This is a genomic window from Novosphingobium mangrovisedimenti (assembly GCF_025153475.1).
GTDB classification, from domain to species: Bacteria; Pseudomonadota; Alphaproteobacteria; order Sphingomonadales; family Sphingomonadaceae; genus Novosphingobium; species Novosphingobium mangrovi_A.
On the sequence record NZ_JANZXA010000013.1, the window covers coordinates 107,523 to 148,817 of the forward strand.

Sequence of the window (41,295 nt, forward strand, 5' to 3'; positions counted from 1 at the left end):
GCAAGGCATGGAAAGTGCGCGAAGTGGCGCGAATCGCTTCGAGCCTGCCGGTCGACAACTTCGAGGGCCTCGCCGTCGTGCCGGCCGGCGAGAACCGCCTGACCGTCTGGATCATCTCCGACGACAATTTCGCGCGGCTGCAGCGCACGATTCTCTGGAAGCTTTCGGTCGATCCGCGCCAGCTTCCCTGAAGCGGCGCGGAAATCACCCGGACACGCGAAAAGGCGCGCGAGTCTTTTCCCGCACGCCTTATCCGGGCTGGCCTGTCAGGCTCTCCCTGCGGAGAGCCGGAAAATCAGGCGGCCTGCTTCTTGAGCTCGCGCTTCACCTTGAGGGCGCGCGGCGAAAGCTTCGTGTCCGAGGTCTTGAGCAGCCAGTTGTCGAGGCCGCCGTTGTGCTCGACCGAGCGCAGGCCCTGGGTCGAGACGCGGAACTTGAAGCTGCGGTCCAGCTTCTCCGACATCAGCGTGACGTTCTGGAGGTTGGGAAGGAAGACGCGCTTGGTCTTGTTGTTGGCGTGGCTGACGTTGCAGCCGACCTGGCGACCCTTGCCGGTCAGTTCGCAGATGCGGGACATGTCTACTCTCGCTAGAAAAAATCTGTGGCCGTAAAGACGGGAAGGCGCGCCCTTACCGATTCACCCGGGCAAGGTCAAGTTGCATGGCGGAATTCAGCGCGCTAGCGCGGTTCCATGACTCGCTGGCCGCTTCCCGAATACATGCAGATGGCGCTCGCGCAAGCACGCGAGGCCGCCGATTCGGGCGAAGTGCCGATCGGCGCCGTGGTGGTAAAGGACGGCGCGGTGATCGGCACCGGCCGCAATGGCCCCCGGGCGCATCACGATCCCACCAGCCACGCCGAGATCGAGGCGATTCGCGCCGCAGCGCGGGCGCTGGGCAACGAACGGCTGGAAGGCTGCGAACTCTGGGTGACGCTGGAACCCTGCGCGATGTGTGCCGGTGCGATCGTCCATGCGCGAATCGCCCGGCTCTATTACGGCGCGTCCGATCCCAAGGGCGGCGCTGTCGAGCACGGCGCGCGGGTGTTCGAACATGACCAGTGCCTGCACCGGCCGGAAGTCTATTCGGGCATCGGAGAGGCCGAATCGGCTGAGATGCTGCGCCGGTTCTTTCAGGACAGGCGCTGATTCGGGGCCTTGCGTGGACAAGTTCAGATGCAGGTTGCCCTGGCAGTGATCCGCGTTTCTCCGGCAAGAGCCGCCGACATTGCGGACGTTCGTTGCAATGCCAGGCTTGAATTTCGATAGGGGTACTTATCCAAGCCGATAAGGGGTTGGGTCTCCCCGCTCGGCAATGAGCTGTTTGCGGGCTTCCGAAAGGCAGAGGCTATACTCTGTCGAAACTTCCTCTCTGGCCCTGCCGGTACTTGCAGCAACCAGATCGAGAATGGCATTTTCTGACAATTCTGCGATCTTGCGGGTCACAACTTTCTCGTCGAGCCTATAGAATCGCGCCAGAAGTCTGGTGGCTCGGGCGCGTTGCCGAAACTCGAAGTCCATGAGCCGAGCTGACTCGAACTCCTCCTTCTTTCGCATTGCCTTGCCAAGGTCCCATACCATAGGGACCGATATGCCGTTCGTCCCTCCGATACTCAAGAACTGTCAGCTTTCCCCGACCTTTCGGCCATGCAGACTGCCCCTCTGGCGTGACAAAAGCGGACTGCCATTCAGCTTGAATTCGTCCACGCACTACAGCCCGCGCCAGATTTTCAGCGGTGCCGAATCGGCCGGTCCGAACTGCCACTTGCTGCAGGCCTTCGGCATGAAGTCCTTGCCGTAGCAGAGCCGTATTTCGCGTAGCCAGCCGGCGCGGCTCACATCGAGGCCGACATATTCGCGCTTCCAGTCCGGATTGCGCGCCACGAACGCCTTGCGCAAATCGCCTGCCGTCAGGTCCTTGTGGCGCGAGAGGCGGTCGGCATCGGGCCAGCGAATCGAGCGCCAGAGGATGGCGCTGACCTTGAAGTAGGTCGCGGGCCGCTTCGTCATGCAACTGCCGTGCTTGGCCCATTCGTGCGCCAGAAGGCCGGGCGATGGTGTCATGCACAAGTTGCGCCGCACAACTTCTGGCGTGGGTAGCGGTCGTGTTGCGCACCATTGCGGGGCGGGGCCGCGCGCGGCTTCGGGCCAGAGGCCGTGGAGAATGAAGCCGAAGCGCCCATTGCGCCGCGAACACTGCATCGAGGTGGTGTCACCGCTCATCTTGCAGTAGTCGGGCGACCAGCTTGCCGCGAGCGTGTAGCCGGCGACCGGAAGCTTGCGAACCGGTCCGTCGGGCGCGACGGGGCGGATCGGTGCGACGGTGTGCGGCAGGGTACACTGGTAGGCCTGCGCCAAAGCGGGGACAGGGGCCAGCGTTGCGGCAAGCGCTATGAGGACATTGCGGCGCATCTCAGCGGAAGATCTCGGCTTCGTCGGGCTCCATCGTGCCGCGATTGCACAGCCAGTGGGCAGCGTCGCGCCGGAACAGGATCGCAACGGCGGCGATCTGCACAAGCGATGCGACAACGGTCGTAGCCAGATAGAAGGAGCCGAGCCGCAGGTAGCTGTCGTATTCGAGAAACTGGTTCAGCAGGCCGAGCGCGGTCAGGCCGAGTAGCAGCCAGCGGGCGATGTTGCTGGCCCTGCGCGCGATCGCGACCCAGAAACACAGGTTGTACCCGATCACCCACATGACGGCGAGAAGCGGGCTGGCGGCGGACCGGCCCTGGCTCAGGGCATCGGCCCGCAATTCGCCGTAGTAGATCAGCAGCAGCCCCACGGATATGACGGTCGCACCGAAGATCAGGTACCCGAACATCCGGATCGAGGGCGGCCTTTGCCGTTTCACAGCGGCGTGAAGTCCAGACCGATGTCGGCAGCGGGGGCACTCTGGGTCAGGCGGCCCACGGAAACGTAAGTGACGCCGGTCGCGGCGATGGCCCCGATCGTTTCGAGATTGACGCCGCCCGAGGCTTCCGTGGGCACGCGGCCGGCGACGAGGGCGACGGCCTCGCGCAGCATGTCGGGCCCCATGTTGTCGAGCAGCAGGTGATGCGCGCCCGCCGCGATGGCGGGTTCGATCTGGTCGAGGCGGTCGACCTCGCAGATGATCTGCGCGACGCCGGCAGCCTTTGCCCGCGCGACGGCCGGACCGACGCCGCCCGCCACGAGGACGTGGTTGTCCTTGATCATCGCCGCGTCCCACAGGCCCATGCGGTGGTTCTGCGCGCCGCCCATGCGGGTGCCGTACTTCTCGAGGTGGCGCAGGCCCGGAATGGTCTTGCGCGTATCGAGCAGCGTTCCATGGCCCTTCATGGCATCGACGTATTGGCGCGTCATCGTGGCGATGCCCGAGAGGTGCTGCACGGTGTTGAGCGCGCTGCGCTCCGCCGTCAGCATCGCGCGGGCATTGCCGCTCAGCCGCATGAGATCCGTGCCGGACTGAACCTGCGCGCCTTCCTCGATGAGGATCTCGATTTCCATGGCCGGATCGAGCTTGCGGAAGAAGGCCGCGGCGATCGGCAGGCCGGCAACGGTGATCGCATCGCGCGAATCCATCACGCCGGAAAACTTCGCATCGGCATCGATCACGCTTTCGGACGTGACGTCATGACCGCCGCCCGGCAGTCCGACGCCGAGGTCTTCGGCCAGGGTGGCATCCACGAAAGCGGCGAGGTCGAAGCCCGGAATGGAAAAGTCGCTCATGGCTGCGTCTCTTGCGCGTTCGGGCGCGAATGTCGAGTTCGGGAGATTGTCGCGAAAGAAAAAAGGGGCCCCGCAGCGGTGCTGCCGGACCCCTTCCCTTGTTCGTCTTGTTCCTGCGTTCAGCCCGCGATCCCGGCCGCTGCCAGAACGGCGCTGGTCAGCACGTCGGGGGCAATCGCGGTCATCGGCACGATCTGGACGGGCTTTTCCATGCCCAGCAGCATCGGACCGATGTTGGTGGCGCCGCCGATTTCGCGCAGCAGCTTGGCCGAGATGTTGGCCGACTGCAGGCCCGGCATGATCAGGACGTTCGCCGGAGCCGAGAGGCGGCAGAACGGATAGAGCGCCATGACCTTGGGGTTGAGCGCGGCATCGGGCGCCATGTCGCCGTCGTATTCGAAGTTCGGGTTCTGCTCGTCGAGGATGTGGACGGCGCCGCGGATGGTCTCGAGCCACCGGCCCGGAGGGTTGCCGAAGGTCGAGTAGCTCAGGAACGCGACGCGCGGTTCGTGGCCCAGCTTGCGGGCGACGGCGGCGGTCTCGGTCGCGATCACCGCGAGTTCCTCGGCATTGGGGCGCTCGTTGATGGTGGTGTCGGCGAGGAACACCGTGTGCGTCTTGCCCACCAGCATGTGGATGCCGAAAGGCAGCTTGTCTTCGGCGGGGTCGAGCACGCGGCGCACTTCCTTCATCGACTGCGCGAAGGGGCGGGTCATGCCGGTGATCATGGCATCGCCCACGCCCAGCTTGAGGAGGCCCGACGCGAAGACGTTGCGGTCGGTATTGCACATGCGCTGCACGTCGCGCTCCAGGAAGCCGCGGCGCTTGAGGCGCTCGTAGAGCATCGCGACCATCGGCGCCATGTGTTCGGAAACCGCCGCGTTCTCGATGTGGTAGCTTTCCGGATCGGCCACGCCGAGTTCGGCCATCTTTTCGAGAACGGCCTGCGTGCGGCCGACCAGGATCGGTTCGCCGTAGCCGAAATCGCGGAACTGGATCGCGGCGCGCAGGACGACTTCGTGGTCGGCCTCGGCGAAGATCACGCGCTTGGGGTTCGCCTTGACCTGCGCGTAGACATTGCTCAGCACCGAAGTGGTCGGGTTGAGACGGCCCTTGAGTTGGTGGCGATAGGCGTCGAAGTCCTCGATCGGCTTCTGCGCCACGCCCGATTCCATCGCCGCCCTGGCGACGGCGGAGGGCACGACTTCCATCAGGCGCGGGTCGAACGGCGCCGGGATGATGTAGTCGCGGCCGAACTGCTGCGTTTCGCCGTAGGCTGCGGCGACTTCCTCGGGCACCTGCTGGCGGGCGAGTTCGGCAATGGCATGGGCCGCGGCGATCTTCATTTCCTCGTTGATCGCCGTCGCGCGCACGTCGAGCGCGCCGCGGAAGATGAAGGGGAAGCCGAGCACGTTGTTGACCTGGTTCGGATAGTCCGAGCGGCCCGTGGCGACGATGGCGTCGGGGCGTACCGCCTTCACGTCGGGCGGGGTGATCTCGGGGTCGGGGTTGGCCATGGCGAAGATGATCGGCTCATCGGCCATGTCCTTGACCATGTCCTGCGTCACCGCGCCTGCGACCGAGAGGCCGAGGAACATGTCGGCGCCCTGCAGGGCTTCCTTCAGCGTGCGCTTGTCGGTGGTGACGGCATGGGCCGACTTGAACTGGTCGACGTTTTCGCGGCCCCGGTAGATCACGCCCTTGGAATCGCAGACGATGACGTTGTCGTTGTGCACGCCCAGCGATTTGATCAGCGCCGTACAGGCCAGCGCCGAGGCGCCGGCGCCGTTCACCACGACCTTCAGCTTGTCGAGATCGCGACCGGTCAGGTGGCAGGCATTGATCAGTCCGGCGGCGGCGATGATCGCGGTGCCGTGCTGGTCGTCGTGCATCACCGGGATGTTCATCCGCTCGCGCAGGGTCTGCTCGATGATGAAGCACTCGGGTGCCTTGATGTCTTCGAGGTTGATGCCGCCGAAGCTGGGTTCCATCAGCGCGATCGCCTCGATCAGCGCCTCGCTGTCCTCGCTGGCCATCTCGATATCGATCGAATCGACGTCGGCGAAGCGCTTGAACAGGACGGACTTGCCTTCCATCACCGGCTTGGAGGCCAGCGCGCCGAGATTGCCCATGCCCAGGATCGCGGTGCCGTTCGAGATCACCGCGACGAGGTTGCCCTTGGCGGTATAGTCGTAGGCCTTGGAGGGATCGTCGGCGATCGCCTGCACCGGCACTGCGACGCCCGGCGAGTAGGCGAGGGACAGATCGCGCTGCGTCGCCATCGGCTTGCTGGCGATGATCTCGATCTTACCCGGCCGGATCGTCTCGTGGTAAAACAGCGCTTCGCGCTCGGTGAATTGGACCTTGCTTTTTTCGGACAAGCGATATCTCCCCGGATGCAATTGCGCCACTAACGGATGTTCGTGCGACGCGATAGGGGAAAGGCGTTACGGGGGCGCTTCACAAAGGCGGAAAGGGGACGCTAACGCTGGCGCGCATGAGTTCCGGCGCAACCCCGATGATGGCCCAGTATCTCGCCCTGCGTGAGGAAGCAGGCGATTGCCTGCTGTTCTACCGCATGGGCGACTTCTTCGAACTGTTCTTCGACGATGCGAAGAAGGCCGCCGCGATTCTCGATATCGCCCTCACGACGCGCGGTGAGCACAACGGTGCGCCAATTCCGATGTGCGGCGTGCCGGTGCATTCGGCCGAGAGCTATCTGGCGCGGCTGATCAAGGGCGGCTGCCGCGTCGCCATTGCCGAGCAGACCGAAACGCCCGCCGAAGCCAAGGAGCGCGCCAGAAAGGAAGGAAGGGCCTCGAAGGCGCTGGTGGCGCGCGACATCGTGCGCTTCGTCACCGCCGGCACGCTGACCGAGGAAGCGCTGCTGGAGCCGCGCCGTGCCAACGTGCTGGCAGCGGCCTGCGCGGTGCGCGGACTGGTAGGCCTGGCCGCCTGCGACATTTCGACCGGGCGCATGGAGCTGGAAGAATGCGCGCCGGACCGACTGGGCGCGGCGCTGGCCCGGCTGGGCGCGAGCGAACTGGTCGTGCCCGATGGCTGGGAACTGGCGCCCGACGGTTCGATTGCCCGATCCGGACACGAATTCTCCTCCGAAGGCGGGGAGGAGCGGCTGAAGGTGATCCACGGCGTCGCCACGCTCGATGGTTTCGGCACGTTCACGCGGCCGATGCTGGCGGCGGCGGGCGGGCTTATCGCTTATCTCGACCATGTCGGGCGCGGCGCCCTGCCGCTGCTGCTTCCGCCCGAGGCGCGCCGGGGCGAGGCGACGCTGGCCATGGACGAGGCCACCCGCGCCAGCCTCGAAATCCTCGAATCCGCGCAGGGCGGGCGCAGGGGCAGCCTGATCGACGCGATCGACCGCTGCGTGACCGGCGCGGGCGCGCGCCAGCTTGCCGAGGACCTGTCCGCGCCGCTGACCGACCGCAGTGCGATTGCCGAGCGGCTGGAACTCGTCGAATGGCTCCATGACGACGCCCTGCTGCGCGAGGACCTGCGCGCCGCGCTGCGTTCGCTGCCCGACGTCGGCCGGGCGCTGGGTCGCGTGGTCGCGGGTCGGGGCAGTCCGCGCGATCTCGGCCAGCTGCGCGACGGCCTTTCCGGCGCGCGCGTGGTGGCGGACAGGCTGGCGCGGCGCGACGATCTGCCGGTGCTGTTCGAAACGCTGCTGCCCGATCTCGGCGGCCACGGCGCGCTGGTCGATCATTTCGAGCGTGCGCTGGTGCCGGCTCCGCCGACCGAGCGCGGGCAGGGCGGCTACATCGCCGAGGGCCATGACGCCGCGCTGGACGAGCTGCGCCGGATTTCGGGCAATGCCCGCCGCGCCATTGCCGCGCTGGAGGCGAAATACCGCGAGGAAACAGGCGTCGCCGCGCTCAAGATCAAGCACAACAATGTGCTGGGCTATTTCATCGAAGTGCCCTCGCGCCATGCCGACAAGCTGATGGAAGCGGACAGCGGGTTTTCGCATCGCCAGACCATGGCCGGGGCCATGCGCTTCAACGCGCTGGCGCTGCACGAGGAAGCCAGCCGCATCACCGAGGCGGGCGCCCATGCGCTCGCGGCCGAGGAAGCCCATTTCGAGGGGCTGGTGGCCGAAGCCGTGGCCGCACGCCGCGAGATCGCCCGTACCGCCGCCGCGCTTGCTCGCATCGACGTCGCCGCGGGGCAGGCGGAGCGTGCGGCGGAGGGGGGCTGGACGATGCCGCACGTGGTAGAGGGGCTTTCGCTCGACATCGAGGGCGGTCGCCACCCGGTGGTCGAAGCCGCGCTCATGGCGCAGGGCGAGCGTTTCGTCGCCAACGATTGCCGGCTGGGCACGCACGACCGGCTCTGGCTGATCGGCGGCCCCAACATGGGCGGTAAATCGACCTTCCTGCGGCAGAACGCGCTGATCGTGCTGCTGGCACAGGCAGGCGGTTTCGTTCCAGCGAAGGCGGCGCGGATCGGCATGGTGGATCGCCTGTTCAGCCGCGTCGGCGCGTCGGACAACCTTGCGCGCGGACGCTCGACATTCATGGTCGAGATGGTCGAGACCGCCGCAATTCTCGCGCAGGCGAGCGAGCAGAGCTTTGTCATCCTTGATGAAGTCGGGCGCGGCACCTCGACCTACGATGGCCTCGCGCTGGCCTGGGCGGTGGCTGAGGCGGTCCACGAGACCAACCGCTGCCGCTGCCTGTTCGCCACGCACTACCACGAGCTGGCGCGGCTGGCGGAGACTTGCGAGGCGCTGTCGCTCCACCATGTTCGCGCGCGTGAATGGAAGGGTGATCTCGTCCTCTTGCACGAACTGGCCGAAGGGCCCGCGGACCGCAGCTATGGCCTTGCCGTCGCCCGCCTTGCTGGCGTGCCACCCAAGGTCATCAGCCGGGCCAAGTCGGTGCTCGAAAAGCTGGAAAAGGGCCGGGCCGAAACCGGCGGACTGGCGGCCGGGCTGGGCGACCTGCCGCTCTTCGCCGCCGCACAGGACGCCCGCGAGGAACAGTGCGATACCTTGCGCGACAAGCTGCGCGAGATGGACGTCGATGCCCTCACCCCGCGCGATGCCCTCGAAGTGCTCTATGACCTCAAGCGCGAGGCGGGTACCGAACCTTAACCCTGGCGCGCTAGAAGGGCGTCATGATGTTCGGGCCGAAGATCACCACTGTCTTCAAGAGTCGCTGGAACGCGCTGTTCTGGGCGGGCGGGGTGCTGCTCACGGCCTACTGCTCGGTACCGTCGCCGGACCAGACCGCGCAGCAGCAGGCGGCCAAGGTTGCCGCCGCCCATGGCGAGCACAAGAATCCCTGGGCCAAGGATACGAACGCGAACTAGGCGGGCCTAGCTGTCGTCGTCCTTGAAATCGGGATCGGCAACGCCGGCGCGGCCGTACTTGTTTTCCAGATCGTCCATCGTCTCCTCGCCGCGATAGGCGGACATGTCGATGGTGCCGCTGGTGTCCATCTGGTTGAAATGATCGACCAGATCCTGCGTGTCTGCCGGATTCAGGCTGTTGGAGAGTTTCTCGCTTTCCTCAAGGCTGAGCACGGAGGTCGATCTGGACAGGGCTTCCTCGGCCACCGACTGGGCCTGCGTTTCGGAATCCTGCTGTTCGGCATTGGTGGTTTCGGGGGCGAGGTCGTCCTTGCGCTGCGTCATCGCGGGTCTCCTTCGGCCGGATAACTATCCGGCGCGGCCCTGCGTTCCATCAAGACGAGCCGTTCCAGCAAAAAACGCCCCCGGCCTGAAAAGGACGAGGGCGCTTCGTAGCCTTACCTATTATCGTCATTGCGAGTGAAGCGAAGCAATCCAGGGCGGCTCCACACGGCTCTGGATTGCCGCGACCCTGCGGGCCTCGCAATGACGAAGGTACTTTCTGAGGTGATCGCGTTTTACTGGCTCGGGACCGGCTTCTCGCCCGAGTAGTCGTAGAAGCCCTTGCCGGTCTTGCGGCCGTACCAGCCGGCCTCGACGTACTTCTGCAGCAGCGGGGCGGGGCGGTACTTGGGATCGCCGGTGGTCGCCTGGAACACCTTCATGATCTCGTAGAGCGTATCGAGGCCCACGAAGTCGGCCAGCGTCAGCGGGCCCATCGGGTGATTGGCGCCCAGGCGCATGCCCGCGTCGATGTCCTCGACCGAGGCCAGGCCTTCGCCCAGCACGAAGATCGCCTCGTTCAGCAGAGGGCACAGGATGCGGTTGACGACGAAGCCCGGCGCGTCGCCGGCGAGGACGACGGTCTTGCCCAGCTTTTCACCGAAGGCCTTCACGCGGCTGGTCGTGTCCGGCGAGGTGGCAAGGCCGGGGATCACTTCGACGAGGCCCATCACCGGCACCGGGTTGAAGAAGTGCATGCCGCAGAAGCGCGTCGGATCGGGCGACTGGGCGGCCATGCGGGTGATCGGGATCGAGCTGGTGTTGGACACCATGATCGCGCCGTCCTTGAGCACCTTGCCGGCGGCCTCGAAGATCTTGGCCTTGATGTCCTCGCGCTCGGTCGCGGCCTCGATGACGAGATCGCAGCCGGACAGTGCCGAATAGTCGCCGGCCGGCGTGATGCGCGCCAGCAGTGCGTCCGCGTCGGCCTGGGTCATCTTTTCCTTGGCGACGAGCCTGGACAGGCCCTTGGCGATGCCGGCCTTGCCCTTCTCGGCGTTTTCGAGGCTGATGTCCGTGAGGATCACGTCCATGCCCTTGCTGGCTACGGTCTGGGCAATGCCCGAACCCATGATGCCCGCACCGATGATACCGACTGTCTGCACGCTACACTCCCTCTCGATGAAACGAATTCGCGCGCTGCCTAGCGCTTCGCGCTTGCCGAGGGAACCTAGCGATTTTGGCCTGGCACCCAAAGCACATCGTCTGCACCGTCATCATTCAGTGCGCGGGCGAGGACGAAGAGATAGTCGCTGAGCCGGTTGATGTAGGCGAGCGCGGCCGGGTTGACCGGCTCGGTTGCCGCAAGCGCGGTGGCGCGGCGTTCGGCGGCGCGGGCCGATGCGCGGGCGACATGGACGCGCGCGGCTGCCTCGCTGCCGCCGGGCAGGATGAAGCTCCTGAGCGGCTGGAGGTGCGCGTTGACCGCGTCGATTGCCGTTTCGAGCCACGCGACCTGCGCGTTCACGACACGCAGCGTCATCTCGCCGGGTGTGAAATCCTCGCCCGGAGTCGCAAGGTCGGCGCCGAGATCGAACAGGTCGTTCTGGATACGCGTGAGCGTGGCCGCGTGCGGCGAGCCTTCCATCGCGCACACGGCAAGGCCGATCGCGCTGTTGGCTTCATCTACCGCGCCGATCGCGTCCATGCGCGCGGCGTGCTTGGGCAGGCGCGATCCGTCGACGAGGCCGGTGGTGCCGTCGTCGCCGGTGCGTGTGTAGATCTTGTTCAGTCGGACCAAGGCGTCACTCGCTCAAGAATGCGTTGCAGGCGCATTTCGCGGCACCGCTCCACGGTCGCTCCGGAAAATCAACGCGTCATCGCGAGAAGCAGCGCGCATACCAGTACGGCGGCCGCCTGATACTTGATGCGGTTGAACATCATCTTGTTCTGCAGCACCTGGTTGGGCGAGGGCCCTACCGCGTCGGGATCGCGGTGAAGGTCTTCCTTGGTGCTGTTGAGGAACGCGGCAATGCCGCGCACCAGACTGATGACGACCATGATCATCAAGCCAATGATGACGGGGATCAGAATATAGCTCATGGATTCCTATTTAGGCTCTAAGGCGTCCAATTGCCAGACAGCGAAATGTCCCCGGGGAAACGGTGGGCGCGCAAGGCTTCCGCCAGAGCCCACCCATCCTCGCCCGCGCGCCGCCGGTCGCCCAGCGATGGCGAACCGCGCCGCTTGGCGAGCTTTCGCCCGTCGGGCTCTATCAGCAGGCCGTGGTGGTGCCAGGCCGGCACCGGCAGACCCAGCAGCGCCTGCAGCAGCCGGTGCACGTGGCTGGCGGGAAACAGGTCCATGCCCCGCGTGACAAGCGTGATCCCGTCCGCCGCGTCGTCGAGGGTGGCGGCAAGGTGATAACTCGCCGGCAGGTCCTTTCTCAGCAGGACGACATCCCCGAAAATCTGCGGTGTCGCCACTTGCGGCCCGGCGATTTCGTCGACCCATTCGAGCGGACCGGCAAGGTCCATGGCGCGGGTGACGTCAAGCCGCCAGGCGGCGCCTTCGGGGTTGACGTCATGATGTCGGCAGGTGCCGGGATAGATCGGCCCGTCCGGGCCCGCCTCGGTCGCGGCTGCGGTGATTTCGGCGCGGGTGCAGCGGCAGGGATAGAGCAGGCCCATGGCTTTGAGACGCTCGCCCGCCTCCGTGTAGCGGGCAAGGCGTGCGGACTGGAATGCGACCGCGCCGTCCCATTCGAGGCCGAGCCAGCGCAGGTCGAGGAGAAATTCCTCAACGAATTCGGCGCGGCTGCGCTCGCCGTCGATGTCTTCGATCCGCAGGTGGAATTGCCCGCCGCGTTCGCGCGCCAGGTCGTGGGCGACCAGCGCGGCAAAGGCATGGCCGAGGTGCAGCGGGCCGTTGGGGCTTGGGGCGAAGCGCGTCACGATCATGATATGGCGAGCCTTACCGCCCGCCGCCGTCGCTGCAAGGATTGTGGCCGCCGCTGGGACTGTGGCCGCCTCAAGGACTGTGGCCGCCTCAAGGACTGTGGCCGCCTCAAGGACTGTGGATTGTCAGGGGACCGCAACAAAGGCGGCTTGACGACGAGTCGCGCAAATGCTGCATATGAACACATGTACTGCCATCAAACCGCAATGGCGGCCTGCGACAGGAGGCCATGCTCAAGTCGGAGCTGATAGAGCGCGCGGCCCGGTTCCGCAGCGCGGAGGGGGACCCCTCCCGAAGTCTTTCCGACTGTCCTGCCCTGGTGCTGAATGCGGACTACACGCCGCTTTCCTACTATCCGCTGAGCCTGTGGCCCTGGCAGACCGCGATCAAGGCGGTCGTGCTCGAACGGGTGGACATCGTTTCCACGTATGGCCGGGCCGTGCACAGCCCCAGCTGGACGATGCAGATCCCCTCGGTGATCGCGCTGCGCCAGTACGTGAAGCCCAACGAGTTTCCGGCCTTCACCCGCTTCAACGTGTTCCTGCGCGACCGGTTTTCGTGCCAGTACTGCGGCAGCCCGCACAACCTCACCTTCGACCACGTGATCCCGCGCCGTCTGGGCGGTAAGACGAGCTGGGAAAATATCCTCACCGCCTGCGCGCCGTGCAACCTCAGGAAAGGCGGTCGCACGCCCAAGCAGGCGAACATGCCTCCGCTGGTCCAGCCGATCCGGCCGACGAGCTGGCACTTGCAGGAACGCGGGAAGGGCTTTCCGCCCAACTATCTCCACGAAACCTGGCGCGACTGGCTCTACTGGGACATCGAGCTGGAGGAATAGCGCTGTCAGTGCAGCGTCTCCGTTGAGGTTTCCTGGGCTCCGGTATCCACCGCGCTCGTCACTGCCACGTCCATCGTCACGTTGCCGACGGTGCGCATGATGTCGGGCAGCATTTCCACCGCGACCAGAATGCCCAGCGGCCAGAGCGGCACACCCATGGCTGCGGCGATCGGCCCGGTGGAGGCGATGAAGCTGACGGTTCCGGGCAGCGATACGGTGCCGAAGGTCGTGACGAAGGCGACCAGCACACCCGCCGCGATGGCCATGGGGGTCAGTTCGTGCCCGGCCAGCTGCGCGGCGTAGATGGCGACGCCCACGTTCATCGCCGGTCCGGTCGCGCGGAACAGCGTGACGGCCAGCGGCAGGACGAACTCGCTCGTCGTGGTCTCGACATCCAGCTTGCGGCACGAGGCCAGCATCGCGGGCAGGCTCGCCAGCGAGCTTTGCGTCGAGATCGCGACCACCTGGGCCGGCAGTATGGCCCGCGCGAAAGCGCCCAGGCCCTTGCGCCCGACCGTCATGGCGAGCGGGTAGGCGCCGAGCAGGAACAGCGCGCCCAGCGATGCGACCAGCACGATGTAGTGCGCCAGCGCGCCGATCGCCGCCGCGCCGCTAGAGGCAGCCAGCGTCAGGCCCAGCGCGAAGACGCCGAGTGGCGCGACGGCCAGAACCCAGCCGATCACCACGATCATGGCGCCGGCAAGACCTTCAAATAACAGAGAAAGTTGGCGGCGTGGTTCCTCGGCGAGACGCGTGGCGGCGGTCGCGAACAGGGCGACGAAGACGATGACCGGCAGCATGGCGTCGTCGGCCGCGGCGGTGAAGACATTGGTGGGCAGCAGCGAGCCGAGGAAGTCGCCGAGGCCGGGAAGGGCACTGCCGGGCGCGGCGGTGCCTTGCGGCATGGCAATCTCCGGCGCGGGAAACAGCGCCAGGAGCACCGGCATCAACAGGCCGCCGACCACAGCGCTGGCTGCCAGTACGCCGACGATCAGGCCCAGCGTGCGCCGCGCCATAGCACCCGCATGAGCCGCCGCGGCGGTCTCGATGATGCCGGTGAACAGGAGGCCGATCACCAGCGGCAGGATCGTCATTTTCAGCGCCTTGAGCCAGAAGGCGCCCAGCGGTTCGGCGATCGCAAGCAGCGGAGGCAATACCGCCGTGTCCCCGAGCGCGAGGCCCAGGATCAGACCGGCGATCAGGCCGCCCAGCGTCAGCATGCCCGGTACGCGGATTTCGGGCATTCGCCCGGCGCTGCTGGTTTGATTCATGCCGCCCCTGAATTTCGTTGCAGGGCGTGACATTAGCAAGCCGGCGCGACATAGCAATTTGTCAGCACTTCCGGGATAGTGGGCCCCATCATGAGCAAACAGTTCTTCGGTACCGACGGCATTCGCGGCCGCACCAACCAGGGCGCGATGACCGCCGCCACCGCCATGAAGGTCGGCCAGGCGGCCGGCACCCGCTTCCTGCGCGGCACCCACCGGCACCGCGTGGTGATCGGCAAGGATACGCGCTTGTCGGGCTACATGCTGGAAAACGCAATGGTCGCGGGCTTTACCAGCGTGGGCATGGACGTGGTGCTGCTCGGCCCGATGCCGACCCCGGCAGTCGCCCTGCTGACGCGCGAGTTGCGCGCGGACGTGGGCGTGATGATCTCGGCCAGCCACAACCCCTACGAGGACAACGGCATCAAGCTGTTCGGTCCCGACGGCTTCAAGCTGTCCGACGAGGATGAGCTGGCCATCGAGAAGATGCTCGGCGAGGATCTCGCACTGGCCGCCAGCGAGGATATAGGCCGGGCGCGGCGCATCGAAGATGCGCGCGGGCGCTATATCCACGCGGTCAAGGGCTCGCTGCCCAGCACGGTGCGGCTCGACGGTCTCAAGATCGCGGTCGATTGCGCCAATGGCGCGGCTTATCAGGTCGCGCCGTCGGCCTTCTGGGAACTGGGCGCCGAGATCGTCGCGGTGGGCGTCTCGCCCAACGGCAAGAACATCAACAAGGCCTGCGGCTCTACCCATCCGGGCCTGCTGCAGGAGACGGTGGTGTCCTCGGGCGCCGACATCGGCATTGCGCTCGATGGCGATGCCGACCGGCTTATCGTCGTCGACGAGAAGGGCCAGACCGTGGACGGCGACCAGATCATGGCGCTGATCGGCAGCCAGCTTGCCGCGCGCGGGGACCTGCGCGGTGGCGGCGTGGTGGCGACGGTCATGTCGAACCTCGGGCTCGAGCGGTTCCTGCAGGGGCAGGGGCTGACGCTCGAACGCACCAAGGTGGGCGACCGCCACGTGCTCGAACGCATGAAGACCGGCGGTTTCAATGTCGGCGGCGAACAGTCGGGGCACATGATCCTGCTCGATCATGCGACGACCGGGGACGGTACCGTGGCGGCGCTGCAGGTGCTGGCCGCGCTGGTCCAGTCGGGCAAGCGCGCGAGCGAGCTGCTGCACCTCTTCGATCCGGTCCCGCAACTGCTGCGCAACGTGCGCTTTTCGGGCGGCAAGCCGCTCGAAGCGGCGAGCGTTCAGGCGGCGATAGCAGATGCCGAGGCTTCGCTCGATGGCAAGGGACGGCTGGTGATCCGCCCTTCGGGCACCGAACCGGTGATCCGCGTGATGGCCGAAGGCGACGATGCCGGCGAAGTGGAGGCGGCCGTCGCCTCGATCTGCGCGGCGATCGAGGAGGCGGCGGTATAATGGCTCTCGAAATGCGCCCCGATTGCGAACGCTGCGGCACGGACCTGCCCGCCGAGGCCCCCGGCGCCTTCGTCTGCAGTTTCGAGTGCACGTTCTGCGCCGAATGCGCGGAGGATCTGGACGACCGCTGCCCCAATTGCGGCGGCGAACTGGTCGATCGGCCGACACGGGCGAAGAAGCACCACGCCGCGCATCCGCCTTCGACCGTGCGGCACTACAAGGGGTGAGGTTGCGCCAGTCGCGCTTCGACAAGCTCGGCACGAGCGGTTAGGGGACTTCACACCCACCCCTCGCTCATCCTGAGCTTGTCGAAGGATGCCCGCGCGCACTAGCGTACTGTCATGAAGCCACCCCGTATCCTCTCCATCGCCGGGTCCGACAGCTCGGGCGGTGCCGGTATCCAGGCGGACATCAAGACGATCACGATGCTCGGCGGCTATGCGATGACCGCGATCACCGCGATCACCGCGCAGAATACGCGCGAGGTAACGATGGTAGAGGCGCTTTCCCCTGCAATGGTGGGCGCGCAGATCGATGCCTGTGTGTCCGACATCGGGGTGGATGCGGTGAAGATCGGCATGCTGGGCTCGGCGGCGATTGCCGGGGCGGTGGCGGATCGGCTCGAATCGCTCGGCGTGCCTGTCGTGTTCGATCCGGTGATGATTTCCACCAGCGGCACGATGCTCGCCGATGATGCGACGATCGCCGCGTTCGAGCGGCTGATGCAGCTGGCCACCCTGACCACGCCCAACATTGCCGAACTGGAAGCGCTGGGGGGCGACGGGGCGATGCGCGCGCGCGATGTTGCCTACCTCGCCAAGGGCGGTGATGCGCAGGGCGATGTGGTGCAGGACCGGCTGGTCCTGCCTGGCCACGCCCCGGTTGCCTGGAGCGCGCCGCGCATCGTCACGCGGCACAACCATGGCACCGGCTGCACGCTTTCAAGCGCGATCGCCACCGGTCTGGGCGCGGGGCTCGCGCTGGAGGACGCGATCGCACGCGGGCGCGAATTCGTCCGCGCGGCGCTGAAGGCCGCGCCCGGCTTTGGCGCCGGGCACGGGCCGATGGGACATCAGGCGGTCCGTCAGGCGTGATCGTCTTCCCGTGAATCGTCATTGCGATACCCGCAGGGCCGCGGCAATCCAGGGCAACGACAACGCTCTGGATTGCTTCGCTACGCTCGCAATGACGAATACTTCATTCAAAGGCGATCGGACTTCAGGGCCTACCCGCAGTCCAGATCGTAGAATCGCTGGATCACGTTCCAGCCCTCGTCCGCCGTTTCGCACCAGTGGAACAGGTCGAGGTCGCGGCGATTGATCGTGCCTTCCTCTGCCAGCGCCTCGAAATTGATGATGCGGTTCCAGTACTCGCGGCCATAGAGCAGGATCGGGATCGGCTTCATCTTGCCCGTCTGCATCAGCGTGAGCAGTTCGAGCAGTTCGTCGAGCGTGCCGAACCCGCCGGGAAAGACCGCTACCGCGCGGGCACGCAGGACGAAGTGCATCTTCCTCAGCGCGAAGTAGTGGAACTGGAACGAGAGGCGCGGCGTCACCCAGGGGTTGGGCTCCTGCTCGTGCGGCAGGACGATGTTGAGGCCGAGCGATTCCGCACCCGCTTCGGCGGCGCCGCGGTTGGCCGCCTCCATGATCGACGGGCCGCCGCCCGAGCACACGACGAACTGGCGCATGCCCTTTTCGACCACCGCGCACTCGCTGGCGAGCCGGGCGAGGCGGCGCGCTTCCTCATAGTACTTGGACTTGGCCGCGAGGCGCTCGGCAATGGCCTGTTCCTCTTCAGTCCTCTCCTGCGCCAGAAAGGCGTCGAGGTTTTCGGGCGAAGGGATGCGCGCGGATCCGTAGAACACCAGGGTCGAGCCGATCTGGGCTTCCTCGATCAGTGTTTCCGCCTTGAGCAGCTCCAGCTGGAAACGCACCGGTCGCAGATCATCGCGCAGCAGGAAATCGGTGTCGCGGAAGGCCAGGCGATAGGAGGGGTGCACGGTCTGGCGCGTGCCGCTCTGCCTGTCGGCAAAGCCGACTTCCTGCTCGGCCTTGTAGAAGCGGCGATCGGTGAGGGGCTTTTCTTCTTCTGTCATGTCCGTTCCATGGCCGTTCGCGGGCGCGCCGTCGAGAGGCCATGCGGGCGTGGCCCCTTGCACGCCCGGCGCCAGCCTCTAGCATCCCGGCGTGATGTTGACCCGACGCCAGGCAGTCGCGGGGCTCGGTGCCGCCGCTCTTCCCTTCTCCGCTTCGCTGACGCGAGCCACCGCCTTGCCGGCGCCAGTCGGCGCGCCGACAAGGCCGCCGCGCCTGCGCGAGGGGGACGTGCTCGGACTCGTCGCACCGGCAGGTTTCATCGCCGATCGGTTCGGTCTGGCCGAAATCGAGGAGACGGTACGTGCCATGGGGCTCGTGCCCCGGTCGGCGCCGCACCTGCTGGCGCGCGAGGGCTACCTTGCCGGCTCGGACGAGGCGCGTGCGCGCGATCTCATGGCGATGTTCGAGGACGACGGGGTACGCGCGGTCATGGCGGTGCGCGGCGGCTGGGGCTCGGCGCGGCTCCTGCCCCATCTCGATTTCGCGGCGATCGCGCGCAAGCCCAAGCTGTTTACGGGTTTCAGCGACAATACCGCGCTCCATCTGGCGCTGGCGGCGCGCACCGGGGTGCACAGCATCCATGGCCCCAACGCATCGGCCTCGTGGCCGCCGCAGGCCTGGGAATCGTTTCGCCGCGTCGCGTTCGATGCCGCCATGCCGACTTATACTGTGGCGGCCGGCGATGGCCCGAACCTGTCGGGACGCGGCCCGGCCTTGCGCACGTTCCGGGGCGGCAAGGCGCGCGGAAGGCTGCTCGGCGGCAATCTCACGGTGCTCTCGGCGCTGGTCGGCACGCCCTACCTGCCCGACTTCACCGGTGCGATCCTGTTTCTGGAGGAGACCAACGAATCCGAATACCGGATCGACCGCATGCTCACCCAGCTGGCGCTTGCGGGTATTCTGGACAAGGTCGCGGGCGTCGTTTTCGGGCAGTGCACCCGCTGCCACAACCCGGATGGGGGCTATTCCAACTTCACCGTCTATGAAGTGCTCGATCGCCAGTTCGCGGCGCTGGGCGTGCCGGCCTTTCAGGGCGCGATGATCGGGCACATCGCCGCGCAGGTCAGCATGCCGGTGGGGGTCATGGCCGAGATCGACGCCGATGCCGGGACGATCCGCATGCTGGAAGCGGCGGTGGCGTGAGCCTTCAGGCCGCGATCGGGTCGCGGCCCAGTCCGTAGCGCGCAACCAGATCGGCGAACACGGTGTTTTCGAGCGGTTCGGCGAATTCCAGGCCGGCGCAATGGGCATTGGCCCAGGCGACGAAGGCCATCGAGGGGCGGCATCCCGGCAAGGCGAGGCTGACCGCCTCGTCGGTTTCGAGCTGGCCGATGCCTTCGACCCTCGCGCCGAACGGCGTCAGGTCCTTGAGCATCACGGTGCTGCTGGCGCGGTCGCGACGGAACCGGGCCATCATTTCGACATTCTCTCGGGCGTGCCGGCGTGCGCCGATGGGGTTGAATGTCGGGCTCATGGCCGGGTCGGCGGTTGCCATTTCACGTCATCCTGAAAAAGTTAACCACTATCGTTGGGTATGAAATAGCGCATTCCGGTTTCGAATTTGCGCGCGGCTCTTCCGGGTTTTTCCGTGGGTCGCCTTGCAGGAATCCAGCAGGCGCCGCGTCGGAATAGGAGGAAACACCTATTTCTCGGACAGTATTCAATCAACCAAACGGTTCTACCCTCCAATCGCTTCCGGAAAACTCCGGTAAACTAAGCGGTTAGCGAGGATTTCAAGCGTGCCCACGGTCTCCCCGGTGTCAGACCCGGACCTTGGCGGAGCGGCTCGACGCCTTGCTTCGACCGCGGGTGGCGGCGATCCGCGCGACGACCTCCTGCGCCAGTCGCAGGTTGCCCGAGAACTGGGTTCTCCCTTCGTGAGCGATGTTCTCGCCGCGGCGCGCCGGCAATTGGCCCGCGCGCCGCGACTCGATGCCAGGATTGCCGGCTGGCCTTTCGATCCTGCCAGAAGTGCGATGGCCTTGCGGCTCAATGCCGGGCTGCACGCTCTGGCACGGCGTGGCACGATCGCGGACCTTTCCACGCTCTATGCCGGAAGGCACCGGAATTTCGACCGCGCGGTCGGCGAGGCGATCGAACTGGGCGAGCAGACCCTGCTGGTCTGGATGGACCATCCCACACAGACTAACGAAGTGCGCCGTTCGAGCGCTTTCATGGCGGCATTGTCGGTGCTTGCCGACCAGCACGGCCTGCCGTTCGAGCTGTTCGAAGTCGGCGCCAGCGCCGGGCTGAACCTGCTGCTCGACCGCTATGCCCACGATCTTGGCGGCGTGGCTTGCGGGCAGCCCGATTCCGGGCTTCGGCTCACCCCATCGTGGCAGGGTCCCCCGCCGCCGCGCGCCGATGTCCGGATCGCCTCCGCGCACGGCGTCGATCTCAGGCCACTGCGTCTGGAGGATCCGCATACCTGCGAACGGCTGATGTCCTACGTCTGGCCGGGCGACGAGGTGCGCGCCGACTATTTGCGCCGGGCCATGCGGCTGGCACGGGCGGCTCCGCCGGCGGTAGACCGGCAGGGCGCCGAAACCTGGCTCGCCGAACGCCTCGAGGAGCCGCAGGCGCCCGGCACGATGCGGGTGGTGCAACATTCGATGGTGCTCCAATACCTGCCGGATGCGGAACGCCGCACCGTGCTGGGCTCGCTGCTCAAGGCAGGCAGGAACGCGACGCCCGACCGCCCGATGGCGCGGATCGGCCTCGAATGGAACCGCGATCGCAGCGAAGTGCAGCTGTGCATGACCCAATGGTCTGGCCGTCCCGGCGACGGGCGCAGGACAATCCTTGCCATCTGCCATCCCTATGGCGCCGCGATCGAATGGCGCGGGCTGCCCCGGCTCCCGGCTTCGGTTCAAGCCTGATCCCGACTACCGGACAAAGGACTGTCCGCCCGAACGTGTGCGTGAGCGGCACGGGAAAGGGCGGCGCAAGCCATGGCCTGCGCCGCCCTCCGGGTCCTGCATTCGATCGGGGTAGACGCGCGGTCAGAATTCCGACCAGTCGTCCTCGACCGTCTTCACGGCGAGGTTGCCGACCAGACGCGGCCTAGCGGCCGGTCGGGGGGCCGGCTGCACTGCCGCGGGCCGGATGCTCGAAGGCGAGACGGTCCGCGTCCGCGGCAGGCTGTCGTCGACCTTGAAGGTCGAGAAGGCCTCGAACAGCTGCTGCGCCTCGCGCGCCAGCATTTCGGTGGCGGCGGTGGTCTCCTCCACCATCGCGGCGTTTTGCTGGGTCATGGCGTCCATTGCGCTGATTGCCTCGTTGACCTTGAGCAGGCCGGACGACTGCTGCTCGGCGGTCTCTGCCATGGCCTCGATCGACTCGCTGACGCTCGAGACGCGCTCGATGATGCGGTTGAGCGAACCGCCGGTGTCGTTGACGAGCTCGACGCCCGAGGTCACGTGTTCGGTGGCAGAGAGGATGCGCGATTTCACGTCGGCCGCGGCATCGGCGGCGCGCTGCGCCAGCGCACGCACTTCCGAAGCGACGACCGCGAAGCCCTTGCCGGCATCGCCCGCGCGTGCGGCTTCCACGCCGGCATTGAGCGCGAGAAGGTTGGTCTGGAAGGCAATGCCATCGATCACCGTGATGATCTCGGCGATTTCGCGGGTCGCCTGGTCGATGCCGTTCATCGCCTCGATCGCACGCCGCACCACGGCGCCGCCCTGTTCGGCTTCGCCGCGCGCATCGCTCATGGCGCGGTTGGCTTCGGAAACGATGCCGGCGCTTTCGCCGACCTTGCGGGTGATTTCGTCCATCGCCGCGGCCGAGGACTGCAGTTTCGCCGCCTGTTCCTCGCTGCGGTTCGACAGGTCGGAAGCGGCCTGGCGGATCTCGGATGAGCCGGTGGAAATCGAATCGATGCTGCCGCGTACCGAAACCATGACGGCGCAGAGCTGGTCGAGGGCATTGTTGAAGTCCCGGCTGACCGATGCGAAGGCGTCGGGCAGGTCGTGGAGCCGCGCGCGCAGGTCGGACTGTGACAGGTCGTGCAGCTTGCGGCCGATCTCGGCCATGGCTGCCTCGCGATCATGGTCGGCGGTGATCTTGGCCAGCGCCTGATCGCGGAAGACCAGCACGGCCCGGGCCATGTTGCCCAGTTCGTCCACGCGGTCGGTGCCGGGCACGTCGACGTCGTTGCAGCCGGAGGCCAGCGTGGTCATCGTCTCGGTGAGATCGCCGACCGGGGAGGCGATGTCGCGGCTCAGCTTGCGCTGCAGGGCCACGGCAAGCCCGCACAGGGCGAGGCCGCCCACGACGAGCGCGATCCACGCGGTGGCGATGGAGGTTTCCTGCCCTTCGGATTCCGCCGTGATCTGCGCCTGTTCCTGGTCGCGCAGGTCGCGCAGGGGAAGAACCGCATCGCTGACGAGCGCGGCCTTGCCGGCGTCGCGCACGCGATCCGCGGCGGCTTCGCGCTGGCCGTCCTTGACCATCTCGATCGACTTGTCGCCCCAGTCCGCACGCCACTTGAGCGTTTCGGCACGCGATTCGAGCAGCAGGTTGCGCAGGGCGGGATCGGCGAGTTCCTTTTCCAGTTCCGCCGAAGTCGCGTCGTATATGTCGCGGCCGTCGTAGTACGACTTGAGATAGAGGTCGTCACCGGTCACCAGGTACCCGCGCACCTGGCTGTTCTGGCGCAGGATCTGCGTTTCCAGCGACATGGCCTTGGCGTGGATCGATTGATGGAAGTTGGTCCGCTCGGTGGATCGGCTGATCATCATGATGTTGGTCGCGAAGACCAGCATCATGACCGCCGCCGAGAGGTTGATCGCCACGAAGGCGATCGCCAGCTTCTTCGGGATGTTCAACGAGCTGAGCATGTGTCTTTTCCCATCTGATGTTCGCGAGCTGCGAAACCCGGCCGCGGCGTCCGTAGCGCCGCGGCCGGGAACCGTCAGAAGTTGAAGCGCAGCGATGCGGAGACAGTGCGCGGGTTGATCGTGCGTGCCGTCACCACGCCGCTCGACGGGATGAATTCCGCGTCGACATCGACCAGACCAAGAACGTCAAACAGGTTGTTGGCGTTAAGCATGATCGAGACGCGATCGTTCGGGCGGTATTGAACAAAGGCGTTGGTGACGACGTAGCCGGGCATCTTCAGCTGGTTGGAATCGCCGGCATAGCTGCCGGTGGTGCCGTAGAAGTTGGCGCCGACCGTGAGGCGTTCGGTCTCAACCTGCGGGGTAACCTGAAAGATCAGGTCCGCCTGGTGCCGGGGCGTGTTGCCGATCTTGGTCGGGTCGAGCGCGTCGGCGGTGATCTCCGCCTTGGTCCAGGTCGCCCCGCCGTTGATGGCGAAGATGCCCCGGCGATAGCTGGTTTCCAGCTCGACGCCGTAGGCGCGGTAGGCGCGGTCGAGGCCGATGTTGTGCTCGCGGGTCTTGGCCCAGAAGCCGGTCACGTAGGCCTCGAGGTTGTCGGTGCGGTACTTGAAGCCGCCCTCGGCCTGCCTGACTGGATCGTAGGCCGCCGAAGGAACCAGCAGCTTGCCGGTGGTCGGGCTCACGTAGCTGGCGAAAAGGATGCGGTCGGCATTGGCGCGCGCGCCCTTGGAGTAGCGGCCGAACAGCGAGAAATGCTCCGCCATGCGGTAGTTCATGCTGACCGAGTACGACAGGTAGTGGTAGTCGTAGTGGACCGGGGCCGGCTTGCTGTAGTCGATGAAGCCGACCTTGGTTTCGGGCAGCGAGATCGTGCCGTCGCCATTGATGTCGTACGTGGTCGACTTGGCGGTGCCCGGCAGGCTGGAGCCGTAGAGCGTGCCACGCGCGCTGCCCATGTCGTAGCGCATGCTGGCGCCCAGCGCGAACTTGCCGAACATGTAGTTGAGCGAGCCGTAGGGTGCGTCGATGTCGTAGTTCACGTCGTAGCGATCGCGCCGGTAGCCGCCGATCAGCGCCGCGTTGTAGGCAAGGACGCCGTTCTGGGTGAGCTGGTAGGGACCCGCGAAGACGTCGATCAGGTGGGCCTTGCCGCCGCCGAGCACGTCGTTCACCGTCGTGGTCCAGGTCCAGGCGGTGTCGATGTCCTGGCTCGACTTGTAGTAACCGGCGGTGAAGGTCAGCTTGCCGGCCCCGACTTCCCACACCTTGCTGGCGCGAATGTCGTTGGTCATGTTGTTCAGGCTGTTGAGCGACACGTCCTGGTTGGTGACCAGGGCCAGCAGGCCGTTGCCGTTCAGCACCGAGGGATCGGCGATGGTCTGGCCGGCATTGGGGCCGGTGGCGTAGCTCAGACTGGTGGCGCTGAGCATGGCCATGATGGCCGGGGCCGAATTGATCGACTGGAACGGCAGCGCGGCATTCGCGTTGGACAGCGTGTAGGGCTGGATCGTGCTGCCCGAGATGTCCGAATAGCGGAACTTGTCGTTGATCCTCCAGCCCTCGACCTCGAACTTGGTCTCGAAGCCGATCGACTTCATCTTGGAATGCGTGGCCTTGTCGAAGGGATGGCTGGCGACGCGGTTTTCACCGTCCAGCGTGAGGTTGGAGGGAATGTAGCGCGAGAACAGCGAGTCCCTGGAGACATCGAGGCCGGGCACGTTCGCGTAGTCGGGATCGGCGTTGGTTCCCGAAACGAGCACGGGGGAATAGGGGGTCGGAACGGTCTGGTCGTCCAGCACCTTGGCATAGACGCGGAAATAGCCGCCGTCGAAGTCCTTGGTCATGTTGAACTTGATCTGGCCGCCCTTGAAGCCGTCGAAGCCGGTGTCGCGCGGGCCTTCGCCCTTGCGGTAGAAGCCGCCGATGTGGAAGCGCAGCGTGTCGCTGACCGGCGTGCCGTATTCGAAGTCCATGCGCTTGCTGTCATAGTCGAGGCCGGTGCTGATCTGGACGGACCCGCCGGCGACTTCGCCGGTCTTGTCGATCAGGTTGACGATGCCGCCCGACGAGTTCGACGCGAAAGTGGAAGCGGAACCGCCGCGGATCGCCTGGACGCCGGCAAGGTTGAGGTCTGCGCGCAGGAACTGGTCGGCCGTGGCGAAGGCCATGTCGCCGAATTCGAGGGTCGGCAGACCGTTTTCCTGAATCTGCAGGAACTTGGCACCGCCAAGCGCGATCGGCAGGCCGCGGATCGAGATGCTGGCGAAGCCCTCGCCACCCGTGCTTTCGGCCCGCATGCCGGGGATGTTGCGGAAGATCTCGGCAACCGAACGCGCGCCGTACTTCTCGATCTCGTCTCCGCTGAGCGTGCTGGTCGAGGTGGCGCTGTCGAGGCGGTCGCGGGCGCGGGCGACGCCGGTGGTCATGAGGTTGACGCGCTTTTCCGCGGGTTGCGCGGCATCCTGTACGGCTCCCTCGTCTGCCGCCATCGCCGGTGCAGGCAGAATGCAAGCCGTGGCGAGGAGAAGCAGTGCTTTGGTCTTCATTATTATCATCCCTGTTGCTGCAAATATTTGCAGTCAGGGCGCTATTCACCGCGTGCTTAACTCCGGCATTTGCGGAATTAAGGATAAATGCGGAGTAGGGCATCGGTCGGCGCATCGGGCGGACAGCGGCCCCGGCAACTCGACAAAGCGCGGTGACCTGCCCTAGTCATGGGGGCATGACAGCCTGCCGATCCACGCCGCCGCGCCGTGTCCGGGACATGGGAGACTTTCGCCCGTGAAAGGATGGATGCGCCGAAAATCAATAGCTTCGGAACGGCAGGACGAGCGCATGGTCGCCACGCTGTCCTGGCCGCACCTGATCGCGCTGGGCGTGGGAGCGATCGTGGGAACGGGTATCCTGACGCTGATCGGCGTCGGTGCGGATCGGGCGGGGCCTGCCGTGCTGATTTCGTTCGCCATCGCCGGAGCGATATGCGCGTGCGCGGCGCTCGCCTACGCCGAACTGGCGACCATGCTGCCCGCTGCCGGCAGCGCCTACAGCTACAGCTACATGGTGCTGGGCGAGGCGATCGCCTGGGTCGTGGGGTGGAGCCTGATTCTCGAATATTCGCTCGTCGTATCGGCGGTCGCGGTGGGCTGGTCCGGCTATGCGAGCACGCTGCTGGTCGGCATGGGTTTTCCCGTGGCCCTGACGCAGGGTCCCGAACTGGGCGGCATCGTCAACCTTCCGGCAGTCTTCATCATCGCGGTGGTGGCGGGGCTGCTCATGCTCGGGACGCGCGAAAGCGCGCGGGTGAACAGCGTGCTGGTCCTGCTCAAGATGATCACGCTTGCCGGGTTCGTGGCGGTGGCGCTGCCCTATTTCGACAGTGCCAACCTGGAGCCCTTCATGCCCTTCGGCTTCGGCAAGAGCATGGGGCCCGACGGCGTCGAGCGTGGCGTCATGGCGGCGGCGGCGATCATCTTCTTCGCCTTCTATGGTTTCGACGCGATTTCGACTGCGGCCGAGGAAGTCAAACGGCCCGAGCGCGACCTTGCCATCGGCATCGTCGGCTCGATGCTGATCTGTACCTTCGTCTATGTGCTGGTGGCGGCGGCCGCGGTGGGCGCGCTGCCCTTCACGCGCTTTGCCGATAGTCCGGAGCCGCTGGCGCTGATCCTGCGCGAACTCGGCCAGCCGGGCGTCGCTCGCATCATCGCCATTGCCGCGGTCATTGCCCTGCCGACCGTGATCCTGGCCTTCCTGTACGGGCAGAGCCGCATCTTCCTGGTGATGGCGCGCGACGGTTTCCTGCCTTCCGGCCTTGCCCGCCTGTCAGGTCGGGGCACGCCGGTGCGTATCACCGTGGTCACGGCGGTTCTGGTCGCCATCCTCGCGGGCGTGCTGCCCATCGGGGAGATCGCCGCGCTGGCCAACGCGGGCACGCTGATCGCCTTCATCGCGGTGGGCACGTGCCTTGTCGTCATGCGCTACCGCGCGCCCGAGATGCACCGCCCGTTCCGGGCCCCGCTGGGCCTCTGGGTCGGTGCCGCGACGGTCGCCGGATGCCTGTACCTGTTCATGAGCCTGCCGGCCAAAACGCAGCTCTGGTGCCTGTTCTGGAACACGGCCGGCATCGTGCTCTACGCGGCCTATGGCCATCGGCGCAGCCGGTTGCAGGGCGCCTGACGGCGCTGTTCAGTCCTCGTCGTCTCCGATCCAGATGTCGTGCGAATCGATGCGCAGGCGGGTGATCGCGCGCATGGCTTCGGTGCGGGCGATGGCTTCGGCGCGAAAGGCGTCGTGAACCTGGCGTTCGCCCAGCAGTTCGTCGGCCAGATCGATCTCGCCCGCCTTGTGACCCTGGCGCAGCTTCGCCAGCGCCGCGACCTGCGCCTTGAGGCTCTCGCGCGAGCGCTCCCATGCCGCATAGCGATAGCGCGCCTCGGCCATGTCCGCCGATGCCGTCTCGTCCACCGAGAAGCGGATCGCCTGCACTTCGGCGCGCGCAGCGCTGGCCTCGGCTTCGGCGCGGTCGGACAGGGCACGCCGGTTGCCACCGCCCAGTGGCATGGAGAAGAGAACACCCGCGCCGCGTTCGGCGCCGCCGCGTTCCGAGAAGAGCCGCAGGCCCAGCGAGGGATCGGCAATCCGGTCGGCTTTCGCCCGCGCGGCGGAGGCATCGGCGCGGCGTGATTCGGCGTCGGCCGCGGCAATCTCGTGGCTGCGGGCGATGACCTTGGCACCCAGTGCCTCGATACCGCCTTCGGGCAATTCAGGGGTCGGCACCGAGGGCGGCGTATCCGCCATGGGCAGCACCGGGAACTGCGAGGCCAGACGTGCACGGGCCACGGCTTCACGCCCCACCGACTGTTCGGCGGCTACGCGCGCCGCGCCGAGGGCGGCTTCGGCCTGATCGGCATCGAGCTGCGCCGCATCGCGCACCGCCACGCGGCGGCGGACGGCTTCGAGCAACTGGCTGTAGTTCGCGACGGCCTGCTGGTCGACGCGTGCCTCCTCGGCGGCGCCGAGCCAGTTCCACCACCCTTGGGCGAGCATCAGCGCGGCCTGGTGGCGCGCGTCCTCCGCGCGGTTTTCGGCTGCGGTGACGGTATAACTGCCGATCTCGCGGTCGATCCGGGCCTTGCCGGGCAGCCGGATCGGGCGGGTGAGCTGGCCGTCGAACTCGTCGTATTTGCCTTCGCCGTCGACCGAGCGCTGGAGGTAGCTGCCGGAGAAGGTGAACTCATGCGAGCCCCGCCGCAGCGCCCGCGCCTCGGCGCGCGCGGCTGTGGTGCGGGCCTGCGCCGCCTGGACCGAGGGATGCGCATCGAGCGCGGCGCTCACGGTCGTCCGGTCGGGCAGGCCGGCTTCGGCAAGCGCGGTCCCGGGCAGGGCGGTGCCGGCAAGGCTGAGCAATGCGGCGGCAAGCAGCAGGGACGTTTTACGCATTGGCGGTCTCCCCATCGTCCGCATCCGGTGTTCGGGCAGGATGGCCCAGGTCGCCCGCTTCGCGTTCGGCCTTGCTCTCGCCAAACCGTTCGTAGAGCATCGGCAACAGGATCAGCGTGAGCAGCGTCGAGGAGACGAGGCCGCCGATCACGACGATGGCCAGTGGCTTCTGGATTTCCGAACCCGGTCCGGTGGCAAAGAGCAGCGGGACGAGGCCGAAGGCGGCGATCGAGGCCGTCATCAGTACCGGCCGCAGGCGGCGTTCCGCGCCCCGGCGCACCGCTTCGGCCAGCGGCATGCCGCTCTCGCGCAGTTGCCGGAAGTAGCTCACCATCACCAGCCCGTTGAGCACCGCGATGCCGAGCAGGGCGATGAAGCCGACCGAGGCCGGGACCGAGAGATATTCGCCCGAGACCGCCAGCGAGAGCATTCCGCCCACGACCGCGAAGGGGATGTTGAGCAGGATCAGCAGCGATGCCCGCATCGAGGACAGCGTCGCGTAGAGGACGATGAAGATCATCACGAGCGAGATCGGCAGCACGACCATGAGGCGGGCGGAGGCGCGCTGCTGATTCTCGAACTGGCCGCCCCAGACGATGCGGTAGCCCGGCGGCAGCTGCACGTTGCGGCCGATGTCAGCCTTGGCTTCCTCGACGTAGCCGACGAGGTCGCGGCCCGAGACGAAGGCCTGGACGAGCGCGAAGCGTGAGCCGTTCTCGTGTTCCAGCTTCACCGGGCCCTCGACGCGTTCGACGCGGGCGACGTCGCTGGCCCGCACGAGCTGGCCGCCCGGCGTGCGATAGAGCTGGTCGGCGAAGGCCTGCGGGGCAAGCCGCTCGCCTTCGCCGCGGATGACGAGGGGGATGCGGCGGATGCCGTCGTTGACTACGCCGGCGTGCACGCCTTCGACCTGCGCCCGCATGGCGTCCTGCAACTGGTTGACCGGCATGCCCAGGCGTCCGGCGGCCACCCGGTCGATGTCCAGCTGGAGGTAGTCCACGCGGTCGTTGGCGACGGTCATCGCCTCGCTGGTGCCGGGAATGGCTTCCAGCCGGGTCTGGATCTGTCCGGCGAGCCGCGCCAGTTCGTCGAGGTCGGGACCGAACAGCTTGATGGCAAGGTCGCCGCGCGCGCCGGTCAGCATTTCGGAGATGCGCATCTCGATCGGCTGGGTGAAGCTGGGTTCGATCCCGGGCAGGTCCGCCAGCGCCTTGCGCAGCTGTTCGACCAGCCAGTCCTTGTCGGACACGCGCCATTCGTCGCGCGGCTTGAGCTTGAGGAAGCTGTCGGTCTCGTTGAGGCCCATGGGGTCGAGCCCGAGTTCGTCCGAACCCACGCGGGCGATCACCTCGGTCACTTCGGGCACCTGCGAAAGCAGCGCCTTCTGCACCTTGAGGTCGCCTTCCACGCTGTGTTCGAGCGAGATCGACGGCAGCTTGGTGAGCTGTACGATCACCGAGCCTTCGTCCATCGTCGGCAGGAAGGTCTTGCCGGTGACGGAATAGGCCGCGCCGGTGACGAGCAGGGAGATGCCCGCCACGGTATAGACCAGTCGCTTGCGGGCGAAGGCGCCTGCCAGCAGCGCGGCATAGCGCGGCCCGATCTGGCGCATCAGCCAGGGTTCGTGATGGCCCCCGTCGGCGCGCAGCTTGAGGACGTAGAGCGCCATCACCGGCACCAGCGTCAGCGACAGGACGAGGGCGGAGAGCAGGGCGAGCACGATGGTCAGTGCCACCGGCGCGAAGAGCTTGCCCTCCAGCCCCTGCAGCGTCAGCAGCGGCAGGAAGACCAGCGCGATGATCGCCATGCCCGAGGCCACCGGCTTGGCGACTTCGGAAGCGGCGACGAAGATGTTGTGCAGCTTGCTCATGCGGGCGTGCTTGGGATCGGACAGGCGCTCGACGACGTTCTCGACCACGACCACCGCGCCGTCGACCAGCATGCCCACCGCGATCGCCAGTCCGCCAAGGCTCATCAGGTTCGCGGTCAGTCCGATCGATCGCATGAAGATGAACGTCAGCAGCGCGGCCATCGGCAGGGCGAGCGCCACGATCACCGATGCGCGCACGTCGCCGAGGAACAGCAGCAGCAGGACCACGACGAGCAGCGTCGCCTCGATCAGCGCTTCCTCCACCGTGCCCACGGCACGTTCGATGAGATTGGAGCGGTCGTAGAACACCGAAACGGTCATGCCGGCGGGCATGCTCGGCTGGAGTTCGGCAAGGCGCTGCTTCACGCCGGCCACGACCTGGGCGGCGTCGGCCCCGCGCAGGCCGATGACCAGCCCCTCGACCGTTTCGCCTTTGCCGTCGCGGGTCACCGCGCCGTAGCGGGTGAGGCTTCCGCTGGTCACGCGGGCGACGTCGCCCACACGCACGACACGGCTGCCATCCGAGCGCACCACGACGGCGGAAAGGTCGTCCAGCGTCCGGATCGCCCCGGTGGCGCGCACGATCAGCGCTTCCTCGCCCGCGACGAGGCGGCCGGCGCCGTCGTTGCGGTTCGAGGCCTCGATCGCGGCCTGCAGGTCGGAAACCGAAAGGTTCGCGCCGGCGAGGGCGGTCGTGTCGGGAACCACCTCGAAGGTCTCGACGAGGCCGCCCAGAGCATTGACGTCGGCGACGCCGGGCACGGTACGCAGCGCCGGCCGGATCACCCAGTCGAGCGTGCGCCGCTTCTCGGCGAGGCTCTGCGGCCCTTCCAGCGTGAACATGTACATGTCCGAAAGCGGCGTGGAGATCGGGGCCATGCCGCCCGAGACCGTGGCCGGCAGGTCCGCCATCACGCCGTTGAGCCGCTCGGCGACCTGGCTGCGCGCCCAGTAGATGTCGGTTCCGTCGGCGAAGTCGATAGTGATGTCGGCAATGGCGTACTTGCCCATCGAGCGCAGGTTGGTCTGCTTGGGAATGCCCAGCATTTCCATCTCGATCGGCGTGATCACCCGGCTTTCGACTTCCTCGGGCGTCATGCCCGGCGCCTTGAGGATGATCTTTACCTGCGTGGAGCTGATGTCCGGAAAGGCGTCGATCGGCAGGCGCATGAAAGCCCAGGCGCCCAGGCCGGCAAGGCCAAGGGCCAGGCCGAGCACGGCCAGGCGCATCGAGAGCGCGCGTTCAACAAGCTTGCTCAGCATGGCTTACTGTCCCGCCAGCACGGACTTGAGTTCGGCAATGCCGCTGACCGCGACGGGTTCGCCCTTCTTCAATCCTTCCGCGATGATCGCGCGGCCCCCGGCATTGGCGACAACGTCGACCTTGCGCCGGGCGAAGCGCTGCTCGCCCTTGGGCCCGGATTCCTTCACGAAGACATAGTCTTGCCCGTCGATCCGGGTGACCGCCGCCGAGGGTACGGAAAACCCCGTGCGCCCGGCCTGCTCCGCATCGCCGCTGATGATCGCCATCACGCCCTGCCCGGGGATGATGCCCGGGGCGGCATCGAGGCTGGCCTTGGCCGCGATCGAGCGGGTCTGCGGATCGAGCGAGGCGCCCACGGAAAGCAGCTTGCCCGTGGCCATGGCACCGTCGCTGCCCGAAATGGGAACGCTGACCTGCATGCCGGGGCGAACCTTGCCCGCGAGGTGGCCGGGCACTTGCAGGTCCAGCGTGAGGGCGGCGGTGTTTTCCACCACGAACGGGGCCATCTCGCCTCCGACAGGGCCGCCCGTCTCGATCGAGACGCGAGCGATTCGGCCGGTGATCGGTGCTCTCAGGGTGACGGTGCCGTCCTGTCCGGCCCCGGCGAGCGACAGGAGCCGCCGGTTTTCCGCCACCGTGGCTTCGGAACGGCGCAGCGCGGCCCTGGCGGCGTCGGCGCGGGCGCCGGCGACGATGCCTTCGCGCGCGAGCGTATCGAGGCGTTGGGCATTCGCGCGGTCGAGCGCGAGGTCTGCCTGCGCGCGGGCGAGATCGGCGCCGAACTGCACCGGCTCCGCAGCGCGCACGACCGCGAGCGGCTGCCCCTGGCGGACCTGCTCGCCTTCGAGGACGAGCACCCTGACGGCGGTTCCGGCGAAAGGCGTGGTTACCGCGACACGCGCCGATGGCGGCAGCGAAACCTGGCCGGGCACGGTTCCCAGCGGGACCGCGTCCGCCGCCTGCGCCGGTTCGAGCCGGATACCCAGCTTGCTCACCTGCTCGGGGCTCAGCACTCCCGGATCGGTGGCCGGGGCTTCCTGGCCCTGATCCGGTGTCGGGGAGGGCGCGAAGGCGTAATAGCCGAATGCGGCCACGGCCAGCAGGGCGGCAGTGCCGCCGGCAAGGAGTTTCCTGTCCATTCGCGAGTTGATGGCCTGTAATCCTGACAGGAGACTGTCAGTTTCGGCTCCTATTGTCAGTTTCAGTGGAAACGGCAAAACCGTGGTCGAAAGTTTTGGGAAAGGAACAGCCCTTGCGCGTCCTCCTCGTCGAAGATGATGAACAGCTGGCATCGCGCCTGTCCGACCGCCTGCGCGGCGCAGGCTTTGCCGTCGATGTCGCGCGGGGGCGCGAAGACGGGGAGGCATGGCCCGACATGGACAAGATGGCCGCGATCATTCTCGATCTCGGCCTGCCCGACGGGTCCGGCATGGACCTGCTCGCCTACTGGCGCGACCGCAAGGTCGATTGCCCCATCCTCATCCTCACCGCGCGCGGCAGCTGGCAGGACAAGGTTTCCGGGCTCAATGCCGGGGCCGACGACTTCGTGGTCAAGCCGGTGCGCTTCGAGGAACTGCTGGCACGCCTCCATGCACTGCTGCGCCGGCAGGGCGGCAGCCGCGATACCTGGATCGAAAATGCCGGGTTGCGGCTCGATCCGATCGGCGGCGATGTCGAACGCGACGGACAGCCGGTCTCGCTGAGCAAGCAGGAGTTCCGCCTGCTCAACCTGTTCATGCGTCGGCCGGGGCAGGTCCTCTCGCAAGTCGACATCGTCGAGCAGCTCTACGACCTCGACAGCCATCGCGATCCCAACGCGGTCGAGGTGCTGGTCTCGCGCCTGCGCCGCAAGATCGGCGGCGAGCGGATCCAGACGCTGCGCGGCCTCGGTTACAGGTTCGGCAAGTGAAGGCCGCGCTGTCCGCCTTTGCCCGGCGCTGGCAGTGGCGCAGCCTGCGGGTGCGCATCCTGCTGGCGACGCTGCTGTGGGTCACGCTCGGGATCGGGGGGATCTGGTTCTCGGCGACGCGCCTGTTCGTCAAGCACGTCGAGGAGCAGTACCACGAGGAACTGGCGGTCCACATCAAGGAACTGGCCGCGCTGGTGCGTCTCGACAGCAATGGCAAGCTGAGCATGGACCGCCCGCTGTCGGACCCGCGCTATCTCGTTCCGCTCTCGGGGTTCTACTGGCAGGTGAGCGTCGATGGCGGTCACGTCATGCGCTCGGCGTCGATGACGCGCGGCATGCTCGACGAACATGTCGCCCATGACAGCTCGATCCATCACCACATCGAAAAAGGGCCGACGGGCCCGGCGATCACTTATGGTTTCATCGAAAAGGCGCCCGGCCACGGGGACGTTCACTATGTCATCGCGACCGACGAGCGGCTGCTGGACGAAACCGTCGCCAGTTTCACCCGCGAGCTGACCTTGTGGCTCGCGGCGCTGGCACTGGCGCTGCTGGCGACGGGCCTGGCCGTGATTTCCTTCGGCCTGCGGCCGCTGGACAGGCTGGCGGCCGCGACGGCGCGGTTGCGGAGCGGGAGCGCGGGGCGGCTGGAAGGCAACTATCCCACCGAGATCGCGCCGCTCGTTTCGGACATCAACGTGTTCATCGAACATAACGGCAAGATCGTCGAGCGCGCGCGCGTCGAGGCGGGGAACCTGGCGCATGCGCTCAGGACGCCGCTGGCGGTGATAACCGACGAGGCCGAGCGACTCAGCCAGTCGGAGGCGACGGCCGCTGCCGGCAAGGTCCTGCTGGAACAGTCGCAGGCCATGGTGCACCAGATCGACTATCAGCTCGCCCGTGCGCGCTCGGCGGTGGGTGCGCAGGGGCCGGGCACGGTCAGCCGTCTGGGCGAGGTCCTCGCACCGATCCTGTCCGCCATGCAGCGCCTGCACCGCGATCGCAGCTTCGTGGCCGTGGGCCTGCCGGACCCGGACATGACCTTGCCGATCGACCCGGTGGACCTGTCCGAGCTGTTCTCCATCGTCATCGACAATGCCGGCAAGTGGAGCCGCGAGGAAGTGCGGATCGCGGTCGAGGCCGGGCCGGAGGGCCTGTGCGTGAGCATTACCGACGATGGCCCGGGCCTGACCGCGGAGCAGGCTGTGGCCGCATTCGACATCGGCACGCGCTTCGACGCCGAGCGGCCGGGGTCCGGCCTCGGCCTTGCGATCGCGCGTGACATTGCGGATGCCTATGGCCTGCGAATCCGACTGTCCGAGCGGCCAGACGGTGCCAGCGGGGTGCGGGCGGGGATCTTCTTCCCCTACAACGGCCGGCCTAGCGAACAGTAGGCATCTGGCCGCGACATGCCGACGGCAGCGCGGGCTTGAACCTTGCGAGCGCGTGCCTTGCCTGTTCGCGATGTCGGGAAACTGGATGCCCCGCGAGGATTAATAGTTCTGACCGGGCAAGTCCTCAGGCGTTCGCAGAAGTGCAGGAAAATCAGTATCTCCCGACGGGTATAGTTCGCTCGCTTTCGTTGACGTTCGGCTAGAACCACCATATTCCGTGGGGACGAATGTGGGGGCAGCCGTGGGCAAACTGACCGTTGCGAAAGTGAGGAGCGCGAAGCCGCGAATCGGGGCTGACGGCGTGCCGACCAGGGCGACGTTTCAGGACGGGGACGGCCTTTTCCTACTCTGCGCACCCACGGGCGCCAAGTCATGGATGCTGCGAGTACAGGTCGAAGGTAAGCGACGAGATATCGGTCTCGGGGCTGTGGATCTGGATGGCGTCGGCCGGAATGCCTTTGCCGAAGGTGATAACCGCCTGGAAGAAACCCCGCTCATGCTGCGTAAGCAACTGACGCTGGCGGAGGCGCGCGAAAAGGCTGCCGCTTTACGAAAGCTGGCCAAAGCCGGCGCGAACCCCGTTGGCGAGCGTGATCGGTTGCGCTCCAGAGTGCCCACTTTCGCCGAAGCCGTCACCGAGGCGCACACGGCGCTGTCCGCAGGCTGGGCTGATCGAACCGCCAAGGCCTTTCTTGCGTCCCTGCAAGAGCACGCGATTCCAAAGCTGGGCACCATGAGGGTGGACGCGATCGGCAGTGCCGAGGTGATAACGGCTTTGGACCCGATCTGGACCGGCAAGCCTGTCATGGCGCGGAAGGTGCGAAGCCGGATCGGCCAGGTCCTTGCGTTCGCAAAGGCTCGCGGCTGGCGGAAGGAATCCCTGCCCGACGCCCGTGAGCTGCGTTCCGGCCTTTCCAAGCAGAAGCGTGGCGGCAATTTCCGAGCAATGCCGTTTGCAGACGTTCCCGCATTTGTCGCGGACGAGCTGGCAAAGCATGTGACTGCCAGCCGCTATGCCATGCTCTTCGGCATTCTCACTGCGGCGCGTTCCGGCGAGGTGCGTCAGGCCACCTGGAAGCAAGTCGACCTCAAGGCGAAAACCTGGACACGCTCAGCAGCAATGATGAAGATGAACGTCGATCATGTTGTCACGCTGTCCGAGGCAGCGGTTGCATTGCTCGAACGCTTCACGCCGAAGGACCTTCGGGAGGGTATCATTTTCCCGGGCACGCGAGGCAAGGCGTTGTCCGATATGTCGCTGACCAAAGTGATCCGCTCGGCTGGTAGTGACGAGACGATGCATGGGTTCCGCTCGTCGTTTCGCGACTGGGCGGCCGAGAAGATGCCCACCATTCCCGCGATGGTGGCCGAGATGGCGCTTGCTCACAAAGTGGGAACAGCCACGGAGCAAGCATACCTCCGGACTGATCTGAGGGATATGCGCCGGGATTTACTCGAAGGGTGGGGACGATTCGTGGCACCGAGTTTGTCCGGCACGACAGAGAACGTGATTGCGCTGGAGCGGGCAAAGAAGGTTTAGCCAGCCGCGATCCGGGTGGCATCGCCTGGCAGGCAGATCATGGCTCCCCGTTGCCTCGTGCAAGCTGCCTGTCGCCCGCGACCTAGACCTTACTCAGGGCAAGTTCAACAAGCCGTCTGATCGCTTCTGACCGCGGCTGATCGATGGAACTTGCATATTCCTCGATCCGCGCCGTGAGGGCAGGTGGAGAACGAAAAGAGACCATGGGGTCCATCCCCGTCGCCGGACGGCCTCTTTTTTTCGTATTACGTTTTTCCGTTGACGACATAGTAATTACGTATTACGTAAAAAACAGAACGGCGCAAGGGCTGCCACCCAAGCGCCGTTCCTGACCACAACCGATCGTAAGGAGATCTGGCCATGGCTTCGCAGCCCATTACCCCTTTGCGTCACAACTTTCCATCCGCCGTAGAAGCGGATGACGAGCTTATCGCCGAATTGCGGGAGCAGCTTGCTCGAGCAATGCGCGACTCCGGCGCGCGGTAACCGAGATCCATTGCGGCAACAGCCTCTGAATTTTCGCTGAGGACGGCCGACCGCGTCGTCCGCGTCTTGGCGAACTCTGCTGCTGCGCGCCGTGGGGATCAAGCGTCCCTTAGTCCAAAACACAGGCCGGGCAGGCCGTCTTACCTCCCAGCCCGGCCCTAACCGCAACCGATCCAGTGGAGATCAGTTATGGCTACCACCACACAACAGGCCGCAGGCGACCACGCCACGACCGTTGCTCGCAAGCGCCGTTTTGATGAGGCGCTCGACGTCTGGCGGGAACGTGATGAATTTCTCTCAAGCCTGCCCTATGATGACCAAACGCGGATTGACGTGGCCGTCGATGCCAAATGCGCAGCGGAGCACGCTATCTTTGCGTTGCCATGTGAGACCATCCATGATCTGCGAGCAAAGCTCGAACTGATTTTCGTCGACCCTGATGTGCTGTCAGGCCCGGAAATCGTTTCCGGCCTGTTCAAGGATGTTCGAACCCTTGATGGCGGTGCTTCGAGCCCCACCTTCAATGCCGCAGCATGGCTTCGACACTTCGAGTACATGGGCGGCGGCTGGATCGAACGTGAAGGCGACATCGTCTTGATGGTGCCTGAGGGAAGAGCCGTGGATTACTCCATGTGGATGCTCGAAACCCGCAACGGGCGAAAAGCGGTACATGACCTGATCCGCCAGCGCATCGCAGAGCGGAGGGCATCATAATGGAGCGCCGCAATCATTCCGCTGCCGAGACTACTGCTCCCGCGGCCCCATCCCTGATTGCCACCGGCACAGCCACCGCATCCTATTTTGCGGAGCTGGATCGGATAGACCGTGAAGCGGCCAGGCTCAATGCAGCCTCCGCCGGCGACGCTGAATGGAGCCGCTGGGAGGAGGCGATGAACCGTGTCTACGGTGAAATCGAGAGGCTGCCGCTGACCCCGAAGAATGCCAAGATCAAGGCTCGTGCGGTCTGGTCGATTGTGGGCGGCGATCTCGAGGAGATCGGCGAAGGCCAGTCCGCCACCTGCCGCCTCTTGCGCCAGATCGTCGCCGGCCTGGTTGCCGACGGGAGGAATTAATCATGGGTACGGTTCACCCGATCGCACCAGCTCGCGCGGCTCGCATGGCGGGCCTTCTCCTCAACCGCCACAGTCAGCAGGAAATTGCCGACGCGGTCGAAATTCTCGTGGACGTTTTGGACATGTTGAGCGGCGACCCAGATCTGGAGGACGACGACCCGAGCGGACAGAGCGATGAAGATGGGGTCAATACCGCCCAGGGCTGGTCCACGCCGGATGGAGATGGCGCTGGTTGTCCGATCAGCGATCCCGACGTCGAGGGCCAAGCCTTCGAAGGTGCTGGCTCGTGTGACTGGCCAAATAATCAGACGGTGTGACAGGGGGCTCAGTGGACGTAGAGGACAGCTTTCCGTTTGACGCTGCCCCGGTCACCCGGCCGGGGCATTCACCTCTCCCTCCACCACATGACTTTGCTGCCAGCCTCGCGATGTCGAACAGGCATGCCGATGCCGGCTGGTGGTCGGATCTGTATCGCAAGGCGTTCCCGACGATGATCAGTTCAGTGTCGGTGCGCGATGACGGCTGGGCTCAGCGCGGCGGGATCGATCGCGTCATCACTCTCGCATGCGGCCGGACATACACCGTCGACGAGAAGGTTCGTTCCCATGACTGGCCCGACATCCTGCTTGAGCAATGGAGCGACGAGGAACGGCGTAAGCCAGGCTGGGTGCAGAAGCCGCTAGCCTGCGACTTCATCGCATATGCGTTCGCCCCGTCCCGGCGGTGCTATCTGCTTCCTGTAGCGCTGTTGCAGCGTGCTTGGCGCATCAACGGCCGGCAGTGGATTGAACGATACGGTCAGCGCCGCGCCCGGAATGTCGGATACGTTTCAACGAGCGTGCCCGTGCCGTTAGGAGAACTGGCTCAAGCCTTGTTGGCGGCGATGCTGGTAGAGTAGGAATGCGTGACGTGTTGGTCACCTCAGACAATAGGCTGAGAGGCGTATGAGCCGCAAGAATGCAAGGAAGAGTAAGGGCGTAGCGAACAAGTTCGGCACTTCGAGTGCCGTGAGAGAGATTGATCGGTCGCTCTTGGGTTCATCGTCCTATCCGGTCACAGTCCATCTCGGTGAACGGTCCGAAGCGGGAGAGTGGCAAGCAAAGTTCCTAGGCCTTCCTGGGTATTATGCGACCGGGAAGTCTCAGCACGAAGCTATCGAAAATCTCTGGACCAGCATAGCGCGAGCTTCTGCCATCTATGACGTTTCGCGATGCCGTGGGCTAGATCCCAGCCCAGCGAACATTTCAAAATTCATCCGAGCCCTTCAAGCGAAGGTGGAAGTAATCGCTGCTATTGATCGCACGACCGTGGTGGCCGGCTTACCAGCTACAGCCGCATCAATCGAAATCGAGGCGAAGGGCAAGATGTCCCGTCACACCGTTGATTCAGCCCTTCAGAATCGCGAGCGATGGAAAGAGACCGGTGGCGTGCATGCATGGCTCAGGGAAAGTGCACATCAGGTCCCGTCGGTATGGGTGCGGCTCCTCATAGAGGGTGGATGGGACGATCTGCAGCACTTCATGGAAACCCACCCAGAGCGAACACGCGCTTTCTTAGCCAGGGAAAAATTCCCGCAAATCTGAGCACGTCACACAATTGCGAATTTATGTGACGTGAGAACTTGATGCGCGCCCTCGAAAGGCGGTTACTAACAATCTCCGTCGCTGTGCGGGCCCGTTCGCCCGGACGCGGCAGCACAGACGGAGAATGTTATGCACGCTGCCATTGCTGATGGTCCACGTTGGGGTGACTTCAAAGCTCTTCAAGCTCGGTTCCCCGGTGCCTTTGGGCGAACTCGCGCATACGAACTTCTGGCGGAAGGGAAGCTTCGCGCAAAGAAACTGGGAAATCGGACGATTTGGGATTTTCAGGCTGCTGAAGATCTAATCGAATCGCTGCCGGACTTGGGCGAAGCTGCATGAACCGGCCGCCAGATATGCAAAGCCCCGGTCGTGCGAGGACCGGGGCTCAGGATCGCGAAGCAGGGGCTGTCGTAAATCCTTTCGACCCAGATACTCTTTCCAGCCGGCAGGCGCAATTCTTGATTGCCGCCCATCGCGTGACACCGGGCCTTGCGAAAACGATCGCTGGCCTTGCGTTCGGGAGCGGATGTCATGGCTGATGTTCACCCGCGCCGAAGCCGCACGAGCCGTGGCCTGAAGCAGGATTTTCGACCCGGTCGCTATCCTGATGTTCCTGGAGCGAAAGGCCGCGACGGCACCTCGCAGGACGCTGCAGCCGCCATGGCTCAGCATGTACCCTACATGCGACGGAAGGCATTGCTTGCTCTCGGGCAGCTTGGTGAAGCTGTCTCGATCGAAGTGGCAGTGGCCACCGGGCACACCCGAGAGGCGATATTGCCGAGGCTCAGCGAGCTTCGCGCCATGGGATTGGTCGAACCGACCGGGGCTCGCAAGCGCAACCCGAGTGGGCAAACCGCAGCGATCCTCCGGTTGACGGCGCAGGGGCGCCACGTTGCCGAGCGATGCCGTCACCGTGGATGTCAGGGAGATCGGCCATGACAGCGCAGATCGTACCGTTCCCGGATCGCTCCGCCATCCTGATCGACAACCCAGAAAGGGGGGGCTGGGAGGTAGAGCCTTACCTTTGCCCTGCCGCCGCCGGGCGGGGCCATTGGTTCTCCGACTTCATCGAAGCTCATGACTATGCGGAGGAGTTGGCCCGTGCGGCTGGCACGTCCATCGTAATCATGTGCGACATTACAGGGGGAGACGCGGCATGAGCGTTTCCGAAGGTGTGCCGCCGACCCTGATCAACCCCGAGGCGGAAGCGGCCCTGCTGGGTGCCACAATGGTCGAGAATGGCCTCATCGACATCGCTGTCGAAATGATCGGACCGGAAGACTTCGGATTCTCTCTGCATGGTCGCATCTGGGCCGCGATGGTGCGCGAACACAACGCGGGGCGCCATGCTGGGCCAATCGCCATCCGGGGCTATGTCGAAGAGGATCCCGAACTCAAAGCCATGGGTGGTGTAGGCTACCTTGCGCGGCTCACGGCCGACCCAGCCGGGTTTATCATTCCTACCAAGGACCTCGCCGGGCAGATCAAGGAGCTGGCCGTACGCCGAAGGCTTCTGAGCGGGTTTCGCGATGCGCAGCGGCAATGTGCCGACCTCGATTGCGATGTTACGGGCATTGTCAGTGCCGTAGACGATGTCATTCGCTCGCCAGTGGACGAGACTTCCCGGCAGGTGACCGCGGGCGAATGCCTGGATGCCTTGGTGGCGTCCTTCGATGAGCCGCGTACAGGTGTCACCTGCGGCATTATCTCCGATCTCGATGACCTGTTGGGCGCGCTACGCCCGGGATCGGTCAACATCGTCGCCGGTCGCCCTGGTATGGGCAAAACGGCCCTTGCACTGACCTATGCGCGCGGCGCTGCCGAGCAAGGGCATGGGGTCCAGCTGTTCAGTCTGGAAATGGGCAGCACGGTGTTGATTTCCGCTGAGAGTTGACCCGGGAGAGGCATAAATTTCCGCTGAGAAGTGACCCATGTTCTGACCTTTCCCCTGGCTGTTGCGTCGGGGGACATTGGAGTGATCGACATGGCGTTATT

General features: G+C 65.8%; 41 protein-coding genes (1 of these 41 cut by a window edge). 22 read left to right on the forward strand and 19 right to left on the reverse strand.

What is annotated here, in order from left to right; genetic code table 11:
• Positions 1-191 carry the 3' portion of an esterase-like activity of phytase family protein gene (locus tag NZK81_RS17455; protein ID WP_260047356.1) on the forward strand. Its footprint begins 796 nt before the window's first position, so 191 of the gene's 987 nt are visible here — the last part of the coding sequence; its start codon lies off the left edge, out of view; it ends in the stop codon at positions 189-191.
• A gap of 104 nt (positions 192-295) precedes the next feature.
• On the opposite strand, the gene rpmB is transcribed toward NZK81_RS17455, so the two are convergent.
• On the reverse strand, positions 296-577 hold the full coding sequence (gene rpmB, locus NZK81_RS17460; RefSeq protein ID WP_260047357.1) for a 50S ribosomal protein L28: 282 nt from the start codon (positions 575-577) through the stop codon (positions 296-298).
• Positions 578-691: 114 nt separating this feature from the next.
• On the opposite strand from rpmB, the gene NZK81_RS17465 reads away from it, so the two are divergent.
• Positions 692-1,147 carry a nucleoside deaminase gene (locus NZK81_RS17465; RefSeq protein ID WP_260047358.1) on the forward strand — a complete coding sequence of 152 codons (456 nt, stop codon included), beginning with the start codon at positions 692-694 and terminating at the stop codon, positions 1,145-1,147.
• Between the two features lie 126 nt (positions 1,148-1,273).
• On the opposite strand, the gene NZK81_RS17470 is transcribed toward NZK81_RS17465, so the two are convergent.
• The 5 genes from NZK81_RS17470 to NZK81_RS17490 form a co-directional block, all read right to left on the reverse strand.
• Positions 1,274-1,444: a hypothetical protein gene (locus NZK81_RS17470; RefSeq protein ID WP_260047359.1), complete on the reverse strand. Its 171-nt coding sequence runs from the start codon at positions 1,442-1,444 to the stop codon at positions 1,274-1,276.
• 264 nt (positions 1,445-1,708) lie between these two features.
• Positions 1,709-2,410, reverse strand: a complete 702-nt coding sequence (locus NZK81_RS17475; protein ID WP_260047360.1) for a ribonuclease T2 family protein — start codon at positions 2,408-2,410, stop codon at positions 1,709-1,711.
• 1 nt (position 2,411) lies between these two features.
• Positions 2,412-2,849 carry a hypothetical protein gene (locus NZK81_RS17480; protein ID WP_260047361.1) on the reverse strand — a complete coding sequence of 146 codons (438 nt, stop codon included), beginning with the start codon at positions 2,847-2,849 and terminating at the stop codon, positions 2,412-2,414.
• Positions 2,846-3,706, reverse strand: a complete 861-nt coding sequence (gene nadC, locus NZK81_RS17485; protein WP_260047362.1) for a carboxylating nicotinate-nucleotide diphosphorylase — start codon at positions 3,704-3,706, stop codon at positions 2,846-2,848. The genes NZK81_RS17480 and nadC overlap by 4 nt, the downstream gene beginning before the upstream one ends.
• 119 nt (positions 3,707-3,825) lie before the next feature.
• On the reverse strand, positions 3,826-6,087 hold the full coding sequence (locus NZK81_RS17490) for an NADP-dependent malic enzyme (RefSeq protein ID WP_260047363.1): 2,262 nt from the start codon (positions 6,085-6,087) through the stop codon (positions 3,826-3,828).
• Positions 6,088-6,203: 116 nt separating this feature from the next.
• Here NZK81_RS17490 and mutS point away from each other — a divergent pair, with 116 nt between their 5' ends.
• Both mutS and NZK81_RS17500 read left to right on the forward strand, forming a co-directional pair.
• Positions 6,204-8,822, forward strand: coding sequence for a DNA mismatch repair protein MutS (gene mutS / locus NZK81_RS17495; RefSeq protein WP_260047364.1), 2,619 nt, complete (start codon positions 6,204-6,206; stop codon positions 8,820-8,822).
• A gap of 23 nt (positions 8,823-8,845) precedes the next feature.
• Positions 8,846-9,040, forward strand: a complete 195-nt coding sequence (locus NZK81_RS17500) for a hypothetical protein (protein ID WP_260047365.1) — start codon at positions 8,846-8,848, stop codon at positions 9,038-9,040.
• 6 nt (positions 9,041-9,046) lie between these two features.
• Here the strand turns inward: NZK81_RS17500 and NZK81_RS17505 are convergent, their stop codons facing one another.
• The 5 genes from NZK81_RS17505 to gluQRS form a co-directional block, all read right to left on the reverse strand.
• On the reverse strand, positions 9,047-9,364 hold the full coding sequence (locus NZK81_RS17505; RefSeq protein ID WP_260047366.1) for a hypothetical protein: 318 nt from the start codon (positions 9,362-9,364) through the stop codon (positions 9,047-9,049).
• Between the two features lie 233 nt (positions 9,365-9,597).
• Positions 9,598-10,485 (reverse strand): 3-hydroxyacyl-CoA dehydrogenase family protein, encoded by an 888-nt coding sequence (locus NZK81_RS17510; protein WP_419181711.1) that lies wholly within the window; start codon positions 10,483-10,485, stop codon positions 9,598-9,600.
• 47 nt (positions 10,486-10,532) lie between these two features.
• Complete coding sequence (locus tag NZK81_RS17515; protein ID WP_260047368.1) at positions 10,533-11,102, reverse strand: cob(I)yrinic acid a,c-diamide adenosyltransferase; 570 nt, start codon at positions 11,100-11,102, stop codon at positions 10,533-10,535.
• Positions 11,103-11,170: 68 nt separating this feature from the next.
• Complete coding sequence (locus NZK81_RS17520; RefSeq protein ID WP_260047369.1) at positions 11,171-11,404, reverse strand: HIG1 domain-containing protein; 234 nt, start codon at positions 11,402-11,404, stop codon at positions 11,171-11,173.
• Between the two features lie 17 nt (positions 11,405-11,421).
• Positions 11,422-12,261 carry a tRNA glutamyl-Q(34) synthetase GluQRS gene (gene gluQRS, locus NZK81_RS17525; protein WP_260047370.1) on the reverse strand — a complete coding sequence of 280 codons (840 nt, stop codon included), beginning with the start codon at positions 12,259-12,261 and terminating at the stop codon, positions 11,422-11,424.
• Between the two features lie 227 nt (positions 12,262-12,488).
• Here gluQRS and NZK81_RS17530 point away from each other — a divergent pair, with 227 nt between their 5' ends.
• Positions 12,489-13,097: an HNH endonuclease gene (locus NZK81_RS17530; protein WP_260047371.1), complete on the forward strand. Its 609-nt coding sequence runs from the start codon at positions 12,489-12,491 to the stop codon at positions 13,095-13,097.
• A 5-nt stretch (positions 13,098-13,102) separates the two neighbouring features.
• On the opposite strand, the gene NZK81_RS17535 is transcribed toward NZK81_RS17530, so the two are convergent.
• Positions 13,103-14,368, reverse strand: a complete 1,266-nt coding sequence (locus NZK81_RS17535) for a dicarboxylate/amino acid:cation symporter (RefSeq protein ID WP_260047372.1) — start codon at positions 14,366-14,368, stop codon at positions 13,103-13,105.
• A 90-nt stretch (positions 14,369-14,458) separates the two neighbouring features.
• Between NZK81_RS17535 and glmM the strand changes: the two genes are divergently transcribed.
• The 3 genes from glmM to thiD all read left to right on the forward strand — a co-directional run bounded on the left by glmM (position 14,459) and on the right by thiD (position 16,893).
• A complete protein-coding gene (glmM, locus tag NZK81_RS17540) occupies positions 14,459-15,799 on the forward strand; it encodes a phosphoglucosamine mutase (protein ID WP_260047373.1) in 1,341 nt (446 codons plus the stop codon).
• A complete protein-coding gene (locus tag NZK81_RS17545; RefSeq protein WP_260047374.1) occupies positions 15,799-16,026 on the forward strand; it encodes a DUF1272 domain-containing protein in 228 nt (75 codons plus the stop codon). Before glmM ends, NZK81_RS17545 begins: the two co-directional genes overlap by 1 nt.
• 114 nt (positions 16,027-16,140) lie before the next feature.
• A complete protein-coding gene (gene thiD / locus NZK81_RS17550; protein WP_260047375.1) occupies positions 16,141-16,893 on the forward strand; it encodes a bifunctional hydroxymethylpyrimidine kinase/phosphomethylpyrimidine kinase in 753 nt (250 codons plus the stop codon).
• A gap of 131 nt (positions 16,894-17,024) precedes the next feature.
• Here thiD and NZK81_RS17555 read toward each other — a convergent pair whose 3' ends face one another.
• Complete coding sequence (locus NZK81_RS17555; RefSeq protein WP_260047376.1) at positions 17,025-17,897, reverse strand: LOG family protein; 873 nt, start codon at positions 17,895-17,897, stop codon at positions 17,025-17,027.
• A gap of 94 nt (positions 17,898-17,991) precedes the next feature.
• On the opposite strand from NZK81_RS17555, the gene NZK81_RS17560 reads away from it, so the two are divergent.
• Entirely contained in the window at positions 17,992-19,041 is a 1,050-nt protein-coding gene (locus tag NZK81_RS17560; protein ID WP_260047377.1) for a S66 peptidase family protein, read from the forward strand.
• Positions 19,042-19,045: 4 nt separating this feature from the next.
• Here the strand turns inward: NZK81_RS17560 and NZK81_RS17565 are convergent, their stop codons facing one another.
• Positions 19,046-19,393, reverse strand: a complete 348-nt coding sequence (locus NZK81_RS17565) for a hypothetical protein (RefSeq protein ID WP_260047378.1) — start codon at positions 19,391-19,393, stop codon at positions 19,046-19,048.
• Positions 19,394-19,637: 244 nt separating this feature from the next.
• Between NZK81_RS17565 and NZK81_RS17570 the strand changes: the two genes are divergently transcribed.
• Positions 19,638-20,777, forward strand: a complete 1,140-nt coding sequence (locus NZK81_RS17570; protein WP_260047379.1) for a DUF2332 domain-containing protein — start codon at positions 19,638-19,640, stop codon at positions 20,775-20,777.
• 123 nt (positions 20,778-20,900) lie between these two features.
• On the opposite strand, the gene NZK81_RS17575 is transcribed toward NZK81_RS17570, so the two are convergent.
• Together NZK81_RS17575 and NZK81_RS17580 are read right to left on the reverse strand one after the other, a co-directional pair.
• Positions 20,901-22,739 carry a methyl-accepting chemotaxis protein gene (locus NZK81_RS17575; protein ID WP_260047380.1) on the reverse strand — a complete coding sequence of 613 codons (1,839 nt, stop codon included), beginning with the start codon at positions 22,737-22,739 and terminating at the stop codon, positions 20,901-20,903.
• 74 nt (positions 22,740-22,813) lie between these two features.
• On the reverse strand, positions 22,814-25,288 hold the full coding sequence (locus NZK81_RS17580) for a TonB-dependent receptor (protein WP_260047381.1): 2,475 nt from the start codon (positions 25,286-25,288) through the stop codon (positions 22,814-22,816).
• 247 nt (positions 25,289-25,535) lie between these two features.
• Here NZK81_RS17580 and NZK81_RS17585 point away from each other — a divergent pair, with 247 nt between their 5' ends.
• Positions 25,536-26,918 carry an amino acid permease gene (locus NZK81_RS17585; RefSeq protein WP_260047382.1) on the forward strand — a complete coding sequence of 461 codons (1,383 nt, stop codon included), beginning with the start codon at positions 25,536-25,538 and terminating at the stop codon, positions 26,916-26,918.
• Positions 26,919-26,927: 9 nt separating this feature from the next.
• Here the strand turns inward: NZK81_RS17585 and NZK81_RS17590 are convergent, their stop codons facing one another.
• From NZK81_RS17590 to NZK81_RS17600, 3 genes are read right to left on the reverse strand one after another with little or no spacing between them, the layout of a single operon-like run.
• On the reverse strand, positions 26,928-28,181 hold the full coding sequence (locus tag NZK81_RS17590) for a TolC family protein (protein ID WP_260047383.1): 1,254 nt from the start codon (positions 28,179-28,181) through the stop codon (positions 26,928-26,930).
• Complete coding sequence (locus NZK81_RS17595) at positions 28,174-31,314, reverse strand: efflux RND transporter permease subunit (RefSeq protein ID WP_260047384.1); 3,141 nt, start codon at positions 31,312-31,314, stop codon at positions 28,174-28,176. The genes NZK81_RS17590 and NZK81_RS17595 overlap by 8 nt, the downstream gene beginning before the upstream one ends.
• A 3-nt stretch (positions 31,315-31,317) precedes the next feature.
• On the reverse strand, positions 31,318-32,454 hold the full coding sequence (locus tag NZK81_RS17600; protein ID WP_260047385.1) for an efflux RND transporter periplasmic adaptor subunit: 1,137 nt from the start codon (positions 32,452-32,454) through the stop codon (positions 31,318-31,320).
• Positions 32,455-32,567: 113 nt separating this feature from the next.
• Here NZK81_RS17600 and NZK81_RS17605 point away from each other — a divergent pair, with 113 nt between their 5' ends.
• From NZK81_RS17605 to NZK81_RS17655, 11 genes are all read left to right on the forward strand, one after another.
• On the forward strand, positions 32,568-33,224 hold the full coding sequence (locus tag NZK81_RS17605; protein WP_260047386.1) for a response regulator transcription factor: 657 nt from the start codon (positions 32,568-32,570) through the stop codon (positions 33,222-33,224).
• Positions 33,221-34,618, forward strand: coding sequence for a sensor histidine kinase (locus NZK81_RS17610; protein WP_260047387.1), 1,398 nt, complete (start codon positions 33,221-33,223; stop codon positions 34,616-34,618). Before NZK81_RS17605 ends, NZK81_RS17610 begins: the two co-directional genes overlap by 4 nt.
• A 241-nt stretch (positions 34,619-34,859) precedes the next feature.
• Positions 34,860-36,158: a tyrosine-type recombinase/integrase gene (locus NZK81_RS17615; RefSeq protein WP_260047388.1), complete on the forward strand. Its 1,299-nt coding sequence runs from the start codon at positions 34,860-34,862 to the stop codon at positions 36,156-36,158.
• Between the two features lie 675 nt (positions 36,159-36,833).
• The gene (locus tag NZK81_RS17620) at positions 36,834-37,358 is read left to right on the forward strand and encodes a hypothetical protein (RefSeq protein WP_260047389.1); all 525 of its coding nucleotides are present in this window, start codon (positions 36,834-36,836) and stop codon (positions 37,356-37,358) included.
• On the forward strand, positions 37,358-37,717 hold the full coding sequence (locus NZK81_RS17625; protein WP_260047390.1) for a hypothetical protein: 360 nt from the start codon (positions 37,358-37,360) through the stop codon (positions 37,715-37,717). The genes NZK81_RS17620 and NZK81_RS17625 overlap by 1 nt, the downstream gene beginning before the upstream one ends.
• A gap of 2 nt (positions 37,718-37,719) precedes the next feature.
• Positions 37,720-38,034 (forward strand): hypothetical protein, encoded by a 315-nt coding sequence (locus NZK81_RS17630; protein ID WP_260047391.1) that lies wholly within the window; start codon positions 37,720-37,722, stop codon positions 38,032-38,034.
• A gap of 11 nt (positions 38,035-38,045) precedes the next feature.
• Complete coding sequence (locus tag NZK81_RS17635; protein ID WP_260047392.1) at positions 38,046-38,615, forward strand: hypothetical protein; 570 nt, start codon at positions 38,046-38,048, stop codon at positions 38,613-38,615.
• A gap of 46 nt (positions 38,616-38,661) precedes the next feature.
• A complete protein-coding gene (locus NZK81_RS17640; RefSeq protein WP_260047393.1) occupies positions 38,662-39,300 on the forward strand; it encodes a type II toxin-antitoxin system HicB family antitoxin in 639 nt (212 codons plus the stop codon).
• Between the two features lie 129 nt (positions 39,301-39,429).
• Positions 39,430-39,639 (forward strand): hypothetical protein, encoded by a 210-nt coding sequence (locus NZK81_RS17645; RefSeq protein ID WP_260047395.1) that lies wholly within the window; start codon positions 39,430-39,432, stop codon positions 39,637-39,639.
• A gap of 596 nt (positions 39,640-40,235) precedes the next feature.
• On the forward strand, positions 40,236-40,460 hold the full coding sequence (locus NZK81_RS17650) for a hypothetical protein (RefSeq protein WP_260047396.1): 225 nt from the start codon (positions 40,236-40,238) through the stop codon (positions 40,458-40,460).
• Positions 40,457-41,194 carry a DnaB-like helicase N-terminal domain-containing protein gene (locus NZK81_RS17655; protein WP_260047397.1) on the forward strand — a complete coding sequence of 246 codons (738 nt, stop codon included), beginning with the start codon at positions 40,457-40,459 and terminating at the stop codon, positions 41,192-41,194. The genes NZK81_RS17650 and NZK81_RS17655 overlap by 4 nt, the downstream gene beginning before the upstream one ends.
• Positions 41,195-41,295: the final 101 nt, after the last annotated feature.

What these genes read in the sequence shown, in the direction of transcription:
- NZK81_RS17475 (WP_260047360.1), bottom strand. Translation starts at nt 2,410, where the DNA reads ATGCGCCGCAATGTCCTCATAGCGCTTGCCGCAACGCTGGCCCCTGTC.
- NZK81_RS17500 (WP_260047365.1), top strand. Translation starts at nt 8,846, where the DNA reads ATGATGTTCGGGCCGAAGATCACCACTGTCTTCAAGAGTCGCTGGAAC.
- NZK81_RS17625 (WP_260047390.1), top strand. Translation starts at nt 37,358, where the DNA reads ATGGAGCGCCGCAATCATTCCGCTGCCGAGACTACTGCTCCCGCGGCC.
- NZK81_RS17590 (WP_260047383.1), bottom strand. Translation starts at nt 28,181, where the DNA reads ATGCGTAAAACGTCCCTGCTGCTTGCCGCCGCATTGCTCAGCCTTGCC.
- NZK81_RS17535 (WP_260047372.1), bottom strand. Translation starts at nt 14,368, where the DNA reads ATGAATCAAACCAGCAGCGCCGGGCGAATGCCCGAAATCCGCGTACCG.
- rpmB (WP_260047357.1), bottom strand. Translation starts at nt 577, where the DNA reads ATGTCCCGCATCTGCGAACTGACCGGCAAGGGTCGCCAGGTCGGCTGC.
- glmM (WP_260047373.1), top strand. Translation starts at nt 14,459, where the DNA reads ATGAGCAAACAGTTCTTCGGTACCGACGGCATTCGCGGCCGCACCAAC.
- NZK81_RS17555 (WP_260047376.1), bottom strand. Translation starts at nt 17,897, where the DNA reads ATGACAGAAGAAGAAAAGCCCCTCACCGATCGCCGCTTCTACAAGGCC.
- NZK81_RS17575 (WP_260047380.1), bottom strand. Translation starts at nt 22,739, where the DNA reads ATGCTCAGCTCGTTGAACATCCCGAAGAAGCTGGCGATCGCCTTCGTG.
- NZK81_RS17505 (WP_260047366.1), bottom strand. Translation starts at nt 9,364, where the DNA reads ATGACGCAGCGCAAGGACGACCTCGCCCCCGAAACCACCAATGCCGAA.
- NZK81_RS17565 (WP_260047378.1), bottom strand. Translation starts at nt 19,393, where the DNA reads ATGGCAACCGCCGACCCGGCCATGAGCCCGACATTCAACCCCATCGGC.
- NZK81_RS17530 (WP_260047371.1), top strand. Translation starts at nt 12,489, where the DNA reads ATGCTCAAGTCGGAGCTGATAGAGCGCGCGGCCCGGTTCCGCAGCGCG.
- nadC (WP_260047362.1), bottom strand. Translation starts at nt 3,706, where the DNA reads ATGAGCGACTTTTCCATTCCGGGCTTCGACCTCGCCGCTTTCGTGGAT.
- gluQRS (WP_260047370.1), bottom strand. Translation starts at nt 12,261, where the DNA reads ATGATCGTGACGCGCTTCGCCCCAAGCCCCAACGGCCCGCTGCACCTC.
- NZK81_RS17520 (WP_260047369.1), bottom strand. Translation starts at nt 11,404, where the DNA reads ATGAGCTATATTCTGATCCCCGTCATCATTGGCTTGATGATCATGGTC.
- NZK81_RS17600 (WP_260047385.1), bottom strand. Translation starts at nt 32,454, where the DNA reads ATGGACAGGAAACTCCTTGCCGGCGGCACTGCCGCCCTGCTGGCCGTG.
- thiD (WP_260047375.1), top strand. Translation starts at nt 16,141, where the DNA reads ATGAAGCCACCCCGTATCCTCTCCATCGCCGGGTCCGACAGCTCGGGC.
- NZK81_RS17560 (WP_260047377.1), top strand. Translation starts at nt 17,992, where the DNA reads ATGTTGACCCGACGCCAGGCAGTCGCGGGGCTCGGTGCCGCCGCTCTT.
- NZK81_RS17620 (WP_260047389.1), top strand. Translation starts at nt 36,834, where the DNA reads ATGGCTACCACCACACAACAGGCCGCAGGCGACCACGCCACGACCGTT.
- NZK81_RS17545 (WP_260047374.1), top strand. Translation starts at nt 15,799, where the DNA reads ATGGCTCTCGAAATGCGCCCCGATTGCGAACGCTGCGGCACGGACCTG.
- NZK81_RS17645 (WP_260047395.1), top strand. Translation starts at nt 39,430, where the DNA reads ATGCACGCTGCCATTGCTGATGGTCCACGTTGGGGTGACTTCAAAGCT.
- NZK81_RS17465 (WP_260047358.1), top strand. Translation starts at nt 692, where the DNA reads ATGACTCGCTGGCCGCTTCCCGAATACATGCAGATGGCGCTCGCGCAA.
- NZK81_RS17655 (WP_260047397.1), top strand. Translation starts at nt 40,457, where the DNA reads ATGAGCGTTTCCGAAGGTGTGCCGCCGACCCTGATCAACCCCGAGGCG.
- mutS (WP_260047364.1), top strand. Translation starts at nt 6,204, where the DNA reads ATGAGTTCCGGCGCAACCCCGATGATGGCCCAGTATCTCGCCCTGCGT.
- NZK81_RS17585 (WP_260047382.1), top strand. Translation starts at nt 25,536, where the DNA reads ATGCGCCGAAAATCAATAGCTTCGGAACGGCAGGACGAGCGCATGGTC.
- NZK81_RS17640 (WP_260047393.1), top strand. Translation starts at nt 38,662, where the DNA reads ATGAGCCGCAAGAATGCAAGGAAGAGTAAGGGCGTAGCGAACAAGTTC.
- NZK81_RS17580 (WP_260047381.1), bottom strand. Translation starts at nt 25,288, where the DNA reads ATGAAGACCAAAGCACTGCTTCTCCTCGCCACGGCTTGCATTCTGCCT.
- NZK81_RS17595 (WP_260047384.1), bottom strand. Translation starts at nt 31,314, where the DNA reads ATGCTGAGCAAGCTTGTTGAACGCGCGCTCTCGATGCGCCTGGCCGTG.
- NZK81_RS17630 (WP_260047391.1), top strand. Translation starts at nt 37,720, where the DNA reads ATGGGTACGGTTCACCCGATCGCACCAGCTCGCGCGGCTCGCATGGCG.
- NZK81_RS17650 (WP_260047396.1), top strand. Translation starts at nt 40,236, where the DNA reads ATGACAGCGCAGATCGTACCGTTCCCGGATCGCTCCGCCATCCTGATC.